This window comes from Micrococcus sp. CS26 (genome assembly GCF_055522295.1).
The window spans coordinates 1-53,366 of record NZ_JBVFVY010000010.1; the positions used below are offsets into that span (position 1 = coordinate 1).

Below are 53,366 nucleotides of genomic sequence, written 5' to 3' on the forward strand. Positions count from 1 at the left end.
GGTTTCGCCCTGACTCCGGAGTCCGAGGAGACGCTCACGGCGTGGATGCGGGAGCACCTGACGCTGCGCGCCTGGGTCGCCCAGGACGCCTCCGCCCTCGAGGGGGTCGCCCGAGAGGTGGCCGCCGATCTCGCCCCGGCCCTGCAGCCGGGCGCCCTGGCGGCCCCCGTGGCGCAGCGGGTCGCGGCCATGAGGGCCTCCGCCCGCCGTTCCGCCACGCTCTGAGCCGGCCGGGCGCCGGAGGCGACGCCCTCGTCCGTGGCGCTCGGTCTCGTCGCGCCGGGAGATCACCCCGAGTCCGCTGACAGGATGGGTGCATGAAGCACGAGATCGTCCTCACCCGCGGGGACCTCACCCTGCGCCCCCTTGCCCCCGACGACGGCCCCGCCCTGCGCGAGCTCGTCGACGCGGCTATGTGGGCGGGGAACAGCGCGCCCCTGCCGGTGGACGGCGCGGCCATGTCCGCGCACCTCGCCGAGCTGATCGAGCGGGAGGGCACCTTCGCCTTCGCCGTCGAGCAGGGCGGGGAGCTGGTGGGGCGCACGAGCCTCTATGACCTGGTGCCCGGGCTGCGGGTGGAGGTGGGGCACACGGTCTACGCCCGTCGGGTGTGGGGCACCTCCGTGAACCCCGGCTGCAAGCTGCTGCTGTTCGGGCACGCGTTCGAGGAATGGGCACTGGAGCGGGTGGCCCTGCGCTGCGACCACCGCAACGCCCGTTCACACGCCGCCATCGCCCGCCTGGGGGCGACGTTCGAGGGCACTCTGCGCCGCTTCCGCCCGGCGGCAGACGGGACGATCGCCGACGTCGACTACTTCAGCGTGGTGCGCGAGGAATGGCCCGCGGTGCGCGCCGGGCTCGAGGCGCGCCTGGCCGCCTAGAGGTGTACAACGGGGGGATGCCACCCGAACCCTCTGCCCCGTCCGCCGAGCGCGGACCCGCCCGCCCCCACCCGGCCGACGTCGCCGCCCGCCCGGACGCCCCCTCCCCGCGGGCGACCGCCCTGCTGTTCGCGCTCGCGGTGGCCGCCGGCTCCGTGATGCCGCTGCAGGGCCGCATCAACTCCCGCCTCGCCCACCTGACGGGCGACCCCGTCCTCGCCGCGCTGTGCTCCTTCGCGGCGGGCCTGGTCGTCATGGTGCTCGTGAGCGTGCTGACGCCGCGGGGCCGCCGGGGCCTGGCCCGCATCCGCCCGGCCCTCGCCGCGGGGTCCGTGCGCCCGTGGTACGCGGTGGCGGGCGTGATCGGCGGACTCCTGGTGCTCACCCAGTCCGCGACGATCGGCCCCCTCGGCGTGGCCGTGTTCACGGTCGCCGTGGTCACCGGGCAGGTGGTCGGCGGGATGGTCGTGGACCGGCTCGGGCTCAGCCCCGCCGGGGTGCAGCGCCTGACGCCGCGGCGCCTCACGGGGGCGGCGCTCGCCCTGGCCGCGGTCGCCCTCGTGGTGTGGCCCAAGCTCGGCGAGGCCGGCGGCGGGCCCGGCTGGGCGCTGCTGGCCCTGCTGCCCCTGCTGGCCGGCCTGGCCACCGCCGGACAGCAGGTGTTCAACGCCCGTCAGGCCACGGCCTACGGCACCGCCATCCCGGCGACCCTGGTCAACTTCACCGCCGGCGTCCTCTTCCTCGGGATCGTGTGGGGCGGGATCGTCCTGGCCTCCGGCCACGGCATGCCCGCGCTGCCGCACGACTGGCGGCTCTACCTCGGCGGCCCGCTGGGGTGCGTATTCATCGGGGTGGGCGCCATGGTCGTCCCGCGCCTGGGCGTCTTCGCCGCCACCCTCGGCCTGGTCTCGGGCAACCTCCTGGGCTCCCTCATGGTGGACCTGGTGGCCCCCACCGACGGATCCACGGTCACCACGACGACGGTGCTGGGCACCCTGGGCGCCCTCGCCGCCGTCGCGCTCGCGTCCTGGCCGGCGCGGCGCCGGTAGCGCCGCCCGCGGCGGCAGGCCGCCGTCACCGCGCGGGACTCAGGCGCGGGCCACGGTCTCCCGCCGCCCGTGCCGGCGTCCGTGCATCACGAAGTAGTACCCGGCGGCGACCACGAGCACGCCCGCCAGGGCCGCGTACATGGCGCCGTAGCCGGCTGAGGCCACAAGCCCGCCGAGGAGCACGGGACCCAGGCCCAGCCCCACGTCCGCGAACAGCATGAGGGTGGAGATGCCGGCGCCGAGCTGGTGGGAGGGCACCGCGTTCACGGCGATCGCCTGGGCCGCGGGCATGAGCGTGCCGTAGCCGAGGCCGCTCAGCGCCCCGGCCAGCACCACCTGCCAGTCGCGCGTGGCGAAGGCCAGCACCAGGAGCGCGGCTGTGAAGCAGAGGAGGGCGGGGTAGACGACGGCGTCGTCCCCCCGGCGGTCCTGCAGGGTGCCCAGGGTGAGGCGCATGACGAGCATCGCCGCGGCGTAGGCCAGGAAGAAGAGGCCGGCGCCGGCTGTGAGCCCGCGCTCCACCGAGTAGGCGTTCAGGTAGGTGAGGATCCCGGCGTAGCTCAGGCCCACCAGCAGCATGAAGCCACTGATCGGCAGCACCGCCGGGTGCAGCACGGAGCGCAGGCGGAAGCCCACCGCGGGGGCGGGGTGCTCCAGGGGGACCTCGCCGGCGGCGCGCTCGCCGTCGACGTCCGCCGCGGCGGGCGCCTCGCGCACCAGCAGGCCCAGCACGAGGCTGACCACCGTGATCCCCAGAGTCGCCCGGAACAGCCACACGTAGCCGATGGAGCCGGCGAGGAAGAGCCCCAGGGCGGGGCCGATCGCGGTGGCCAGGGTGGTGCCCAGCGCGAGGTGGCCGGTGGCCTCCGCGCGTCGCCCGTCGGGGATGGCCGCCTGGGCCAGGGCCATGACGGCGGTGCTGGCGAAGGCGTAGCTGGCGCCGTGGAGCATGCGCACCGCCACCAGGGCCGGCAGTGAGGAGGCGACGAGGTAGAGCGTGCAGGACAGTGCGACGGCGACCAGGGCCACCACCAGGACGCGGCGCTTGCCGAAGCGGTCCACCACGTGGCCGGTGACCACGCGGCTGAGGGTGGCGCCGATGACGAAGGCGCTCGAGGCCAGCCCCGCCCCGGCGTCCGAGGCGGCGAACTGCCGGACCGCGTACACGGCCATGGTGGTGACGAGGGCGTAGAACGCGAGGAACTGGAGGAAGGAGACCACCCAGGCGAGGACGAAGGTGGGGGAGGCGATGCGTTCCTGCTCGGCGATTTGCATGATGCAAAAGGTAGCATCGTTTGCATGATGCAATCATCTGAGGGGGCGTGGCCCGACCCGGTCCGCGGGATCATGTACGAGCACATGCTCCTGCTGCGGGTGGCCACGCAGGGGGTGGCCCCCTACGGTCGGTCGAGTGCGCTGGAGCGCAGCGCCACCGTGCTGCTCGCCCGCCTGGAGGCGGGCGGGGCCATGAGCGTCGCCGAGCTGGCCGAGGCCTTCGACCTCGACGTCTCCACCGTCCACCGGCAGGTGGCCGCCGCCATGAAGGCCGGCCTCGTCGAGCGGGTGGAGGACCCCGACGGCGGCCCCGCCCGGCTGCACCGCCCCACGGAGGAGGGACGCGCCCGCCTCACCGCGGAGCTGAGCTCCCGCGCGGACAACGTGGCGCAGATCGTCGCCTCCTGGCCCGCCGAGGACGTCGCTGAGTTCTGCAGGCTTCTGCGACGCTTCAACGAGGGGGCGGAGGAGCGCCGGGGCCACCCGTGGCCCCGGCCGCAGGCTGGCCCCGGGGCGGAGGACCCCCGGCCCTGAGCACCGCGCCCGCCCTCAGGTGTGACGGATGCGGGCGGCCAGCGCGGCCGACTCCGCCGGGTCCAGCACGGCCGCCGGATGCGGACCCGCCGCGGCGAGGCGCTCCGTGCAGCCGGCCTCTCCCAGCGGCGCCCCCGCGGCCAGCACGACGTTGCCCCAGTCCAGGCGCTCCAGCATCCCGTGGTCCGCGAGCGTCCACGGGCCGGGCACCCCGGCGTCGGCGGCCGCCTCCTCGAGGGCGCCCAGCTCCGCGCCCAGGAAGCGCAGGCCGGCGTCGTCGCCGATGTTCACCAGCAGCACCCCGCCCGCCGTCAGCAGCTCGAGCAGCTCCCCGTAGAACGCGGCGCCGCGCAGGTGCTCGGCGCCCTCCTCGCCGGTGCCGATGTCCAGCACGACGGCGTCGAACCGCTCTCCGTCCAGCGCGAGGTCGACGGCGGCCAGGCGCGCGTCCGCGACCACGGAGACGAGGTCCGTGCCCGCCGGCAGGGGCAGCTCGGCGAGCACGAAGGACACGAGCTCCCGGTCCAGGTCGACCACCGTCTGCTCCGAGCCGGGCCGGGTCGCCTGGAGGTAGCGCGGCAGGGTCAGCGCGCCCGCGCCGAGGTGCAGGACCCGCACCGGCGCGCCCGCCGGAGCGACGCCGTCGAGCACGTGGGCCATGCGGCGCAGGTACTCGTAGCGAATGCGCAAGGGGTCGGCCAGGTCCACGTGGGACTGGACGGCCCCGCCGATCTCCAGGACGAACCCGCCGAACTCGTCGGGGGCGATGCGGGCGTCCACGCCCGACGTGGACAGGTGGACGGTGCGGCCGGAGGGGGAGGGCTGGGCGGGCATGCCCCCAGCATCCCACCCCTCAGTACGCTGGACGGATGAGTCAGAACGTCCTCACCGTCTACGGCGCCGACTGGTGCCGCGACTGCCTGCGCACCAAGCGCCAGCTCGACGAGCTCGGCGTCGCCTACGACTACGTGGACCTCGTCGCCGACCCGGCCCAGGCCGATGCCGCCGAGCGGATCTCCGGCCGGAAGAACATCCCCGTGGTCGTGTTCCCCGACGGCGACCACCAGGTGGAGCCGACCAACGAGGAGACCGCGGCCAAGCTCACCGCGCTGGGCCTGATCTGAGGTCGGGCCGCCCCCGGCGCGAGCCCCGCCGGCGCTCTCGGTGGGCGCGCACCGGGGTCTACGCTCTCCCCATGGAGCACATCGACGAGACCGCCCTGCCCGCCCCCGAGGACCGCGTCGTGTCCGCGACCCGTCACGTCGACGCGCCGGCCGGCGTCGTCTTCGAGCTGATCGCGGACCCGGCCCGCCAGCCCGAGTGGGACGGCAACGACAACCTGGCCGAGGCCGCCCCCGGGCAGCGGGTGACCGCCGTCGGGGACGTGTTCGTCATGACCCTGCAGAAGGGCGTGGACCGCGCGAACCACGTGGTCGAGTTCGAGGAGGGCCGTCGCATCGCCTGGAAGCCCTCCGAGGTCGGCGGGGAGCCGTTCGGCCAGCTGTGGCGGTGGGAGGTCGACGGCGACGACGACGGCGGCTGCCGCGTCACCCACACCTATGACTGGACGCGGCTCGCCGACCCGAAGCGCATCCAGAAGGCGCTGCGGACCGGCGAAGAGCAGCTCCGCGCGTCGATCGACCGGCTCGCGGAGCTGGCCGAGCGCCAGGGCTGACCGGCCTGCCTCGGCTCATACGGAATCCGTTGCGGTTCTGACCCTTCTGACGGCCGAACCGGCGGCCAGAAGGGTCAGATCCGCAGAAGATCCGGCCCCGGCCCCGGCCCCGGCCCGGGCGCGGGACGGTGCCGACGTGGTCTGCCCCGTCGTGCGCCGCTTCACGGCAGCGCCAGCCGGAACACCTTCTTCCACGCGGAGCCCACCTGCCGCAGCAGCGGGCCGGTCGTGTACGGCAGGCCGTAGCGGGCGCAGATCTCGCGGACCCTGGGCGCCACCTCGGCGTACCGGCTGGACGGCAGGTCCGGGAACAGGTGGTGCTCCACCTGGTGGGAGAGGTTGCCGGTCATGAAGTGCATCAGCTTCGAACCGGAGATGTTCGCGGAGCCGATCATCTGCCGCACGTACCAGTCGCCGCGGGTCTCGCCGTCCACCATCTCCTCGGAGAACGTCTCCGCACCCTCCGGAAAGTGCCCGCAGAAGATGACCGCGTGCGCCCAGATGTTGCGCAGGCCGTTGGCCAGCAGCGTGCCCGCGAGCGTGGCCTTGCCCGAGCCCGTCAGCACCTCGGCGACGGCCGGCGTGGCCACGTAGTCCTTGGCGAACTGCCGGGCCGCCTTGACGCCCACGGAGCGCAGATCCGTCATCAGCTCCTCGCGGGACTTCTCGCCGCTCTGCACGCGGTCCAGCTCGAGGTCGTAGAGGGCGATGCCCCACTCGAAGATCGGCGCCAGCCCCGCATTGATCACGGGGTTGAGCAGGTGGCGGGGCCGCCACGGCTCGGACTCGTCCATGCGCAGGACGTTGTAGCCCACGTCGCGGTCCTTGCCCACCACGTTGGTCCAGCGGTGGTGCAGGTCGTTGTGGGTGTTCTGCCACGCCCGCGACGGCGTCACGAAGTCCCACTCCCACGTGGTGGAGTGGATGTCCGGGTCGCGCATCCAGTCCCACTGGCCGTGGAGCACGTTGTGCCCGATCTCCATGTTCTCCACGATCTTCGCGACCGTGAGCATGGCTGTGCCCGCCACGAACGCGGCGGGGTGGCGTGCGTTGAGCAGGAGGGCGCGGCCGCCGAGCTCGAGCCGGCGCTGCCAGCGGATGACGCGGCGGATGTAGGCCGCATCGGAGGCGCCGCGGCGGGCGAGCACGTCGTCGCGGATCGCGTCCAGCTCACGGCCCAGCTCGGCCACCTGCGCGTCCGTCAGGTGGGCGGCGCCGGGCGGGCGCACCGCCGGGCTCCCGACGACGCCCGGCAGCCCCGGCGTCGTGGCGGCGGCGGTGGAGCGGGACGTGGCGGCACGGGACTCGGCGGTGTGGGGAGCCCAGCTCGTGGTGTCGGGGCGGTCCTGCGGCAGGACCCGGGCGGCGCGGCCGCGCACGGTGGTGCCGGGGATGGCCAGGGCCAGATCGTCCGGGGCGGTGGCGCCGGTGCGGTCGGGGGCGGTGGGGGTCTGGGTCATGTGATGCTCCTGGGGGCGGGAGGCGGGGATGGTCAGGGAGGCCCGGGTCGCGGGCCGGGCGTCAGGTTCACAGGCCGAGGCTCAGCGGGCCGGCGGCGGCGCTCACGCAGGTCTGGATCAGTTCGCCGGGCTCGCCGTGCACCTGTCCGGTCCGCAGGTCCGTGACCTGGCCCGAGCGCAGCGGCGTGAGGCATGCGTGGCAGATGCCCATGCGGCAGCCGGCGGGCGCGGCGACGCCGGCGTCCTCGGCCACCACGAGCAGCGGCACGTCGCCGGGGGCGTCCACCTCGACGTCGGCGTGCTCGAACACCACGCGGCCGCCGGCCCCCGCCACGCCCGGGGCGAAGTCGGCCTGGAACCGCTCGATGGTGAGGTCCGCGGCCGCCTCGCGCCGCCACAGGGCCTCGGCGTCGTCGAGGAACCCGGCCGGCCCGCACGCGTAGGCGGCCCGCTCGCGCCAGTCGGGGCAGAGGCCCTCGAGCTGCGCGGGGGAGGAGAGGTCGAGGCGGCCCGCCTCCGCGGTGTGGTGGTGCACCACGCGCAGGCCCGGGAACTGGTCGGCCAGCTCGGCCAGCTCCTCGCGGAACAGGGCGTCCTCGGGGGTGCGGGAGGAGTGGATGAGCACCACGTCGGCATCCCGGCGCGTCGGCACGAGCGTGCGGATCATGGACATCACCGGGGTCAGGCCTGAGCCGGCGGTGAGCATGAGCAGCGGGCGCGGCTCGTCCGGCAGGGTGAAGTCGCCCTCGGGGATGTCGAGGAAGAGGACGTCGCCGGGCTTCGTGTGGCGCACGAGCGTGCCGGAGACGAGGCCGATGTCGGACACCGTGATCTCCGGGTCCGCGCCCGCGGGGGCGGAGAGCGAGTAGGAGCGCCACTGCCGCACCCCGTCCACGTCGACGCCGATGCGTGCCCACTGGCCGGCGTCGTGGGCCCGCCAACCCGGTCCGGGACGGAACGCGATGGTGACGGCGCCGGGCGTCGCGCGGGCGACGGAGGTGACCACCCCGCGCAGCTGGCGGGAGGAGTGCACGGGGTCGAACAGGCCGAGGACGTCCTGCGGTGTGAGCGGGTGCAGGAGCGTCGTGACCAGGCGGGTGAGCAGGAAGGGGCCGGGCATGCCCCCACGCTATGGCGCAGCGCGCCATGATTCTTCATGTCGGACGTACGATCGACCCGCAGGATTCATCGTGAGGAGACAAGATCATGGCCTCAACCCCCGCCCCGACGCGCGGCACCGACTGGCACCCGCCGTGGCTGTCCCTGCCTTCGGACCTCCCCGGCCGGCTGGCCCCCGCGATCCCGGCCATCATGCAGCGCATCATCGAGACGGTGCCGGAGCAGATCCCGGCGTACGTGAGCGCCCGGGACGGCCGCTACGGCGAGAACCTGACGCGCGGGGTGACCGCGGCGCTCGAGCAGCTGATGAGCCTGCCAGGCACCGCCCGTCCCGCGCTCAGCCCCGAGACGCGGGCGCTCATGGCCTACCTGGGCGCGGGGGAGTTCCGGGAGGGCCGCACGATGGACGCCCTGCTCGGCGCTTACCGGGCCTCCGCACGGATCGTGTTCCGGGACCTGTCCGCCGAATGCGCCCACCTCGGCATGGGCATGTCCGTGGTGATCGACCTCGGCGAGTCCATCTGGGCCTACATCGACGAGCTCTCCTCGGTCAGCGCCCAGGCGTACGCGGAGGCGCAGTCCGCCCAGGCGGGCGTGCTCGAGCTGCACCGCGCCGCCCTCGCCACCGCCCTGGTCCGGGGCGGGACCGAGGAGAAGGAGGTGCAACGGCTGGCCGCGCTCGCGGACTGGCGGCTGCCGCGCCGGCTGGCGGTGGTGGTGCTGCCCGCGGACGCCGGCGTCGCCGTCCGGGAGAGGCTGGGCCGGGCCGGGCTCGTGGTGGAGCGGGACTCGGAGGTGGTCGCCGTGATCGACGCGACGCCCTCCCAGGGCCGCCGCGAGCGCATGCTGCGCCTGCTGGCGGGGACGGCCGCCGTCGTCGGGCCGGCCGTGGACTGGCCGCTCGTGCCCCACTCCTACCGGGTGGCCCGCACGCTGGCCGTCCAGGAGGCGGCGGGCCGGACGGCGGAGCCCGCGCAGGGGGAGGACGACGACGGCGCCCCGTCCCCGATCCTCGCCGCGGACCACCTGGCGCGCGTGGTGCTGGGGGCCGAGCCGCGCGTCGTGACGCAGCTGGCCGAACGCGTGCTGGCGCCCCTGGACGAGGTGAGCGAGGCGAAGCGGGCGGTGCTGGAGGAGACCCTGCTCGCCTGGCTCACGCACTGGGGCCAGCGGGCGCCGATCGCCGCGGAGCTCGGCGTGCACCCCCAGACCGTGGGGTACCGGGTGGGCCGGCTGCGCGAGCTGTTCGGGGAGGCCCTCGAGGACCCCGACGCGCGGTTCGACCTGGAGATCGTGCTGCGGGCGCGGCGGGACGGGGTCGGGTGAGCGGGGCGGCAGGGGGTGCCGTCTGACGGGGGCCTTCACTAGCGTGGGTGGACCACGCATCCCGACGAGGGACCCCGACGAGAGAAGAGGGACAGTGCCATGACGAACGCCCCGAACCGCGACGAGCTCCCCCTGCCGGACTACGACCACATCCCCAACGGCACGCTGCCGACCCGGATCACCGGCCTCGACGAGTCGCAGGTGGAGCAGCTGCTCGCCTACGAGCGCGCCCACGGCGACCGCCTGCCCGTGGTGCAGGTCCTCGAGACGCGGCTCGAGGCGCTGCGCTCCGGCGCCCAGCCCTCCGGCGATCAGGTGCCGGACACCCCGGAGGTCGGCGGCTCCCGCACCGGCTCGCCCGTGACCCCGGAGACGAGCGGCCCGCCCGTGGAGCCCCTGAGCCGCGGCATCCCGGCCGACCCGCAGCGCCCCGGCAACCGCTGAGCCGGCCGGGCGTCGCCTGACAGGGCGGCCCCCCGCGGAACGCGGCCACGACGCCCCGTCTCCTTCCTGTGAGAGGCGACGCGTCGTGGCCGCCTCGCGTTCCGGGCGATCCCGCGGTCCGGCCACGGAGCGCCTGCGAGGGTCCCCGTAGCGTGTTTGTGAGCTGGGTTATATTTCGACACAGCTGCGGCGGGCCTTCGGGCGCTGACGTGCGAGGCTGCCGGATTCCCGGCTGTCCGGCTCCTACTCACGGATGGGTGAAACGGCATGACTGAATTCGAGGACAAGCTTGCGCAAGTGGCTCGGCGAGCCCGCGACTACGCAAGCTCCCTGGACACGGAAGAGGCGACGAAGAACGCGCTCGTCATGCCATTCATCTCGCAGGTGTTGGGCTACGACGTGTTCGATCCCCAGGAGGTCGTCCCGGAGTTCGTCGCAGATCTGGGCCTGAAGAAGGGGGAGAAGATCGACTACGCCATCATGCGGGAGGGGAAGGTCAACATCCTCGTGGAGGCCAAGAAGGTCGGCTCGGAGCTGTCCCTGGCGCACGCGAGCCAGCTGGTGCGCTACTTCCACACCAGTGAAGCGCGGATCGGCGTGCTCACCAACGGGCGGGTGTGGAACTTCTACACGGACCTCGACAAGGCCAACATCCTCGACGAGCGTCCGTTCCTCGTCCTCGATCTTCTGGACATCGACCCGGTCACCGTGCCGAAGCTCGAGCAGCTGGCGAAGGGATCCTTCGATCTCGACTCGGTCATCGCCGCAGCCGAGGAGCTGAAGTACGTATCGGCCATCAAGCGCGAGATTTCTGCCGAGATGGCTGCGCCGAGCGATGAGTTGGTGAAGGTCCTCGCCAAGCGCGTGTACTCCGGGTACATGAACGCCAAGGCGGTGGAGACCTTCACCCGGCTCACCGAGGAGGCTGCGCGCCAGTACATCAACGATCGCGTCAACGCGCGGCTGAAGACTGCCCTGGGCGACCAGGTCGCTCCGGTACTGGCGGCTCCCGCTGAGCCCGTGGCCACCGGCGATCAGACGGTCCTGTCCGACGAGGAGAACGGTCAGGAGGGCCAGCTCAAGCCGGGCGTGGTGACGACCGAAGAGGAGATCGAGGGTTTCCGCATCATCAAGGCGATTCTCGCCGGAATCGTGCCGATGAACCGCGTCTACATGCGCGACGCAGCCTCGTACTGCAGCGTCATCCTGGACGACAACAATCGGAAGCCGATCGCGCGCCTTCACTTCGACGGGAAGGTGAAATATCTGGTGCTGTTCGATGCGGACAAGAACAGGACGCGGGCCGACCTCGAGAACTTGGAGGACATCTACGAATCCGCCGAGGCACTGCGGAGCGTCGTCAGCTCCTACGTCGGGGCCTGAGCGGACTCTGACCCGCCTACTGACCGGATCCGGCCCGCGGGCGGGCAGGACTGTGCCCCGCCGCCGTCGATGCGCCACCCTGGTGCGCACGCCCCGGTGGGACAGACCCGCCGGGCGCCGACCCGAGAGGACGTCATGACCCATCACGAGCGCGACGACCGCCAGGCCCTGGCCGCCGGCGAGACCTACCTGATCCACGTGCTGGAGACCTCCGACCCGCCCGGCAACCCGGACCACTACCGGATCACGGACGCGGTCGAGGCCCACCACGCGTCCACCGGCTCCTACGACGTCGAGGCCGGCGGCCTGGACGCCGCCCGCGAGCTGCTCGCCCGCCACGCCAAGTGAGCGACCGGGGCTGAGACGTCCGGCCGGGCCGCGCCTCACGCGCCCGGCCGGAGCCTCATCCCCAGCACGGTGCGCGCCTCGAGCCCCAGAGCCGCGCGGGCCTCGGGCGCGCCGGTGCGGTCCTCGCCCACCACGGTCATCCCGATCCGCTCGGCCACCCGGCGCGAGGCCGTGTTCTCCGGGTGGATGATCGCCACGAGCTCGTGGTGCCCCAGCACGTCCCGGGCGTGGTCCCGGCAGGCGGCGGCCGCTTCGGTGGCGTAGCCGCGCCCCCACAGGTCGGCCCGCACGTGGTAGCCGACCTCCAGGCGAGGCTCCCCGTTGACCTCCTGCCACGTCAGGCCGCAGTCGCCCACGAAGCCGGACCCGCCGTCGTCGTGGGTCTCGATGATCCACAGCCCGTGCCCGTCCTGCGCGTACCGGCGCCGGTTGCCCGCGATCCACGCCGCCGCCTCCGCGCGCGTGCGCGGGGCGGGGTAGAAGCGCATCACCACGGGATCGGCGAGGAGGCCGGCCAGGTGGTCGAGGTCGGCGTCGGCCATCTCGCGGAAGCGCAGACGGGCGGTGGGGGCGGGCGGCATGCGCCCAGGCTAGCGGCGGGCGGATGCGCCCCGCCTCTTGTCTGCGCGGGGCCGGGCTGGTCGACTGTGCCCATGCCGCATTCCCTCTCCCTGCGCCCGTTGCGGGTGGATGACGCCGAGGCCATGGCCGCGGTCCTCGCCGACCCGGACCTGTACACGTACACCGGCGGGACGCCGCCGGGCGAGGAGGAGCTGCGGCAGCGGTACGCGATCCTCGCGCGCGGTCGCTCCGAGGACGGCGCGGAGGACTGGGCCAACTGGATCGTGGTGCTGGAGCCGGAGGGCCGGCCGGTCGGCTACGTCCAGGCCACCATCCCCGTGGACGGGGGACCCACGCAGATCGCCTGGCTGATCGGCACGCCGTGGCAGGGCCGCGGGCTGGCGAAGGAGGCCGCCGGCCTCCTCAAGGGCGAGCTGCGGGACCGGGGGGTGCGGCGCCTCGTGGCGGATGTCCACCCCGAGCACACGGCCTCCCAGCGGGTCGCCCAGGCGATCGGCCTGGCGCCGACGGACGAGGTCGTGGACGGGGAGGTCCGCTGGGCCGGGTCCGTGGACGACGGCGGCGGCCCGGTCACCGGCTGAGGCCGCGGCGCCGCTCCGGGTAGGAGCCGCCGAGCTCCACGCCCCGCTCGGCCAGGTAGGCCTCCGGGTCCACCGGCTCGCCGTCCACGCGCAGCTCCAGGTGCAGGTGCACGCCGGTGGCGGCGCCGGTCTGCCCGACGCCGGCCAGGTGGTCCCCGGCGGAGACGCGCTGGCCCGCGTCCACCACGGTGGAGTCCGGGGCGGCGTGCAGGTAGCGCCACACGTGGCCGTCCCCGGCGTCCACGGCGAGCAGGTTGCCGCCCGCGTCCCCGCCGGCCTCCACGAATAGGACTCGGCCGTCGGACACCGAGTGGAAGGGCGTGCCCTCCGGCACCCCGCCGAGGTCCACGCCGTCGTGGCGGGTCAGGGCCTCCTCGGACACCCCCGAGGGCACCACGCCCTCGCCGAACGGGTTGGGGCGGGGCCCGAAGCGGGAGGTCACGCGGCCCTGCACGGGCTCGGCGTACCCCTGCGTGTTCACCGTGGGCGGGGCGGGGGTGAAGCCGCCGTTCCAGCGCCGCCGCTCGGCGCCCGCGCCGGCGTCGTCCCGGCCGGCCGGACCGAACGCGAGGACCAGCGCCAGGACGGTCGCGATCAGGGCCAGCGCCCCCACTGCGGCCAGCACGCCCCCGGCCACACCGCTGCCCGGGGAGCCGGCGCCGGGGGTCGGGGTGGTCATCCCCTCAGTCTGTCATGCAGGGTCGGGACGGCCCCGGCCTTCGCCCACGGCATCCCGGCCCGCCACCAGCTCCCGCCCGCGCTCGTAGTCCTCGTCCGCGTTGTAGGTCAGCACGCCCACCACGCGGTCCTGCGCGTCCGTGTACCAGAGAGTGAACCCGCCGGTGCGCTCCACCATGCGGGCCTGCTCGTGGCCGTCGCCCCACGCGGCGTGCTTGAGCGTGTGCTCGCCGATGGTGCTCCAGAACCCGGGCACGGCCTCCCACCGCCGCAGGGACTCCGGGTCCGCCGTCGCCGCGTGGGCCAGCACGGAGGCCTGGCCGGCGCCGCCCGGCACGCCGACCTCGGTGCGGGCCGCGTTGTGCCCGGCGACCTCGCCCATGCCGAGGGCGTCGCCCCAGTGCTCCACGGGGATCGGCCGGCCGGCCACGGCGTGGTGGGCGCGGGCCACGTCCCCGGCCACCCACACGCCCGGCGCCGCCGCCAGGTGCTCGTCCGCCACGATCCGCCCCTCGTGCATGGTCAGCTCGGAGTCCTCGAGCCACCCGCCCCCCGGCTCGACCCCCACCGCGGCGAGGATCAGGTCCGGGGCGAGCGTGGCGCCGTCGTCGAGGTGGACGGTGCGCGGGGCGCGCACCTGCCCCACCCGCACGCCGGTGCGCAGCTCGACGCCGGCGCCGATCAGCCACTGCGCGATCCGATCGCCCGCCTCGCGGCCGAGCCGCTTCTGCTGCGGCACCTCGTCCGGGGTGACCAGCGTGGTCTCCACCCCGCGCAGCGCCAGCGAGGCCGCCGCCTCGCAGCCGATGAACCCGGACCCCACCACGACGGCGGAGCGTGCGTGCCCGGCCGACGTCACCAGGCGGCGGGCGTCGGCGAAGGAGCGCAGCAGGTGCACCTCGGCGTCGGCCTCGACGTCCGGCAGGGGGACCGGACGGGCGCCCAGGGCCAGGATGAGCCGCTCGAAGCGGATCGGCTCCTCGGCGGCCCACAGCGTCCGCGCACCCAGGTCCGCGTGGGTGACGGTCACGCCCCGGCGCAGCTCGACGGCGTCCGGCAGCTCGTCCAGCACCGTCGGCGCGGGTTCGGCGGTGCCGCGCAGCAGCTCCTTGGACAGCGGCGGGCGCTCGTAGGGGTGGTCCACGTCCGAGGTGAGCATGAGGACGGGGCCGGGTCCCCCGGCGTCGACGTAGGCGCGGGCGGCGCTGACGCCGGCGGGGCCGCTGCCCACGATCACGAGCGGGTACGGAGTGGAGCTGTGCTGGGCCATACGGCCAGCATGCGCACCCGTCACGGGCGGGCGCCAGGGCCGACGGGCACCCCCGGCTCCGGCATACTGCCCGCATGGACCCCTCCCTGGTGTGGCTGCCGGCCGTCGTCGCGCTGGCCGCGATCACCGTGGGCGGCACGCTCCAGCGGGTGAGCGGAATGGGCGTCGGCATGATCGCCGCACCCACGCTGTCCCTGCTCCTGGGCCCGGTGGCGGGGGTGACGCTGTCCAACGTGGCCGCCTCGGTGTCCGCGGTGCTGCTGTTCGCGATGCTGCACCGGCATGTGGACTGGCCGCGCTTCGTCCGCCTCGCGCCGTTGCTCGTGACCGGCTCGTTCGCGGGGGCGTGGGCCGTGCGGGTCCTGGACGCCCACGCACTCGAGATCCTCCTGGGGTCCTCCGTGCTGGTGGCCGTGGCCGCCGTCCTGGGCCTGCAGCAGCGCTTCACCGCCCAGGGGGACGGGGCCGTGTTCGCCTCCGGCGCCGTCGCCGGGTTCATGAACACCACCGCGGGCATCGCCGGGCCGGCGCTCGCGGTCTACGCGGTGGCGAGCCGGTGGGACCAGCGCTCGTGGGCGGCCACCCTCCAGCCCGTGTTTCTGCTGGCCAATCTCACCTCGCTGGTCACGAAGTCGTTGTTCGGAGCGGCCGTGCCCGCGGGGCTGCACGTGCCGTGGCCGGTGTGGGTCGCCGTGGTGGCGGGCGGTCCGCTGGGTGTGCTGCTCGGTTCGGCGGTGGCCCGCCGGGTGGACCCCGCGAAGGCGCGCGTCCTCGCGATCTGCCTGGCCGGCGTCGGGGGCACGGTGGCGCTGGTGCGCGGTGTGGCCGGCACCCTGGGCTGAGGCGGGGCCGGCGCGCAGGCGTCAGGGCAGGAGGGAGCGCACGGCCGCGGCCAGCGTGTCCCGCACGTCGTCCACCGTCAGGTCCTCCGGGGCCAGGTGCCGCTCGACCGACAGCGTGTGCACGAGCATCAGGAGCATGGCCGCAGTGTGCGTGACCTGCTCGTCCGGGACGTCGGCCAGCACGCGGTGCTCACGCAGCAGGCCGGCCAGGAAGTCCCGCCGCCGGACGGTCAGCGTCCGGTAGGCTCTCCCCACGGCGGGCTCGCGCAGGCCCACGGCCTGGAACTCGTGGAGGAGCAGGGGCCAGGAGCCCGTGGTCTCGAGCACGACGTCGGCCAGGGCCTCCGCCACGCGGGCCACCAGGTCCTCGCGCGGCAGGTCGGGGTCGTCCAGGGCGTCGGCGACGCCGTCCATGGCTCGGGTGGTCGCCCGCTCGAACTGGACGGTGCAGGCGGCGGCGAAGAGGTCCGGCTTCCCCGCGAAACCGGAATAGACGGCGCCCTTCGTGTAGCCGGCCTCCGCCGCGATGCGGGCGAGGGAGGAGCGCGCGTAACCCTCCCGTCCGAACACCCGAGCCGCGTGGTCGAGGATGGCCGCGCGGACATCCTCGCGGCGGGGTCGGGTCGCCATGTTGCCCTCTCGATGCCGATGGTATTGAATACCGATGGTATTGAATCCGCCTCGACTCGGCAAAGAGGGCCCATGTCTTCCACTCCCACCGACGCCGATCACCATGGCCCCGGGCCCGCCCCCGACCCGGCGCACCTCGACGACCTCCCGCCCGCCACCCTCGTGGCGCGCGGTCTGACCCTGCGCGGCAGTCGCGGGCCGGTGTTCGGCCCCCTCGACCTCGTGCTGCCCCCGCAGACCCACCTGGCCGTGCTCGGAACCCAGGGCTCGGGCCGCTCGGCCCTGCTGCTCGCCCTCACGGGGCGCCTGCAGGGCGTGCGGGGCGAGCTCGTGCTCACCGGCGGCCCCGTGGACGTCGCACTGGACGGGCCGGAGCGGCCCGCCGCCCGCGCGTACCGGCCCCCGATCGACGCCGCGCGCCACCCGCACGCCCTGCGCGCCCGCACCGCCGTCGCCCACACCACCGACGTGGTGGAGCTCGAGCCGGCGCTGACCGCGGCCGAGGTCGTGGACGAGCGCTGCCTCGCCGACGGCGTGCGCCGCCGCGCCGGCCGCGCGCGCTTCGCCCTCCTCGCGGACGCGGTGAGGCTGAGCGTGGCGCCGGAGGCCGTCGTCGGGGAGCTGCCTGCACCCGAGCGCGCGCTGCTGGCCGCCGTCGTCGCCTGCCTGCGCCCGGCCCGCCTCGTCACCTTCGACGACGTGGACGCCACCCTGACCATCGATGAGCTGGTCGCGCTCCACGCGGCCCTGGACGTCCTCAAGGACCACGGCCACCCGTTCGCGGTGAGCGCCGTGGCCTCCGCGCCCGTGCCGCGCGACGCCGTCGTCCTCACCCTGCCCCCCGTCCGGGAGAACTGATGCTGTTCCGCTACGAGCTGCGACGCTTCCGCCGTGGCCTGCCCCTGCTCGCCCTGCTGTTCATCTTCCTCGTCCCCGCCATCTACGGCGCCCTGTACCTGTCCGCGAACTGGGACCCCTACGGGGCCATGGACCGGCTGCCGGTGGCGATCGTCAACGAGGACGAGCCCGTCCAGCGCGGCGACACCACGCTGCGCACCGGCGCGGACATGACCGAACGCCTCAAGGACGACCGCGCCTTCGACTGGCGCGAGACCACGCGCGAGGAGGCCGAGGAGGGACTGCGGGAGGGCCGGTACTACCTCGTCCTGGAGATCCCCGCCGAGCTCAGCCGTGACCTCGTCAGCCCCGAGGGCGGCGGGACACCGCAGCAGGCGCAGATCACCCTGCGCCGAGACGACGCCAACGGCTTCGTGATCGGCTCCGTCACGAACGCGAGCCAGGCCAAGGTCGAGGCCGCCGTGAACCGGTCCGCGATCGAGGCGTACTTCGAGGCCGTCTTCGCCAGCCTCGGCGAGCTGCGGTCGGGCATGGTGGACGCCGCCGACGGTGCCGCGCAGCTGGCCGACGGCACGGCCTCCGCGGTGGACGGCGCGAGCCGGCTGGAGGACGGGATCGTCCAGGCCCACGACGGCTCGGGCAAGCTGGCCGAGGGCGCGGGCCAGCTCGCCACGGGTGCCGGTGACCTCGCGGACGGCGCCGCCCAGGCCGACGACGGCGCCCAGCGACTCGCCGAGGGCGCCGCGTCCGCGCAGGACGGGGCCGGGCGCCTGGCCGACGGGCTCGACCAGGCGCGCGGGGGCTCCCAGGCCCTCGCCGACGGTGCCGGGCAGCTCGCCGAGAACGCCCCCGCCCTGCGTCAGGGCGCCACGGACCTCTCCGACGGGCTGGCCCAGCTGCAGACCGGATCGGCCGAGCTCACCGACGGCGCCACGCAGGTGGCCGACGGCACCCAGCAGCTCTACGACACGGTGGTCCCCGGCCTGGACCAGGTGATCGAGCGCCAGGACGCGGTGGCCGCCGACGTCGCCGCGGTGGACGAGGACGTCCAGCGGGTCGCCGAGGTGGCCGGCACGGCCGAGGACGGCGCGGGCGCCCGCATCGCCGATGCGCAGGCCGCCCTGGCCGCGCTCGCCGAAGAGGACCCGACGCTCGCCGAGTCCGAGCAGTACGCCGCGCTCCAGGAGGCGCTCACCGGCGCGGACGAGCGGGTGACCGCCGTCGCCGGCCGCGCCGAGGAGGCCGCCGCGACCTCCGCGGCCGCCAACGAGCGCGTCCAGGGCTTCGTCGAGGACGACGTCGCCGCCTCCGCCAAGGCGGATCTGACGGACCTCAACGACGGCGCCCACGCCGTGGCCGCGGGCGCGGAGAAGCTGCAGGGCGGGATCGGTGCGGCGAAGGACGGGGCCGACTCCCTCGCCGACGGCGCCGGGAGGTTCGCGGACGGCCTCGAGCAGCTGGGCTCCGGCGCGACCGAGCTCGACGGCGGCCTGGCTCAGCTCCAGGACGGCGCCGGGGAGCTGCAGTCCGGCCTCGGCGAGCTGACGGACGGGGCGACCACCCTCGCCGAGGGCAACGCCGCGCTCCACGACGGGGCGCTGACCCTGCAGGACGGTGCGGGCCAGCTGGAGTCCGGCGCCACCGAGCTCGACGACGGCCTGGCCCAGCTCCAGGACGGCGCCGGGGAGCTGCACACCGGCCTCGGCACCCTCGACGACGGCGCCCACGAGCTCGCCTCCGGGCTCTCCGACGGCGTCGACCGCGTCCCCGCCCTGACCGAGGACGAGCGGGACGAGGCCGCCCTGGTGATGTCCCGGCCCGTGGAGGCCGTGATGCAGGTGGACAACTCCGCGGAGGTCTACGGCCGCGGCATGGCGCCGATGTTCTTCTCGATCGCGCTGTGGGTGTTCGGCATCGCCGCGTTCAACATCATGCGGCCCATCAGCGGGCGGCTGCTGGCCGGGCGCCGCAACCCGGTGGCGATCGCGCTGGCCGCGTGGCTGCCCGTGGGCATCGTGGCCGTGGGCGGCGGCCTGCTCATGCTCGCCGCGACGCTGCCGCTGGGCCTGGCCCCCGTGCACCCGGTGCGGGCCGTGGCCCTGACGGTGCTCGTGGCCGTGGTGTTCTCCCTCATCGCGCACCTGGTGCAGACGGCTCTCGGCACCCCCGGTTCGGCGCTGCTGCTGGTCCTGCTGGTCCTGCAGCTGGCCTCCACCGGCGGCACCTACCCGGCCGAGGTGCTGCCCGGCTTCTTCCAGGCGCTGCACCCGTTCATGCCGATGAGCTACTCCATCGAGGCGTTCCGCAACGCGATCTCCGGCGGTCCGGACCAGCGCTTCTGGGTGCCGGTGGTCGTGCTGATGGGCATCGGGGCGGCGGCGCTCGCCCTGGACGTGCTCGTGGTGCGGCGCCGGCGTCGGTTCCGCATGAAGGACCTGCACCCCGCGCTGCAGGCCTGAGCGGGGATGACTTCCGCACCCCGCGCCGCCGTCGTCCGTCCGGCCCGCCCCGAGGACGCGCCCGCGATCGCCGCGATCGCCGCGGCCACCTTCCCGGACGCCTCCCCGGCCTCGCTGCCGCGTGCCGCGGTGGAGGCGCACATCGCGTTGCACCTGAGTGAGGCCGCCGTGGCCGCGTGGATCGCGGACCCGGAGCGGATCGTGCTCGTGGGCGCCGCGGCCGACGCCCCGGAGACCCTGCTCGGCTACGCCATGTACGAGACCGCCGCGGCCCCCGAGGCACCCGTCACGGAGCGGCTCGGCGACGTGCCGGCCGGCCACCTCTCGAAGCTGTACGTGCTCGCCGAGGGGCGCGGCACCGGGCTGGCCGAGGCCCTCGTGCACGACGGCGTCGAGCGGCTGCGGCGGCTGGGGTTCCGGCACGTGTGGCTCGGCACGAACGCGCAGAACGCACGGGCCAACCGGTTCTACGAGCGCCTCGGCTTCGAGACGGTCGGGGCGCGGCAGTTCGTGGTCGGCGGGGAGCGGGTCGAGGACGACTGGGTGCGGCTGCTGACGGTGGCGTGAGCCGGTCGCCGCTCAGCAGGCCTCCGGGCCGTCCGGGTCCTCGTCGGGGTCGAACCACGCGGACGGGTGATAGTGCACCGCGGCGAGCCCCTCGTCGTCGGCCAGGTGGGTCTGGGCCCCGGGCACGGAATCCGTGTTCTGCCCGGCCACCGCCTCCCACGCCCCGGCCTCGGTGCGGCGCACCACGAGCAGCAGGACGCCGGTGCGCTCGCCGGCCTCGTCGCCGTCGGGCGCGGTCTGCCCCGTCATGGTCCACGGCGCGTGCACCACCGCCACGTCCCCGAGCTCGCGCACGCGCACCTGCCCGAGCACGAGCCGGGAGGCCGGGAACATCCAGCGGAAGCCGAGCGCGTGGTTCACCCGGATCTGCCGCCGCCGCGTCCACCACACGCCCACCACGTTCACGAAGTCCGCGTCCTCGGCGAACAGCTCGGCGAGCGCGTCGGCGTCGGCGGCGTTCCAGGCGGCCGCGAAGGCCTCGGCCACCGCGGCGGGGCCGGCCGGTCGGGCCGCGACGTCGGCGGTGGGGTCCGCGGGGGACATGGCTGCTCCTGGATCGGGAAGGACGGGTTCAGCGGGCGGGCCCGTAGGCCAGCATCAGCACGACGGCGGCGAACAGCACCGCCATCACGGCCAGGACCGTGAGCACGGCGCGCAGGGCCGCACGCGTGCGCGGGTCGACCGGGGGCGGTGCATCCGGACGTCGGGTCACGCTCGCCAGTGTGGCATGCGGCACGGCACGAGGGGCGCGTGCGTCGGCGCGCGTCGAAGGTGCCTCCCAGCCGGGGCTCAGTCGACGCTGACGCTGCGGATGTGGTTGCTGAACACGAAGCGGTCGAACACGGTCCGCGCCGAGCTCGGGTCGTCCGCGTGACCACTCTGGGCCGTCTACGGCGGATCGAGCCCCGCCGCCGGCCGGCCTCCCATGCCCGGCCGGTTCCCACCTCCGCCCGCCCGCCCGGCAGGGGTGGTCTCGGGCCGGGCGGCCTTGGGATGATGGGTGCCCCCGGAGAAAGGTGCCCGATGCCCCCGCCCGTGCCGCAGCCGACCCGCCGACAGTTGCTCCTGGCCGGTTCCGCCCTGCTCGGATCGGGACTGCTGGCCGCTTGCGGGCAGGACGGGGAGGACGCGGCGTCGTCGTCCGTGCCGACCTCGTCCGCGCCCACCTCCGCCGCCCCCGCTGGTCCGCCGCCCGCCGGCGAACCGGTGGCCTGGTCGGACGTGGCCCGGGTTCCGCACCTGTTCTTCCACTCCCTCGTGGTGGACCCGGCCCGCGCCTTCGACGGCGACGACAAGGCCGGCGGCTACCTGGACTTCATGGTCACGGTGGACGAGTTCGACGCCGTCATCCGGCAGGTCTACGAGCGCGGCTACGTGCTGGTCTCCCCGCACGAGCTGTACGAGGTGGGCGAGGACGACGTCGTCCGCCCGAAGACCCTCATGGTCCCCGAGGGCCGGACCCCGCTGATCCTCTCCCTGGACGACTGCTCGTACTACCTCTACATGGACGGCGACGGCTTCGCGGACCGCCTGATCGTGGCCGAGGACGGCCGCGTCCGCAACGAGTACACGGACGCCGAGGGCACCACGCACATCGGGGCGTTCGACGTCGTCCCGCGCCTGGACGACTTCCTCGCCGAGCACCCGGACTTCAGCCTCAACGGCGCCCGCGGCGTGCTGGCCATGACCGGCTACGACGGCGTGTTCGGCTACCGCACCTCGGCCCGCGAGTTCGGGGACAGCCCCACGTTCGACGCCGACGTCGCGGCCGCCACCGAGGTCGCCGACGCGCTCAAGGACAGCGGCTGGGAGTTCGCCTCCCACACGTGGGGCCACCGGACGGTGCCGAAGCTGACCATGGAGGAGCTCGAGTTCGACATGAGGCACTGGCACGAGGAGGTCGAGCCGATCCTCGGCCCCACGGACATGCTCATCTACCCGTTCGGCGCGGACGTCACCGGCCCCGGCACGTACACGGAGGACAACGAGCGGTACCGCTACTTCCGCGAGCTCGGCTACCGCTCCTTCTTCCTCGTGGACGGCACCTCCAAGGCGTGGGGCCAGCTCGAGCCCGGCTACTACCGCGGCTCGCGCATCAACGTGGACGGCATCAGCCTCGCCGCGGCCGTCTCGGGCGAGCGGCCCGTGCTGGAGGAGTTCTTCGACCCCCGGTCCGTCCTGGACCCGGCCCGCCCCGAGTCCATCCGCGGCCCGAAGAAGCCGAGCCCGGCGCCGTCGTCGCCCGCCGCGGCCCCGAGAACCCCGCGACCCTGAGGAGAGCACCATGTCCATCCCCGCCACCGAGGTCGAGGCCCGCTGGAACGCGGCCGCCGAGCCGTTCACCGCCGTCGTCCGGGAGGTGCGGGACTGGGACGCCGCCACCCCGTGTGAGGGCTGGGACGCGCTGGACCTGCTGGACCACGTGATCGCCGGCCAGCGCGACTTCGCCGCCCGCCAGGGCCGGGAGGTGCCCCTCTTCGACGGGTCCCGCCAGCAGCTGGCCACCCAGTGGGCCAAGCACGCCGCCGCCATGTCCGCCCTCGCCGGTGACGAGGAGTTCATCATGCGGCCCATGAAGACCGCGCTCGGGGAGATGCCCGTGGGTGAGGCGTTGATCCGCTTCCACGCGTTCGACGTGATCGTGCACCGTTGGGACCTGGCCCGCTCGCAGGGCGTGGACGCGCGGTTCACGGACGCGGAGATCGACTGCGTGGAGGAGTCGCTGGAACTGTTCGGCGACGCCGCCTACACGCCCGGCATCCTGGGCGAGCCCGTCCCCGTGGCCGACGACGCCGACCGGCAGACCCGCCTGCTCGGTCGCCTGGGCCGTCGGGGCTGAGACCAGGGCAGGACCCGTCCCCGCACCCCAGGAGGCACCGTGAGCGAGTCCACCGGTTTCAGCGCCGCGGAGCAGGCCGCGATCACCGAGCGCGCGCAGGAGCTGCGCGCCCAGCGCGGCGGCAGGAAGAAGGCCGACGCCCTGCAGGACCTGCTGGTGAAGATCGAGGAGATGCCCGAGCAGGACCGCGCCATGGCGGTGGGGGTGCACCGGATCGTCACGGAGGCGGCCCCGGAGCTCGAACCCCGCACCTGGTACGGCATGCCCGCCTACGCGCGCGGCACGGACGTGCTCGTGTTCCTGCAGGTCAGCAGCAAGTTCGGCGTGCGGTACACAACCCTCGGCTGACGTCCGGCGCAGAGTGGTCACGACACGCCGCGTCGCGCACGCGGAGACGGCGTGTCCTGACCACTCCGCGGGCTTTCCGGCCCCTCCGAGCCCGCCGGCCCCTCCGCGGCCCGGGCTGCCCGTCGCCAGCGCCGCACCGCCCACAGGGTCAGACCGCCCACGGCGAGCCAGCCCACCCCGAGCAGCACGCCGTTCACGACGCCCGGGCGCACCGCGAACGCCCCCATCGCCACGAGGGAGAGCTGCCCGGGGATCACGCCGACCGCGGTGGAGCCGGCGAAGATCCCCAGCGGCACGGCGAGCGCGCCCGCCCCGTAGTTCACGGGCCAGTACGGCAGCCCCGGGGCGACGCGCAGGGCCAGCAGGGCGAGGAACCCGGTGTCCTCGAGCCGCCGCTCCACGGTCTCGGCGTGGCGGCCGAGCCCGCGCAGGACCACCTCGCGTCCGACCGCGCGCGCGATGCCGTACGCCCCGAGCGAGCCCAGCAGGGCTCCGACGACGGACAGCACCGTCCCCTCGATCGCGCCGAAGAGCACACCGGCGGTGACCGCCATGATCGTCACGGGGATGGGGGTGAGCGCCACGGCCGCGTACAGCACGGTGAACGCCAGCCAGCTCCACCAGCCGAAGCCGTCCAGCTGGGCGCGCAGCTCGTCCACGCCGGGCAGGCGCACGGTGAGTGCCAGCCACACGAACGCCGCCACCACGAGGACGAGGGCGGCGGTGCGCAGGATCGACACCCCGCGGTGCCCTGTGCGGGCGGGCAGGGTGGAGGCGGCGCCGGAGTCGCGCGGCGGCACGGCGGTGGAGGGCATCGGCTCAGGCTACCGGCAGCCGCTCCCTCCGCATGTCCTCCCTGGCCTGCGGTCACGCCCTGCTCTGCTTTGCTGGATCACACGCGTGTGACTCATCCACACCTGTGGACAACTCTGTGGAGAACCCTGTGCACGCGGCCCGCCGGGTGTGGACGGAGGGGCTCAGACGGTGGACGCGCCGGGCGCGTCGTCACCCGGCCGCGCCTCGCCCGGCCCCGCCGCCGGCTCGTCCTCGAAGACGGGACCGCCGTCGTCCTCCCAGGCCGCGGCGGCGTCGTCGTCCCTGTCGGTCTCCTGCACCTGGTCGTGCAGGCGCTCCATGCGGGTGTCCAGGTCCGCAGCCACGCGGGCGGCGGCCACGAGCTCGGTCGCGATGTCCGGGGGCACGCCGCCGTCGAACTTGTAGTTGATCTTGTGCTCGAGCGTGGCCCAGAAGTCCATGGCGCTCGTGCGGAACTGCATCTCCACGGTCACCGGGATCGTGCCGGTGGACAGGTGGATCGGCACCTGCACGAGGCAGTGCAGGCTGCGGTAGCCCGAGGGCTTGGGCCGGGAGATGTAGTCCTCCACCTCGAGCACCCGGATGTCCGGCTGCTGCGTGAACTGGCGGAACACGCGGTACACGTCCCGGGCGAAGCTGACGATCACGCGCGCCCCGGCGATGTCCGTGACGTTGGTGCGCAGCGCGTCCAGGTCCAGGGACAGCCCGCGGGCGGAGGCCTTGCGCAGGATCGACTCCGGCGACTTCACCCGCGTGACGATGTGCTCGATGGGGTTGTAGTCGTGCAGGTGCGTGAACTCGTCCCGCAGCACCTCGAGCCGCGCCTCCACCTGGAGCAGGGCCGAGCGGTACTCGAGGTCGAAGCGCTCGACGTCTCGGCGCAGCCGCTCCAGCGCCCCTGACGCCGCGGGGGTGAGCTGCGTCAACTCGGACACGGGGGTGCCGCGCAGCGCCTCGACGTCCGCCGAGGGCGCGGGCGCGTCCGGGGAAGGGTCCTGCTCCATGGCCTCAGAGCCTACGGCGGGATCCTGCGAGACGGCAGGCCGTCCACAGGCCCGACGGCGGCCCGTCAGTCCTCGGCGGGGATCAGCACGCGCTCGAAGGCGGCGCGCTCCTCGTCGGAGACGGCCACGGGCCGCCCGGCCGCCGGGTCCACCTGCACGAACACGGCGTCGCACAGCACGCAGCGCCGCCCGTCCTGCCACAGCTCGTGGCGCAGCGTGAAGGACGTCCGGCCGATCCGCAGGATCCACACCCGCGCCGTCACCTCGGGCCCGGCGTAGACCACGGGCGCCTCGTACTGGACCTCCATGGACCGCACGACGCGCTGGACGTCCGGGGACGCCGTCGTCGTGGCCCACGCGGCCAGGGCGCGCACGCGCGCCTCCTCGGCGAGGGTGAGCAGGCGGGCGTTGTTGACGTGGCCGTAGCGGTCTTCGTCGGACCAGCGCAGCTGCAGCCCGACCTCGAACGGGGTCGGCGTGCCGGCGTCGGCGGGGGTCTCGGGGGTGGTCGGCTGCGTCACGGGGTGAACACCTTTCCTGGGTTGAGGATGCCGTGCGGGTCGAACACGGCCTTGATGCGCTGCTGGAGGTCGTGCTGGGCGTCGCCGAGCTCGTCTCGCAGGAACGCGCGCTTGAGCAGGCCCACGCCGTGTTCGCCGGTGAGCGTGCCGCCGAGTTCCAGGCCCGCGCGGAACAGCTCGCCGGCGGCCTCCCACACGTCCGCCGGGATCGACGCGGCGTCCTCGGCCGCGCCGCCCACCTGCGCCGCCGCGCCGAACAGCAGGATCGGGTGCAGGTTGCCGTCCCCGGCGTGGGCCGTGGTGGGGATGGCGACGCCGGTGCGTGCCTCGATCTCACGGATCCGCGCGAACATCTCGGCCATGCGGCTGCGCGGGACGGCCACGTCCTCCACGAGCGGGGTGCCGAGGCGCTCGAGCGCGGGGAACGCGGTGCGGCGCAGGGCCATGAGGGCCTCCCCCTCGGCGGGGTCCACGGTCACGGTGACGTCCCCGCCGTGGGTACGCATGAGGGCGGCCATGGCCTCCCCGTCCGCCTCGGCGCCGGCGCCGTCGGCCTGCACCAGCAGGAACGCGCCGGACTCGGGCAGGGCGGCCCCGCGCTCGGGCCCCGCGTGCGCGCGCACCGCGGCGAGCGTCGCCTCGTCCATCAGCTCCATCAGGGCGGGCACGTGACCGGCCCCGGTGATCGCCTCGGCCGCGGCGGCGCCCGCGACGACGTCCGGGAAGAACCCGCCGAGCGTCACGGGCACGCCGCGCACGGCCGGCCGCAGCGCCAGCGTCGCGCCCACGATCACGCCGAGCGTGCCCTCCGAGCCGATCATCAGCGCGACCAGGTCGTAGCCGGTCACCCCCTTGACGGTGCGGTGGCCCAGCCGCAGCAGGGTGCCGTCTGCGAGCACCACGTCCAGGCCCAGCACCGCCTCGCGCGTGACGCCGTACTTGGCGCACAGCAGCCCGCCGGCGTTCATCGCGATGTTGCCGCCCACCGTGGAGATGTCCTTCGACGCGGGATCCGGGGCCCACCACAGCCCGTGCTCGGCGAGCGCGGCGTTCAGCGCCCCGTTGAGGATCCCCGGCTCGACGACGGCCACGCGGTCCGCGGGGGAGACCTCCAGGATCCGGTCCATCGCGGTCATGTCCAGGACGATCTCGCCCGCCCCCGCGACGGCGCCGCCGGCCAACCCCGTGCCCGCTCCGCGGGTGACCAGCGGGGTGCGGGTCCCGTGCGCGATCCGGCACGCGGCCTGCACGTCCTCCACCGTCCGCGCGCGGACCACGGCCCGCGGCGCGGCGGGGGAGCGATGCCCCGAGCGGTCCGCCCGGGCGGCCTCGAGTGCGGCGGCGGAGACGTCCACGCGGCCGGGCAGCTCCGCCTGCAGGCGGGCGACGACGTCGGCGGGCGGGGCGTCCGCGGCAGGCGGGGCGGCGGGGGTCGGGTCGAGGGGTGCGGAGGAGTCCATGTCCACCAGTGTCGCCGATCACACGGGGTGGGGCGTGCGTCGGCCGGTCCGATGACGCGCCCGGCCCCGTCCCTAGACTGGCGGCCATGACCTCCCCGGACCCCGCGCCCCCGCGCCCCCGCGTCCACGTGCTCACCCTGCGCCCGGATGGAGCCCGTGAGGACACCGCCCGCCGCGTGGGCGCCGTCCTCGCCGAGGCCTTCGCCACGGACCCGTACACGCTCGGGCTCGTGCCCGAGGACCGGCGCGGGCCCCGCCTCGAGCGCAAGTTCACCGCCGCCGTGCGCCAGGGGCTGCGCGCGGGGGCCGACGGCGCCCCGCTGGGCGCCGTGGACGTCGCCGTGGACGCGGCCGCCGGCACGCTGCTCGGCGCCGCCGTGTGGACCTCCCCCGCCGCCCCCCGCGGGGTCGACGTGCCGGGCCTGCTGGCGGGGCTGCCCACCGCCGTCGCCGTCCACGGCCGCCACACCCTCGCCCTGAAGCGGATCCAGGCCGCCTGCGAGCGGGCCCGCCCGGCAGGCCGGCACTGGTACCTTGAGGAGGTCGGCACCGTCCCGTCCGCCCGCGGGCGCGGGGCGGCGAGTGCGCTGGTGCGCCACGGCCAGCGCCGCGCGTCGGGTCTGCCCGTGCACCTCGAGGCGTCCGTGCCCGCCACCGTCCCGTTCTATGAGCGGCTCGGCTTCCGTGCGACCGGCCACGTGCCCGTGCCCGGGGGCGAGCCCCTGACCTGCCTGCGCTGGGAGGCCTGAGATGAGACACCCGATCCCCGACTACCTGGCGAGCCTGGTCACCGAGCTCGGCGCCGTGAACCCGGGCGAGACGGCCCAGTACATCCCCGTGCTCGCGGAGGCGGACCCGGACCGCTTCGGCATCGCGCTGGCCACCCCCACCGGGCGGCTGCACTTCGCGGGCGACGCGGACGTGGAGTTCACCATCCAGTCCGCGTCCAAGCCGTTCACGTACGCGGCCGCGCTCGTGGACCGGGGCTTCGCCGCCGTGGACCGGCAGGTGGGGTTGAACCCCTCGGGCGAGGCCTTCAACGAGCTCTCCCTCGAGGCGGAGTCGCACCGCCCGGACAACGCCATGATCAACGCCGGCGCGCTCGCGGTGCACCAGCTGCTCGTGGGACCGGAGGCGAGCCGGAAGGAGCGGCTGGACCGGGCCGTGGAGATCATGTCCCTGCTCGCCGGGCGTCGGCTCTCGGTGGACTGGGAGACGTACGAGTCCGAGATGGCGGTCTCGGACCGCAACCTCTCCCTGGCGCACATGCTCCGCAGCTACGGGGTGCTGCAGGACTCCGCCGAGGAGATCGTGGCCGGGTATGTGGCGCAGTGCGCCGTGCTCGTCACCGCCAAGGACCTCGCTGTGATGGGCGCGTGTCTGGCGACCGGCGGCATCCACCCGATGACGGGAGAGCGGATGCTGCCGTCCATCGTGGCGCGGCGCGTGGTGTCCGTGATGACCTCCTCCGGCATGTACGACGCCGCCGGGCAGTGGCTCGCCGACGTCGGGATCCCGGCCAAGTCCGGGGTGGCCGGCGGTGTGCTCGGCGCGCTGCCGGGTCGCGTGGGGATCGGCGTGTTCTCGCCGCGCCTGGACGAGGTGGGCAACTCGGCGCGCGGCGTGCTGGCGTGCCGCCGCCTCTCCGAGGACTTCCGGCTGCATCTCATGGACGGGGACAGCCTGGGCGGCACCGCCGTGCGCTTCGTGGAACGCGAGGGTGACCGCGTGTTCGTGCATCTGCAGGGCGTGATCCGGTTCGGCGGTGCGGAGGCGGTGCTGGACGCGCTCACGGACCTGGACACCGGTGCGGAGAAGCCCGGCACCGGGTGGGACGCCGCCGTCTACCCGCGGTGGCAGGAGGCCGCGGCGGACAGCGCGGCGCTCTCGGCCGCGACCGGCGGCGGGGCGGTGCACGAGGCCGCCGCCGTGGCCGCCCGAGATGAGAACGACGGGCCCATCCGCACCGTGGTGCTCAACCTCACGCGGGTGGACCGGATCGACGACGTCGGCCGACGGCTGATCGCCGAGGGCGTGCGCCGGCTGCAGGCCGACGGCGTGCGGGTGGAGGTCGAGGATCCGGAGCGCATCCTGCCGCTGGAGGAGGCCGGCGCCCACTGAGGCGGCGGGGCGGGCAGGAGGGGGGGCGCGGCGGTGTTCTCCGTCTCGCCCCCTTTCGTTCAACTGCTGTTCATGTGAGAATGGGCGGTCTCATCCCTTGACCCCGCCGTTCGAGGACGACCCCCCATGCCCCTTTCCACCCTCCGCGTCAGCCTGCCCTCCGTCCGCCGCACCCGCCCCGCCCCGCAGGGGGTCCGTGAGCGGATCGCGCACGCCGTCGTGTCCCGGCTGCAGCCGCGTCCCGTGCCGCCGGTGGACCGTCGGAGCCGCCTGGCGTGGCAGGTCTCGGGGGCACTGCCGCTGATCGGGTGCCTGACCTCGTTCCCCATCGGGATGTCCAAGGACTCCATGGTGATCCCGGGCGTCGGCTATCAGGGCGGGTTCCCCGCGGGCTGGTCCCACGCCCTCAACCAGCCGGCGTACTTCACGTGGCTGTCCAACGCGCTGGTCGCGGGCACGTCGCTGACGCTGGCCGCGCGTCGTGAGGCGCCCACGTCGGACGCGTTCTGGGCCGTGCGCACCGCCGGCCTCGGCTCGGTGCTGGTCACGGGGATCGTCTACAACGCGGTGCTGCGTGGCCGCGAACAGGACACCTTCCTCTACCGGTTCAACGACGCGCTGCAGCACATCGTCAACCCCGTGCTCGCCCCGGCGGTGTGGGCGCTGTTCGACCCGCGCGGGCAGATCACGCCGCGGCGCGCCGGCCTGGCCTCGGTCATCCCGCTGATGTGGGCGGCGGTGACCATGGCGCGCGGGCCCCGCATCGACTGGTACCCGTACCCGTTCCTCGACGTGCCGCGGCTCGGCCGCCGCAGCGTGGGCGTCGTGCTCGCCGGGATCCTGGCCGGCTTCACCGGGCTCATGGGCGTGCTCGGCACCGTGGACCGCCGCCTCGGCCTGGCCTGAGGGGCCGTCCCCGGCGCTGGCGGCGCGTCAGTCGCCGCGGACGGCCTCGGCCACGGGCACGTCGCCGTCCACGAAGTCGATCTTCCGGCCCACCGTGCCCGGCTCGCTGAGCACGGCCACGATCGCCCGGGCGACGTTGCCGCGGCTGGCCCCACGCTGCGGGGCATCGGAGTCGGAGAGGTCCGGGTCCACGGTGATGCGGCCGGACGGCTCCTCGTCGGTCAGGGCGCCGGGACCGAGGATGGTCCAGGCCAGCCCGGAGTCCCGCAGCGCCTCGTCCGCCTCGGCCTTGGCCTGCGCGTAGGTGTAGAAGGGGTCGTCCTCGGGCACGTCGTGGTGCAGGGACGCGCCGAGGTAGGACACCATCACGTAGCGCCGCACGCCCGCGGCCTCGGCGGCGCGCATGCTGGCGACGGCGGCGTCGTGGTCCACGGCCCGGGTGCGCTGGGCGTCCCCGCCGCCCGCGCCCGCGGAGAACACGACGTTGTCCGCGTCGCGCAGCGCGTGGAGCAGCTCCTCCTGGTCCGCCTTCTCGATGTCCAGGACGAGCGGTTCGGCGCCGGCGGCGCGGACGTCCTCGGCGTGATCGGGGTTGCGGATGATCGAGACGACGTCGTGGCCGGCCTCCGCCAGCAGAGGTGCGGCGAGCAGGGCCACCTTGCCGTGGCCGCCGATGATCACGGTGCGGGTCATGGGAATCTCTCCTTCGGTTCGATCGGGTGCTGAACTCCCACAGTAGGGAGAGCCCGACGCCGGTGCGAGGGCGGAGCGGCGCTCCACCACCCCACTCCTCAGCTCTCCGCCTGGCCCTCCCGCCAGTAGCCCATGAAGGAGACGTGCTTCTTCGGCACGCCGCCGGGGCCCACGCTGAGCCGGCGCAGGGCGCGCACCATCGCGGACTCCCCGGCGAGGAACACGTAGGCCTCGGGCCGTTCGTCGGCCTCGAGGGCGGCGACGGTCCACTCGCGCTCGACGGAGGCCGCGGGCGGCGCGACCGGCCCGCCGGCGTCGTCGGGGTCCACGCCCAGCAGGGCGGCGAGGCGGGCGTGCGCCCAGGACCCCGACGGCGCCCCCGGCGCCCGGCGGCCCACGTGCAGGCGCACGCGGCCCCGGTCCGTCAGCTCCGTCACGGCCCGCCAGTCCCACGGCTCGGGGACGGCCAGGCGCTCGGCGATGAGGTCGGCGGCCTGCCCGTCGTGGGGCAGCTCGAGCACGAGGTCCGCCTCGCCGTCGAACCCGCCGAACGGGTCCGCGAGCTCCTCCGCCACGGACACCAGGGCGGGGACGGCGGTCTCGTCGCCCACGGCCAGCACACGGTGCGCCCCCGTCTGCCGCCAGCCGGACCACGCCGGCGCCTCCGCCGAGGGCACCAGCACGTTCACCGCGTCCCCCGCCTGGACGGCGCGCGCCCAGCGCAGGCCCGGCCCCTGATGCGGGTCGGCGGGGTCGTCCGGGTCGCCGTGCAGCACCACGTCCACGGTCAGCGAGGGCACCTGCCGCCCGTCGAGCCGCACGAGCCCGGCCGAGCGCACCGTGTACGTGCGCATCCAGCCGCGCTCCTCCTCGGGGATGGCCAGGAACCCGGCGCGGAACCCGGCGGACAGGTCCGGGTCCGCCGACGTCCCGCCCGGCGGGGGGATCAGCAGCTTCACATAGGCGTCCCGGCGCGGCCGCGCGCCCCGGTACAGGGCGTGCAGGTCGGCGACGCCGGGCGGCAGCAGTCCCAGCAGGTCCCCGCTGGCGGCCTCCAGGTCCGGCCCCGCCAGCACGATCCGCCGGAACCCGCGGCACGGCTGCTCCACGGACACCACGCGCGTGTGCGCCACGATCATGCCGTCGGCGCTCATCGGCGGTCCCCGTTCCCGCGCGGCAGCACCACGGGGTGGCCCAGCAGCGGATCGGCCACCACGTCCGCGTCCAGGCCGAACACCTCGGCCAGCACCTCAGGCACGATCACCTCGCCCGGCGTGCCCTGCGCCACCACCCGGCCCGCGGCCATCGCCACGATGTGGTCCGCGCTGCGCGCCGCCAGGTTCAGCTCGTGCAGCACCGCGACGACGGTCGCCCGGCCCCCGCCGCGCGGGTCCGGGAGCGCGCGCACCAGGTCCAGCACCTCCACCTGATGGCTGAGGTCGAGGTAGCTCGTGGGCTCGTCGAGGAGCACCACCGGGGTCTGCTGGGCGAGCACGAGGGCGAGCCACGCCCGCTGCCGCTGCCCGCCGGAGAGCGTGCCGGCCTCGCGGTCGGCGAGCTCCACGAGGTCGGTGCGCTCGAGCGCCGAGGCGATCGCGGCGTCGTCGCCGGCGGCCCGGCCGCCCAGGAGCCCGCGGTGCGGGTGACGGCCGCGCGCCACGAGCTGCGCCACCGTCATGCCCTCGGGCGCCACGGGATGCTGGGGCAGCAGCGCCACGGTGCGGGCGTAGTCGCGCGCGGACACGCGGGCGGCGTCCCGGCCGAGCACCTCGATGCTCCCGGCGCGCGGGGCGAGCTGGCGGGTCAGGCCGCGCAGCAGCGTGGACTTGCCGCAGCCGTTGGCGCCGATGATCGCGGTGACGCGCCCGGCGGGCACGTCCAGGTCGAGGTCCTCGACGATCGGCGGTGCCGAGGCCGGGCCGTAGCCGAGCGTCAGGCCGCGCAGGCGGATCGCGACGTCGTCGGCGGCCCCGGCGCGCGGTGCGGCGGGGGACGGGACGGTGAGCGGGGGAGCGGTCATGCGGGGCGCACGCCTCCTGGGGTCCGGCCCTGGCGCAGCAGCAGCCAGAGCATGAGCGGGGCGCCGGCGGCGCCGGTGAGCACACCGGTGGGCAGGGCGGCGCCGGTGAGCAGGGGGACGGCCTCGCCGGCCACGAGGTCCGCGAGCAGCACGAGCGCGGCGCCCGTGAGCGCCGCCGCGGGCAGGGAGGGCAGGCCGCGGGTGAGCCCGCGCGCCACCGGGGTGGCCAGCAGCGCGACGAACGCCAGCGGCCCCACGACGGCGGTCGCCACGGCGGCCAGCACTGCGCCGAGCCCCAGCGCCGCGGCCGAGGTGGGGCGCGGTCGGGCGCCGAGGGCGTGCGCGAGGTCCGGGCCGACGTCGGCGGGGGCCAGCCGCGCGTGCAGCACCCCCGCCAGCGGCAGGGCGGCCGCGAGCACGCCCGCGAGCAGCGCAATGCGGCCCCACGTGACGCCGTTGAGCGAGCCGGCGATCCAGACGGTGGCCGACTGCAGGTCGTGCTGGGCCAGCGAGAGCATCGCCCCGGCCACCACGGCCTGGCCCGCCGCCGCCACCGCGATGCCGGCCACCACGAACCGTTCGCCCCCCACGGAGCGGGCCGTGGCGAACACGGCGGCCACCGCCGCGAGGCCGCCGATCAGTGCCGTGGCGGCGCGCGTCAGGTCCGATGCGCCGCCGGTCTGCCCGGCGGTCGCCAGCATCCCCAGCACGACCGCCGCCGCGGCGCCCTGGGTGACGCCCAGGATGTCCGGCGAGGCCAGGGGGTTGCGCAGCGTGCGCCGGTAGAGCGCGCCGGCCGCGCCCAGGGCGGCGCCGGTGAGCACTGCGGCCACGGCGCGGGGCAGCTTCTCCTCCAGCACGATGAAGCTCGCTCCCGGGATCGTCTCCCCGCCCAGGATCCGCACGAGGTCCGGGACGGTCACCTGGTACGTGCCCCACACCACGCGCAGCAGGGCGAGGACCAGCACGGCCACGGCGAGGCCCGCGCAGGCCCGTCCGAGGCGGCGCCGGTCGGAGCGGCGCAGGCGGGCGACGACGTCGTCCGGGGCGGTGTGCTGGAGGTTCATGCGGCCACCCCCGGGCGGCGCAGCAGCGCCAGCAGCACGGGCACGCCGAGCAGGACGGTGGTCACCCCGAGGTGGATCTCCCCGGGCGCCACGACGAGCCGCCCGGCGAGGTCCGCGAGGATCACGAGGACGGCGCCCCACAGGGCGCAGCCGGCCATCAGGGCTCGCGTGCTCGGCGGCCGCAGACGGCGCAGCGCGTGGGGCACGAGCAGCCCCACGAACCCGACCGGCCCGGCCAGCGCCACCGCCGCGGCCGTGAGCAGCACGACCGCGCCCAGCAGCACCGCGCGCACCCGCTCCGGGCGCCCGCCCAGACCGTGCGCGAGGTCGTCGCCGAGGGCGAGGGCGTCGAGCCCGGGGGCCACGGCGACGGCGGCGAGCAGCCCGACGGCGATCACGGGCGCCAGGGCGAGCGCCTCGCCGAGGTCGGCGCGGGCCACCGTGCCCACGGCCCAGAAGCGCAGTCGGTCCTGGACCGTGGGGGAGAGCACGAGCAGCGCCGTGGTGCCGGCGGTGGCGCCGGCGGTGATCGCGGCGCCGGCCAGCACGAGCGCCATGGGGGAGGGGGCGCCGGGTGTCGTCCGGCCCCTCCGCGTGGCGGCCGCCGCCACCGCGTAGCCGAGCGCCGCCGCGACCAGCGTCCCGACGGCGGCCAGCGCCAGCACCCCGAACGTGGAGCCGGCGACGCCGAGCGCCATGCCCGCCGCCACGGCCAGCCCCGCGCCGGCGGAGAGCCCGAGCAGCCCCGGGTCGCCGAGCGGGTTGCGGGTGGCCCCCTGCAGGGCGGCGCCGGCCACGGCCAGCGCCGCCCCCACCAGCGCCCCCGTCACCACGCGGGGCACGCGGGAGGCCACGGCCGCCGCCTCGATGCCCTCCGGCACGGGGTGCCCGGTGAGGACCGCGCCCAGGGTGTCGAGCGCCGTCGTCGCCGGCACGGTGCGCGCGCCGAGGGCGACGCCGGCCACGAGCGCCGCCAGCAGCAGCGCCGCGGGCAGGGCGCCCATCAGCACGCCCGCGCGGACGCGGGCCGGGGAGGCCAGGGCCGTGGACGGCATGGGGAGGGATCAGCCCTGCGCGGTCTTCGCGGCCTCGGCGATCGGCGGGACGACCTTCTCGAGCGCGAACGGGATGGACAGCGGGGAGATCGCGGAGACGGAGAGGACCTCCTGCTCGTCCGTCTGCAGGACGAGGGCGCCGGCCTTCACGGCCGGGATCGAGCCCAGCAGGGGGTCGGACTCGATGGCCTCGCGGACCGAGTCCTGGGCGGCCCAGGAGACGAACACGTCCGACTCCAGCTCGTCCGCGCGCTCGGGCGACCACGTGAAGAAGAACGCCTGGTCCTCCGGGGAGTTCTCCGTCACCACCGGCGCCTGCTCCATGCCGAGCAGCTCGAGGAACTTCGGGCGGTTGTCCACGTCCGTGTAGATGCTGATCTGGTCCGCGGCGGCGGGGTCGATGGTGCCGTAGACGAAGGACGCGCCCTGGAGGCCCGCGTGCTTCTCGCCGGCGTCCTTGATCTGCTGCTCGAGGTCCGCGATGAGCTCCTCCGCCTCCTGCTCCTTGCCGAGCACGCGGCCGATGACCTCCGTGGACTGCTGCCACGAGGTGCCGTAGGCGGGGACGTCCTTCGGGTAGGCCACGGTGGGGGCGATCTTCGAGAGGCGGTCGTAGTCCTCCTGCGTGATGCCGGAGTAGACGGCGAGGATGACGTCCGGCTTCACGGCGGCGATCGCCTCGGCGTCGATGCCGGAGGCCTCGGACCACTGCACGGGCTTCTGGGCGCCCTCGGTCTCGGCGAGCTTCGCGTCGAACCAGTCGGTGGACTTCTCCGCGTTCCCCCCGAACTCCACGGCGGCCATGCCCACCGGCACCACCCCGAGGGCGAGGGTCACGTCCTGGTTCACCCAGGACACGGTGGCCACGCGGGTCGGGCGCTGCGGGATCTCGGTGGTGCCGTAGACGTGCTCGATGCTGCGGGGGAACGCGGCGTCCCCGCCCGCGGCGTCCGACGACGACGCACCGGCCGACGAGGACGAGGCCGAGCCTCCGGCCGGGCCGGTGGAGCACGCGGCGAGCAGGAGGGTGAGGCCGACTCCCCCGCCGGCGAGGAGGGAGCGGCGGGACAGGGGGGACGGTGCCATGGTGGTGGCCTTTCACGGTCGCGACGCGCGGGCGCCGGGCGGAGGGGGTCGGGTCTGCGGTCGGAGGATGCGTCGGCCCTGCCGGGCCGGCATTAGCAAACACCGACGTGAGGTAACTCCGGAAGATTAGGGCAACCTAACGCCTCTGTGCAATCCCGGTGAGGGGCGTCGTCGGGGGAGGTGGGCGGGATACGGTGGCCTGGTGAGCCAGAACCCCCTCCCCGCCCCGCGCGGCGACGCGCAGCGCGGCGCCGCCGACCACCACGACCGGGTCTCCGCGATGTTCGACGCCATCGCCGGCCGCTACGATCTGATGAACGCCGTCATGACATGGGGTCAGGAGCCGCGCCTGGTGCGCCACACGGTGGCGCGGGCCAACATCCCCGCGCAGGCCCGCGTGCTCGACCTGGCCACCGGCACCGGCGACCTCGCGTTCGAGGTGCTCAAGCGGCACCCCGACGCACAGGTGGTGGGCGCGGACATCGCCGCCGAGATGATGGAGGTCGGCCGTGCCCGCGCGGGCGGGGACCGCATCGAGTGGGTCGTCGCGGACGCGACAGACCTGCCGTTCGAGTCCGGCTCGTTCGACGCCGTGACCCACGGCTACCTGCTGCGCAACGTCGCGGACATCCCGGCGACTCTCGCCGAGCAGTTCCGCGTGCTGCGCCCCGGCGGCTGGGTCGCGGCCCTCGAGACGTCGCCGGCGCCGGACAACGTGCTCAAGCCCTTCTCCTCCTTCTACATCCACCGGGTGATGCCACAGCTGGCGAAGCTGATCGCCGACCGGCCGGAGGCCTACGCGTACCTGTCCTCCTCGACGAAGGCGTTCCACACGCCGGACGAGGTCGCGGACCTCTTCGCGGACGCCGGCTTCGTGAACATCGGGCACGAGACCCACATGTTCGGCACCCTGGCCACGCACTGGGCCATGAAGCCGGTCGACTGACGCCGGCCACGCGGCGCGGCGTCAGCACAGGGCGGCCCCGGTGGCGCCGCCGGATGCGTCAGGGCTGTGACGAGTCACGCTGATGTCCGCGTTCCGAGAAGACTCTGGGCCGACCCGGCTGGTCCGCGTAGCATGGGGCTCCGTCGAGGGGGGATCCGCGCACCCCCCGGCCTCCGGTCGCCGCCCGTCCGCCATCCCCCGGAACGGCGTCGCCCCTCCGTCGCGAGGCGCTCGTCCCCCGCAGCCCGCGACGTCCGCGTGGGCACCGTGAACCGTCTCTTGAACGTAGAGGAACCTTGTGAGCCCCATCCAGAGCACCACCGGCCCGTCATCCATGGCGGAGCTGAAGAAGGTCCTGCCCGAGCTCTCGCACCCGGACGGCGCGCCGGTGCGGGTGCTCGTCGTGGACGACGAGCCGATGATCGCCGACCTGCTCTCCATGGGCTTCACCCTCTGCGGCTGGGAGGTGATCGTGGCCCACGACGGCGCGACCGCCGTCGAGCTGGGCACCGCCGGCCGGCCGGACCTGGCGATCCTGGACGTCATGCTGCCGGACATGGACGGCCTGGACGTCCTGGAGCGCCTGCGCGCCCACTGGTCGGAGATGCCCGCCATGTTCCTCACCGCCAAGGACGCGACGGAGGACCGCGTGGCGGGCCTGGCCGCCGGCGGCGACGACTACGTGACCAAGCCCTTCTCCATGGAGGAGGTGCTGATCCGCGCCCACCGGCTCGTGCAGCGCTCCGGCGTGGTCTCGGGCGGCTCCGAGGTGCTCGTGGTCGGCGACCTGGTGATGAACACCCGCACCCACGAGGTGACCCGCGGCGGCGACGAGATCGAACTGACCGCCACGCAGTACAACCTGCTGAAGTTCCTCATGGCCAACGTCCGCACGGTGCTCTCCAAGGAGCGCATCCTGCAGGACGTCTGGGGCTACGACTTCGGCGGCCGCGCGAACATCGTCGAGCTGTACATCTCCTACCTGCGGAAGAAGATCGACGCGGATCGGGATCCGATGATCCACACCATCCGCGGCGCCGGGTATGTCATCCGGCCCGCCTGAGACCGGCGCGGTCCCGTCGGGGCACGGCAGCACCCGCCGCAGGCGGCCCACGTCGCTGGCCCGCCGCGTCGGCGCCGGCGTCCTTCTGATCCTGGTGGCCACCATCCTGGCCTACTCGTTCTTCGCGGCCGGCATCACGAAGGCCCTGCTGACCGAATCCGCCTCCCGGGACGCCTCCGAAGCATGGATCCGCGCCTCGGAGCAGCTGACGGTCCCCTCGCCGGGCGGAGGGGGCGACGTCGGCCCCGGGGAGGGGTACCTGCGCGCGCCGGGTGCCCTCGGCCAGCCCGAGGGGACGGTGGTCGCGCTCGTCCCGCTCTCCGGTCTGGGAGCGCATCAGCAGGACGCCCTCATCGGGCACCGGGTCGGTGACGCCGGGGAGTCCGTGCCGCTCACGGCGCAGGAGGCCCACGACCTCCTCCACGCCGTCCGGGACAGGCCGGGCGGGCCGATGCTGGACGCCGTCGTCGGCGACGTCTCCTATCGCGTCCAGGCCCAGACCCTGACCGCGCCGGGCCCCTGGGTGGCCGCGGACCAGGTACTCGTGGTGGGGGCGCCGACGGGCGCCATGTCCGACGTCGCACGGCAGGCGCTGATCGCGGTCGCCGTCGGACTGTTCGTCACCGTCCTCACCACCGCGATCCTGGTGACCCTGTGGCTGCGTCGGGGGCTGGCCCCGCTGCGCGAGGTCGCCGCCGTCGCCGAACGGGTCGCCCAGGTGGACATGGCCCGCGCCGGGCTCGATCCGGAGGACTCACGCATGCCGCCTCGGCTCCTGCGGGGGCCGGACGAGGTGGCCGTCGTCGCCCAGGCGCTCGACCGGTTCACCGGCTCGGTCGAGGCGGCCCTGGAGCAGCGCCGCGTGCAGGAGCAGCAGATGCGCCGGTTCATGGCGGACGCCTCCCACGAGCTGCGCACGCCGCTCGCCTCGGTGCGCGGCTACGCCGAGATGATCGCGATGACGGAGGAGCTCTCCGCGACCGGCCGGCGGTCACTCGACCGGGTGCTGCTCCAGGCCGACCGGATGGCCGCCCTCGTGGACGACATGCTCCTGCTCGAACGGCTCGAGTCCGTCTCGCGCGGCCGGGCCATGGGTCTGGAGCCCTCCGAGGAGGTGGCGCTGGCCGAACAGGTGGACCTGTCCGAGGTGGTCCTCGAGGGCGTGATGGACGCCCGCGCTGCGTGGCCGGACCACACGTGGGTGGTGGACCTGCCCGAGGGGGCGGAGCCGGGCACCCAGCGGTCCGTCACCGGCGACCGGTCGCAGCTGGCCCGCGTGGTCGGCAACCTGCTCTCCAACGCGGCCAAGCACACCCCCGTCGGGACCACCGTCACGGCCTCCGTGCGGGAGGACCGGCCCCGGCCCGGCCTCATGCTCGTCAGCGTCCACGACGACGGCGGCGGCATCCCGGCCGACCGACACGCCACCCTCTTCCACCGCTTCGTCCGCGGCCCCGGGAAGGGCCGGACGGGCCCCCCGGGCACGGAGCCGTCCACGGGTCTGGGCCTGGCCATCGTGCGCTCGATCGCGCGCAGCCACGGCGGGGACGTGACCGTGGCGTCCGAGGGCGGGTGGACGCGTTTCGACGTCGTTGTGCCCTGCACCCCGGGGCGCGCCGGGCCGGGGGCTGCGGGCTCCTGCTGCGGCTCCGCCCGGGCCGGCCGGCCCTGACCCCGGGACGGCAACCGTTGACGTACCCCCACCCCCCTATGCGTACGGTGCCTGTGTATGACCGAAAGGATCGTCCGGGACTTCCGGCCGATCCACCCCGACGCCGGTCGGCGAAGGCCGCCGGTGAGAGGAGCACGAACATGACTGACATCCGCCGCACCGCCACTGCCCTGACCCTCGCCGCCGCCGTCGTCACCGGCCTCGGCGCCCCCGCCGCCGTCGCGCAGACCACGGCCCCGGCCACCGAGGCCGCCACGACGGCACCGGCCTCCGAGTCGCCCGCCCCCCAGGAGGAGGAGAAGGACGACAACGGCAACTGGGGCCTGTGGGGCCTGGCCGGCCTGCTGGGCCTGGCGGGCCTGGCCGGCCGCCGCAAGCGTGAGGTGCACGCCGAGCCCGTGCGCCGCGACCACCACGTGGGCGGCGCGCACCGCGACCATGACGTGCACCGCGTGGACGACCGCGCCGGCGACGTGCGCGCCGAGGGCGCGGACACCCGCCGCCCGGGCACCGGCGACGCCCGCTGACCCGACCCCGGCCGCCCCGAGCGGCCCGTGACCGCGACCCCCGCCCCTCCGGCGGGGGTCGCGGCGCGTCCGGAGCGGGTCTCGAATGCGCCCGTCAGTCCGCGGTGTCCCCCGCCGAGGGCGCGGCGCGCAGCACCGCGTCCGTGAGGCGGTCCAGAGCCGCGGTCCCGGCCGTCCAGCGCTGCCAGTGCAGGTGCACGTCGGCTGCGCCGAGGGCCGGGATCGGCTCGAGGTCGGGGTGCCGGCCCTCGAGCACGCCCGGCGGGATCTGCACCGAGGGGAGCATGCCCCAGCCCAGCCCGAGCTCCACCGCCCGCAGATACGCGTGCACGGACGGCACGAGGTGGGTCGGCGGGTCGGCCACGGGCCGGCCGCGGGTGACGCGGCGCAGCACCGTGTGCTGCAGGCCGTCGCGGGGGCCGTAGTCCACGATCGGCAGCGTGCCGAAGTCGACCCGGCCCCGCGCGTCGCGGTGCAGCTCCAGCAGGAAGGACGCGCACACCGCGTGATAGCGCATTGTGCCCAGCGGGGTGGAGGTGCACCCGGCCACGGGCGTGGGGTCGTCCGTCACGGCCGCCACGACCGCGCCGTCCCGCAGCAGGACGGCGGTGTGCTCCTGGTCCTCGGACTGCATCTGCAGGACGACGTCGTCCCACGTCGCCGCCTCGCGCAGCACGGGCTCCCACCACGTGTCGAGGGAGTCCGCGTTGAGGGCCACGCGCAGCGGCACGCGGCCGCCGTCACCGCGTCCGAGCGCGGCGAGCGTCTCGTCCTCGAGCGCGAGGGTCTGCCGGGCGAGACGGAGCATGCGCTCTCCGGCCGCGGTCGGCCGGACGGGGACGGTGCGGGCCAGGAGCACCTGGCCCACCTGCCGCTCCAGGGCCTTGATCCGCTGCGAGAAGGCCGAGCCGGAGATCCGCAGGGAGTCCGCGGCGGCGTCGAAGGTGCCGTGGTCGACGGCCGCGACGAGGGCGCGCAGGTGGTCGGAGTTCATGCGGTCCAGGGTAGGGGTGGCCATGAAGGATGTCTTCAGATCCTGAAGAAGATCGCGATGGCACGGACGTGGGACGGCTCCTATCCTCGCTCGGTGACCATCTTCGCCACCGGATTCCTGACCTACCTCGCCCTCATCGTCGCCATCGGCGCGCAGACCCTGTTCCTGCTGCGCCAGATCGTCCGACGCGACCGCGTGTGGACCGTCCTGACCGTGTGCTTCGTGGCCGATGTGGCGCTGCTCGTGCTCGGCGCCGGCGGCGTGGGCGTGGTGGCCGAGCGCTGGCCGTGGCTCGTGCCCGCGCTGACCGTGGCCGGCGTGGTCTACCTCCTCGGGTTCGCCGCGGGCGCGCTGCGCTCCGCCTGGCGCGGGGACCGGACCCTCAGCACCGCGGCCGCGGACGTCGAGGGGACCGGGCACGGCCCCGACCGCATCGACCTCGCGGTCCTCACCGGTGAGCTGCCGCTGATCGACCCGGTGACCGGCCGCCTGGCCGAGCGCGAGCCGGCCGGGGCCGGCGTCGGGCATCACGACGACGGCGCGCCCGGCTTCGGCGCCCCCTCGGGCGGCGGGTCGGTGACGGTGCGGCAGCGCGTGCAGCCGCGCCGCGTGGCGCTGGACCGCCCGCAGACGCCGCTGCCGCGGATCATCCTGCTGGCGCTGTCCGTCTCCCTGGTGAACCCGCACGCCATCCTCGACACCGTGGTCATGATGGGCACCTTCGCGCAGACATTCGGGGCAGCGAAGTGGGCGTACGTGGGCGGCGCGGTGGCGGCCTCGCTCGTGTGGTTCACCGCGCTCGGCTGGGGCGGCACCAAGCTCGCCCCGTCCATGGACTCGGCGCGGACGTGGCGGATCGTGGACGCCGTGGTGGGCGTGCTCATGCTGGGAATCGCCGTGAAGGTGGGGCTCACGCTCCTCTGAGCCGCGCGGGGAGGATGATGGGGGCATGAGTCCTTCCCCCTCCGACTCCGCCCGCACCCCGGCCGTCACGGCCGGGGAGGTCATCCGCGTCTCCGCCGTCGTGCTGGCCCGCCCGGACCGCCGCGTGCTGACCGTCCGCAAGGCCGGCACCGCCATGTTCATGTTCCCCGGCGGCAAGCACCTGCCCGGCGAGGACCCCGTGGACACCGCCGTCCGCGAGGTGGCCGAGGAGACCGGGCTTCGCCTGCGCCCGGACGAGCTGACCCGCCTGGGCGCGTGGGACACCGCCGCCGCCAACGAGCCCGGCGCCGCCCTGCACTCGGAGGTGTTCGCGCTGTGGCGGCCCGTCGCCCGGCACGAGGTCCCCGAGCCGACGGACGAGATCGTCGAGCTGCACTGGATGGACCCCGCCGCCCCGGCCGCACCGGGCGGGCACGGCGTGGCCCCGCTGCTGCACCCCGTGCTGGCCGCCGTCGCGGCAGCGCCCCCGTTCTGACCTCCAGGCGGGCCGACCGGCCCGCGCTGACGTCCGCACCGGCCACTAGCCTGGCCGGGTGACGTCGCTGCTCCGCATCCTGCGCTTCGCGCCCCAGCTCAACCGCCTCTACCTCGGCATCGCCGTCAGCTCCGTGCTGGCCGCGGTGCTGGCCCTGGCCACCCCGTTCCTGATCGGTGCGGCCACGGACCGGATCGTCGCCGCCGTCGCGGGGGAGACCGACGTGGCCGAGGCCGTCACCGCGGTGACCTGGCTGGCGGTCGCGTTCCTCGCCGTCGAGGTGGCGACCACCCTGGTGGTGAGCGTGGGCGGCTACTGGGGCGACGTGATGGCCGCGCGCATGCGCACCATTCTCTCCACGCGGTACTTCGAGCAGCTGCTGCACCTGCCCCAGCGGTACTTCGACACCGCGATCACCGGGCGGGTCGTCAACCGGTTGAACCGCACCATCAACGAGATCACCCAGTTTCTGCAGTTCTTCGCGAACAACGCGTTCACCATGCTCGTCACCACCGCCGCGGTGCTCGTGATCACGGCGTTCTACTGGTGGCCGCTGGCGATCCTGCTGGCCGTCGTCTTCCCCGTGTACATGTGGCTCACCGCGCGGACGTCCGCGAAGTGGCAGGTGTGGGAGGGGGAGAAGAACACGGAGGTGGACGTCGCCTCGGGGCGGTTCGCCGAGGTGGTCTCCCAGATGTCCGTGGTGCGGGCCTACAACCGGCAGGACCACGAGCTCACCGGGTTCCGCGACCGGTTCCTGCGGACCGTGGAGATCACCCGGCAGCAGTCCCGGTTCTGGCACGGCATGGACGCCGGGCGCCGGCTCGCCCTGAACGTGGCCTTCGGCGCGATGTACCTGATCGTGTTCGTCCGCACCGCGCAGGGCCTGTTCTCCGTGGGCGACATGGTGATCCTCCTGCAGCTGATGAACATGGCCCGGCAGCCGATCTTCTCCATGAGCTTCCTCGTGGACTCCGCCCAGCGCGCCGTCGCCGGGTCGAAGGACTACTTCGAGGTGCTCGCCGAGGAGCGCGAGCGGGCCGGCGGGGCGGCGCTCGCGGTGGTGGGTGCGGAGGAGCCGCGCGTGCCGGCGGAGCCGCGGGCCGACGTCGTGCCGGGTGCGCCGGACGTCCCCGCGGACGTGCCGGCCGTGCGCTTCGACGAGGTCTCCTTCGCCTACGACGCCGACGCCTCCCGCCCCGTGCTGAACCGCGTGTCCTTCGACATCCCGCAGGGTGCCAGGGTGGCGCTCGTGGGCGAGTCGGGCGGCGGGAAGTCGACCATCGCGCACCTGCTGCTGGGCCTGTACCCGGTGACGAGCGGACGCATCGAGGTGTTCGGACAGGACGTCGCCGGGCTGGACCTGGCCGCGCTGCGCGGGCGGATCGCCACCGTGTTCCAGGAGCCGAGCCTGTTCTCCGGGACGGTGCGCGAGAACATCGCCTACGCAGACGCCGACGCCTCCGACGAACGCGTCCGGGCCGCCGCGCAGGCCGCGTACGCGCACCGGTTCGTGGCGGCGTTCGACGACGGCTACGACCAGGTGATCGGCGAGCGCGGGCTGCGGCTGTCCGGCGGGCAGAAGCAGCGGATCGCGGTGGCGCGGGCCGTGCTCAAGGACGCACCGATCCTCGTGCTGGACGAGGCCACCTCCGCGCTGGACACGAAGTCCGAACGGCTCGTGCAGGCGGCCCTCGAGGAGCTGATGGTGGGTCGGTCGAGCCTGATCGTGGCGCACCGGCTGAGCACGATCGCGTCCGTGGACCGGATCGTCACGCTGCGCGGCGGGCAGGTGCAGGAGATCGGGACCCCGGCCGAGCTGGCCGAGTCAGGCGGGATCTACGCGCAGCTGCTCGAGCTGCAGAGGGCCGGCACCCAGGAGGCCCGGAAGATGCTGAAGGAGTACGGGCTGAGCGGGTGATCCCGGAATCTTCTGCGGATCCGACCCTTCCGAGCGCTGCGCGGCGGCCCAGAAGGGTCAGATGTGCAACGGATTCCCAGCGCGCGGCAGGACGTCCACGACGACGTCGGCCCGACGCCTCCGCAGGGCCTGTGGACAACCGGGCCCGCCGACGTCGGGAGCGAGCAGGATCGGGGCCATGCGCGTGCCCGGACCCTTCCCCGCCCACCTCCAAGACGCCCCGTTCACGCGGGCGCAGGCGCTGGCCGCCGGGGTGTCCGGGTCGCGGCTGCGCAGCCGGGACGTCGAACGCGTCGCGCACGGCCACTACCGCTGGATCGGCCCCGTCACCGGGGCGACGCCGCCCGCGCGTCCCCTCGCCACCGAGCTGTCCCGGCTGCAGGACCTGGCGGCGATGCGTCCCGACGTCGTGGTGACCGGAGAGTCCGTGGCCCGGCTGCTGGGCTGGCCCCTCCCGGACGACGTGAAGGCCCGGGTGCGTCCTACCGTCCTGCGGTCCCGCACCCGCCGGGTGCTGCGGGAGCCCGGCGTGCGCACCCGGCTCGTGGACCTAGACCGCGTCCTCGTGCGGAGGGACCGGCTGCACGGGCTGCGATGGACCTCGCACGCCGACACCTGGTTCCACCTGGCCACCGTCCTGGACCGAGACGCGCTCGTGGCGGTCGGAGATCGGCTGGCACGGGAGGACGAACGGCGGGGGAAGGTCGCGCTGGCCACCCGCCGGGAGCTCGGCGCCGCGCTCGAGCGGCACACCGGCGAGGCCGGGATCGTGCGGGCGCGGGAGGCGCTCGCGCTCGTGCGCACCGGTTCCGACTCCCCGGCCGAGACCGAACTGCGCCTGGCGCTGATGGCCGCGGGGCTGCCCGAGCCGGACCTGCAGATCGAGCTCTGGGACCCGGACTACTCGCTGTGGCACCCCGCCAGCGCGGACCTCGGCTACCGGCGGTGGCGGATCGCGATCCACTACGAGGGCAAGACCCACGACGGCGCCGCGCAGGTCGGCAAGGACACCCGCCGGGACGCGGTGTTCCTGCGTCAGGGCTGGCTCAACATCCGGGTGGCGGGGACGGACCGGTGGCGGGGATTCGTCGAGACGGCGGGGCTGGTGCGGGCCGCGATCGCGGAGCGTGGCGGTCTCGACGCCGGTGGCGCGGAGGATCGTCTGCGGAACTGACCCTTCTGGGGCGGGAGCGGACGTCCAGAAGGGTCAGGGGCGCAGAAGATTCCGGAAGGCCGACGACGGCGCCGCGTCACGCGACGACGCACCGCGGCCCCGCTCTTACCATGACGGGATGACCGCACCGGATCCCGCCCCCACCGACGCCCGCCGCGCGGAAGACCGCTCCGCGCGCATCGCCGTCACCGTCTTCCCGCTGCTGGTGCTCGCCGCCGCGCTCGTGGGCTTCCTCGCCCCGACCGCCGCGAAGACGCTGCTGCCCCAGGTCAACCTGTTCCTCGGGATCATCATGTTCGGCATGGGCCTGACGCTGACCCTTCCGGACTTCGGCCTCGTCGCCCGCCGGCCGCTGCCCGTGCTGCTGGGCGTGGTGGCGCAGTACGCGATCATGCCGCTGCTGGGGCTCGGCGTCGCCGTCGTGCTCCAGCTGCCGCCCGAGCTCGCGGCGGGCGTGATCCTCGTGGGCTCGGCCCCGGGCGGCACGTCCTCGAACGTGGTCAGCTACCTCGCCCGCGCCGACACCGCCCTCTCCGTGGCCATGACCTCCGTGTCCACGCTCCTGGCCCCGCTGCTCACGCCGCTGCTCACCCTGTGGCTGGCCGGCCAGTACATGGCCGTCGACGGCGGCGCCATGGCCAAGTCCATCGTGAACATCGTGCTCCTGCCGGTCCTGGGCGGACTCGTCGTGCGCCTGCTGCTGCGCCGCGTCGTCGACCGCGTGCTGCCCGCCCTGCCGTGGGTCTCGGTGGTGTTCATCGCGCTGGTGGTGGCCGCCGTCGTCGGCAACAGCGCCTCCCGCGTGCTGTCGGCGGGCCTGCTGGTGTTCGCAGCGGTGGTGCTGCACAACGGGCTCGGCTACCTGCTCGGCTACGGCGCGGCGAAGCTGTTCCGGCTGCCCACGCCCGTGGCGCGCACGGTCTCGATCGAGGTCGGCATGCAGAACTCGGGCCTGGCCGCGGGCCTCGCCGCGCAGTACATCTCGCCGGCGGCGGCCCTGCCGGGCGCCGTGTTCTCGATCTGGCATAACCTCTCCGGGGCCGTGCTCGCGATGGCCTACCGCCGTTCCGACGGCCGCAGGGCCGCGGGCGCCCCCGGCTCGGCCCCGGCGAATCGTCTGCGGAACTGACCCCTCCGAGGCGGGATCGGACCCCCAGAAGGGTCAGTTCTGCAGACGATTCCGGACGGTCGACGACGACGCCGGCCGCCGGGCAGCGCGCGAGTGAGGGCCGTGGCGCGGCCCGCTCACACCGCGGCCCGCCCGCTCACACCGCGGCCAGGCCCGCTCACACCGCGGCCAGGCCCGCTCACACCGCGGCCAGGCCCGCTCACACCGCGGCCAGGCCCGCCACGGGGCTCAGCCGGGCCGCCCGACGCGCGGGCAGCAGCGACGCCGCCAGGCCGGCCAGCGCCGCCACGGCCACCACCAGCACGAGCTCGAGCCACGGCACGGCCGGGCGCACCGCGGTCCCGGCGCCCGCGGTCGCGGAGAGGTCGGCGAGGACCAGCTGCGCCCCCGCCCAGCCGTAGAACACCCCGAGGGCGCAGCCCAGCACGGCGGCCACGGCGGCGATCAGCACGGCCTCGATCGCGATCGTCCCGCGCAGTCCGCCTCGCGTCAGGCCGAGGGCCCGCAGCAGCGCGTTCTCGCGCGTCCGTTCGATCACGGACAGGCTCAACGTGTTCGCCACCCCGATCAGCGCGATCAGCACGGACACCGCCAGCAGCGCCACCACGATCCCGAGCATCGCGTCGATGATCCGGGCGTAGAGCGCGCGCTCGCCGGCCCCGCCGTCGATCACGGCCGCCCCGGTGCCCGCGGCCCGGGTCACGTCCTCGCTCAGGCCCTGCAGGCGGTCGACGGGGACACCGGGGTCGAGCGCGACGAGCAGCTGGCCCGGCACGGCGGCGCCCGCGGCCCCGTCCCACCCGGCCTCGCGCAGCGGCTCGGCCGCCACGTACACGCCGGAGCTCAGCGAGCCCGCGCGCACCGGGACGAACGTCCGCTCGGCCCCCGCCACCTGCCCGCGGACCTGATCCGTGTCGACCCAGTCGGGCACGAGCGCCGTGCCGGGGTCGCCGAGGCCGGTCACGCCCTCGGGCAGGCGCGCGACGACGGCGCGCAGGTCCGCGGCCGGCGTCGCCAGCACGGGGGACCCGTCCTCCGTGGCGCCCACCGAGGTGGCCAGGGCCACCGCCTGCACGTCCGCCGTCGCGGCGACGGCCTCGGCCGCACGGGCCGGGTCCGCGTCGGCGGGCAGCTGCACCACGAGGTCCACCGGGTAGGCGGTGTCCAGGGCGAGGGCCGTCTGCTCCTGGGCGGTGCGCCCGCCGGTGAGGAACAGCGCCACGAGGGTGGTGCCCACGAGCAGGGCCGCGGCGGTGGCGGCGGTCCGGGACCGGTGGCGCACCGCGTTCAGCCCGGCCAGGCGACCGGGGACGCCGGCCGGACGGGCCAGCACCGCCGCCCCCCGCACCGCGGCGGGCACGAACAGCCGCGCCAGCAGCAGCACGCCCACGAAGGACAGCGCGCCGCCGCCGATCGCCGAGACCGGCTCCCTGACCGACACGCCCCCCAGCATGAGCGCGGTGCCACCGACGGCCAGCGCCAGTCCGATCGCCGTGCGGACCCGGCCGCCGCGCGATGCGGCGGTCACCTCGTCCCTGGGCCGCAGGGCCTTGAGCGGGGCGACGCGCGTCGCGGCCACCGCGGGGGCCAGCGCGGCCACGACCGTCACCGCCACGCCCACGGCCACCGAGACGGCGAGCCCTGCCGGGTGCAGCCCGAACGTGAGGAACGGCAGGTCCAGCATCGCGCGGGCGGCCGCGGCCACGCCGGCCACGATCGCCACGGCGAGCCCGGCGCCCAGCACGGAGCCCACCACGCCCACGACGGCGGCCTCGGTCAGCACGGACGCCCGCACCTGGGCCGTCGTCGAGCCGATGGTGCGCAGCAGCGCGAGGTCACGGGTGCGCTGGGCCACGAGCACCTGGAAGGTGTTCGCAATGACCAGCGCGGTCACCAGCAGGGCCAGCGCCGCGAAGCCGCCGAGCACCCAGCCCAGCAGGTCGGTGCCGCCGCTCAGCTGCGTCACCACCGAGCGCACGGCCTCGTCCGGGGCCGCGACGTCGACGTCCACCCCGGCCGCGGCGGCCTCGGCGCGGGCGGCCTCGGCGACGGCGGGGACGTCAGCCCCGTCGGCCAGGCGCAGCAGCAGGTGGGGGGTGAACCCGGCCTCCCCGTCCTGGCCCTGCACCGCGGTCAGCGCCGCGGGCGAGGCCCACACCTGCGCCTGCCCGGAGAGCATCGGGTCCGGGGAGGGCTGGGTCAGGCCCGTGACCACCGCGTCGACCGGCGTGGTGGTCGAGTCGGGCCCGGACTCGCTCGCCAGCGCGACGACGTCGCCCACGGCCACCCCGTGCCGGTCCGCGGTCTGCGCGTCGAGGGTGACGCCGCGGGCGTCGTCGGCGGCGGGCAGGGCGCCGGCGGTCACGGTCAGGCCCGCCAGGGCCGGGTCGCGGGGCAGGGGCATCACCGCGGCGCCGAACTCGGCGTCCGCGGCGCGGGCCGCCGCCCACGCCATCCGCAGGGCGTACGCCTCCTCGACGCCGTCCAGGCGGGCCAGCGGGCCGGGCTCGGCGGAGGTGCCGGCGAGGTCGGAGACGTCCTCGGACCCGCCCGGCAGGACCACGAGGTCGGCGCCGGCGTAGGTGCTGCCGAGCGTGGCGCGCAGGGTGGCCTGCGCCGTCGAGGAGACGAGGAAGGAGGCCGCGAGGAACAGGGTGCCGATCAGGATGGCCAGCACCAGGGAGACGTAGCGGCGCGGCTGGGTGCGCAGCTGGGAGAGGGCGACGGTCCACATGGTCAGCGCACCCCGCCCTCGGCCGGGGCGGACAGGGCGGTCAGGGCCGCGGTGACGGACTCGACCGTGGGGTCCACGAGCTCGCCGGCCAGCCGGCCGTCCGCGAGCAGCACGACGCGGTCGGCGGCGGAGGCCGCCACGGGGTCGTGGGTGACCATGATGACGGTCTGGCCCATCTCCCGCGCGGACCGGCGCAGCAGGCCGAGCACCTCGGCGGAGGTGGCGGTGTCCAGGTTGCCGGTGGGCTCATCCCCGAACACGACGTCCGGTCGGGTGAGCAGGGCGCGGGCCACGGCGACGCGCTGCTGCTGGCCGCCCGAGAGCTCGTGCGGCCGGTGGCCCAGCCGGTCTGCGAGGCCCAGGGTGCGGGTGATCTCGTCCAGCCAGGCGCGGTCCGGGGTGCGGCCGGCCAGCTCGAGCGGCAGCACGATGTTCTGTTCGGCCGTGAGCGTGGGCACGAGGTTGAAGGCCTGGAACACGAAGCCCACGCGGTCGCGACGCAGCCGGGTCAGGGCGGTGTCGTCCAGCCCGGTGATCTCGGTGCCGCCGATCCTCACGGAGCCCGAGGTCGGCGCGTCCAGCCCGGCCAGGCAGTGCATGAGCGTCGACTTGCCCGAGCCCGAGGGCCCCATGATCGCGGTGAACGCGCCCGAGGCGAAGTCCACGTCCACCCCGCGCAGGGCGTGCACCTGCGCGTCACCGCGCCCGTAGGCGCGGGTGAGGCCGCGGGCGCAGACGGCGGGCGCCGTCGTCGTGGTGGCGGACGACGACGGCGTGCCCGGCCCCGGCGCGACGGGGCCGGGGGTCGTGGGGGAGAAGGGGTGTGCGGGGGAAGAGGTGTCCATGGCGGCCACTCTCCCGCGCGGACCCGGCGGGGCGGATCGGAGGAGGGGACCACCTCCGCGGGCGGCGGGTCATGCCCGGGGATGAGGCGGGCCGGCGAGGCGTGGACCCGAGGGCGTCAGGTCCCCGCCGCCGGGCGGTGCGGGGTGGAGTGGGATGATGGGGACATGAGAGCCGACGCCCGCGCCAACCGCCAGGACCTGCTGGCGGCCGCCGGCCGTCTCATCGCCACCCAGGGGGCGGCGATGTCCCTGCGCGGGGTGGCGCAGGAGGCCGGGGTCGGCGTGGGGACGCTGTACCGGCACTTCCCCACGCGTCGGGATCTGCTGGACGCCGTGCTCGAGGACGTCGTGGCCCGCACCGGGGGGATCCTGCAGGCCTTCCTCGACGGGGTGGGCGGGGACGGGCACGGCGGTGGGACCGAGGCGCGGTGGCGGAGGCTCGCGGAGGACCTGGGGGCCGTGAACCTGGCCTCGCTCGCGGCGGCCCGGGACGACTTCGACCCCGCCGACCGGCCGCCCGAGGCCCTCATCGCCGAGGCCGAGCGTGTGATCCTCGAGCTCGCGGACCAGGTGGTGGCCGAGGCGCGGCGGGCCGGGCTCGTGGGCCCGGACGTGACCGGGGCGGACTACCTGTTCGGCCTGCTCATGGTCACCCGGTCGCCGGAGTGCGCGCTGCTGGGCCACGGCCCGGACCAGCGGGGCTGGCTGCTGGACACGTACCTGCCCGGCCTGCGGCCCTGAGGGCGCGGCCGGGTCAGTCGCCCGGGGCGTCGTCCTCCAGGACGGGGCGGGCGGTGGCCCACGCGACGGCGCCGGCGAGCAGGCCGGCGCCCGCGGTGAGCGCCAGGCGGAGCAGCCCCTCGACCCCCGTGAACAGGCTCAGGCCCAGCATCACGACGGCGGCCGTCACCAGCGCCACGAAGAAGGCCACGCATTCACTGTCCCGCTGCGCCTGCTCGGCGGCTGGGTCGGAGGCGCGGGACGTCGTCGGGGTGGGGTGGTCCAGGATGCTGCCGGTCATGGTGCCTCTCCTCCAGTGCGCGTCGGGCCGGGGCGGCCATCGGCGCGTGCACCCCGGCGGCGGACCCGCTGCGGGGCCTGCGTCCAGCATCGCGGAGGGGGTGGGCGCACCGGCAGGGCCATGAGGATGAACCTCGGGGCGTCCGACTCATACCCAGGTATGACCTGTGATTGTGCTGGCAGGCGCCTGGGGAGTGGCTCAGGGAAGGGCCCCGCCGCCCCGGCCGACCGCCCCGGCCGACCGTCGAGGCCGGCCGTTGAGGCCCGCAGACACGCCGCTACGACGACGGCGTAGCGGCGTGTCTGCGGGCCTCGACGAGGGGTGGGGCAGGGGCTAGGGCGGGGGCTGCAGGGCGTGCCGGAACGGCGGGTCAGAACTGCACGAGGCCCGCGCGGTGGGCGATGAGCACGGCCTGCACGCGGTCGCGGGCGCCTAGCTTGGCCAGCACCCGGCCGACGTGCGTCTTCACCGTGGCCTCGGAGAGCACGAGCTCGGCGGCGATCTCCAGATTCGCGGCGCCCTGCGCCATGAGCACCAGCACCTCGTGCTCGCGCGGGGTCAGCGACGCCACGGCCGCCTGCTGCTCCTCGCACTCGGCGCTGCGGACCTGGTCCGAGCGCAGACGCGGGGCCATGTGCGTCAGGAGCCGGCGCGTCGTGGACGGGGCGATCACGGCGTCGCCCCGGTGCACCGTGCGGATCGCGGCGAGCAGCTCCTCGGGCGGGGCGTCCTTGAGCAGGAAGCCGCTGGCGCCCGCCTCGATCGCGTCGAAGGCGTACTCGTCCAGGTCGAAGGTGGTCAGCACCACGACGCGCGGGGCGTCCGGCCGGCGCAGCAGCGCGCGGGTGGCCTCGATGCCGTCCATCTCCGGCATGCGCACGTCCATCAGCACGACGTCGGCGCCCGCCACGGACACCGACGCCACCGCCTCGCGCCCGCTGCCCGCCTCCGCCACGACCGTCAGGTCCGGCTGCGAGTCCACGAGCATGGCCAGCCCGGAGCGGATCAGTGCCTGGTCGTCCACCAGGGCCACGCGGACGGGGACGGTCTCCTCAGAGCTCATGGGGTCATCCTCTCAAGTCGGGCGGGGTGAGCGGGCGAGACGGGGGCGGCCACCCCTCACACCGCCGAGTACGGCAGGTGGGCGGACACGCGGTACCCGGCCCCGACGCGCGGCCCCGTCTCGAGCGTCCCGCCGAACAGGGCCGTCCGCTCGGCGGCCCCCCGCAGACCCTGGCCGCTGCCCCGGGTGGCGGGGTCGGCGGCGGCGCCGCAGCCGTCGTCGTCGATCTGCAGGTCCAGGCCGTGCGCCGTCCAGGCGAGCGTGACGAAGGCGTCCGCGTCCGGCCCGCCGTGGCGCAGCGTGTTGGTGAGCGCCTCCTGCACGATCCGGTACGCCGCCAGCTCCCCACCCGCCGGCAGCGTGCGGCGGGGTGTGCCGGTCTCCAGCAGGGACACCTCGAGCCCGGACAGGCGCATCGTCTCCACGAGGGCGGGCAGGTCCGCGAGTCGCGGCTGGGGCCGGCGGCCCGGGGGCAGGCGGGTGCCGCGGCCGTCGGGGGAGGCGACGACGTCGGCGGCGGGTCGCCGGGCGTCGTCGTCGGTCACGCCGGGCACCCCGGCCACGGTCTCGCCGGTCTCGCGGAGCACGCCGAGCAGCTGGCGCATGTCCGCGAGCGCGGAACGGCCGGTCTGGCCGATGGTCTCGAGCGCGGTGACCGCGAGCGCGGGCTTGGCGGCGGCGGCGTACCGGGCGCCGTCGGCCTGGGAGATGATCACCTGCAGGGAGTGGGCGACGATGTCGTGCATCTCCCGGGCGATGTGGCTGCGCTCGTCGGCGGCGGCGAGCTCGCGCTCCTGCCGGGACTGCACCTCGAGGCGGTGGGCGCGGTCCTCGAGGGCGCGCACGGTGAGGCGGCGGTTGCGCACGACGTCGCCGAACGCCCACGCGGTGAGCACCATGAGCCCGCAGCCGATCGCCATGATGACCATGGCCAGCGGCTCCGCGGGGGAGCGGACGGTG

At 75.1% G+C, this 53,366-nt stretch carries 56 protein-coding genes and 1 pseudogene (1 of these 57 running past the window's edge); 31 read left to right on the forward strand and 26 right to left on the reverse strand.

The annotated features are described in order from the left end of the window. The 3 genes and pseudogenes from ACZ1IK_RS06080 to ACZ1IK_RS06090 form a co-directional block, all read left to right on the forward strand. Positions 1–225, forward strand: a pseudogene (locus ACZ1IK_RS06080) (hypothetical protein); the annotation flags it as partial. 92 nt (positions 226–317) lie between these two features. Next, positions 318–881 (forward strand): GNAT family N-acetyltransferase, encoded by a 564-nt coding sequence (locus ACZ1IK_RS06085; protein ID WP_036315598.1) that lies wholly within the window; start codon positions 318–320, stop codon positions 879–881. A 17-nt stretch (positions 882–898) separates the two neighbouring features. Then, positions 899–1,930 carry a DMT family transporter gene (locus tag ACZ1IK_RS06090; protein ID WP_465098391.1) on the forward strand — a complete coding sequence of 344 codons (1,032 nt, stop codon included), beginning with the start codon at positions 899–901 and terminating at the stop codon, positions 1,928–1,930. 39 nt (positions 1,931–1,969) lie between these two features. Here the strand turns inward: ACZ1IK_RS06090 and ACZ1IK_RS06095 are convergent, their stop codons facing one another. Further along, positions 1,970–3,205 (reverse strand): MFS transporter, encoded by a 1,236-nt coding sequence (locus tag ACZ1IK_RS06095; protein ID WP_270618105.1) that lies wholly within the window; start codon positions 3,203–3,205, stop codon positions 1,970–1,972. A gap of 24 nt (positions 3,206–3,229) precedes the next feature. On the opposite strand from ACZ1IK_RS06095, the gene ACZ1IK_RS06100 reads away from it, so the two are divergent. After that, a complete protein-coding gene (locus ACZ1IK_RS06100) occupies positions 3,230–3,739 on the forward strand; it encodes a MarR family winged helix-turn-helix transcriptional regulator (RefSeq protein WP_113914266.1) in 510 nt (169 codons plus the stop codon). 15 nt (positions 3,740–3,754) lie between these two features. Here ACZ1IK_RS06100 and ACZ1IK_RS06105 read toward each other — a convergent pair whose 3' ends face one another. Further along, on the reverse strand, positions 3,755–4,573 hold the full coding sequence (locus ACZ1IK_RS06105; RefSeq protein WP_454180104.1) for a spermidine synthase: 819 nt from the start codon (positions 4,571–4,573) through the stop codon (positions 3,755–3,757). Positions 4,574–4,608: 35 nt separating this feature from the next. Between ACZ1IK_RS06105 and ACZ1IK_RS06110 the strand changes: the two genes are divergently transcribed. Then, on the forward strand, positions 4,609–4,863 hold the full coding sequence (locus ACZ1IK_RS06110) for a glutaredoxin family protein (RefSeq protein ID WP_020624868.1): 255 nt from the start codon (positions 4,609–4,611) through the stop codon (positions 4,861–4,863). 71 nt (positions 4,864–4,934) lie between these two features. Beyond that, the gene (locus tag ACZ1IK_RS06115; RefSeq protein ID WP_051995337.1) at positions 4,935–5,414 is read left to right on the forward strand and encodes an SRPBCC family protein; all 480 of its coding nucleotides are present in this window, start codon (positions 4,935–4,937) and stop codon (positions 5,412–5,414) included. Between the two features lie 161 nt (positions 5,415–5,575). Here the strand turns inward: ACZ1IK_RS06115 and ACZ1IK_RS06120 are convergent, their stop codons facing one another. Continuing rightward, positions 5,576–6,874 (reverse strand): fatty acid desaturase family protein, encoded by a 1,299-nt coding sequence (locus tag ACZ1IK_RS06120; RefSeq protein WP_061873189.1) that lies wholly within the window; start codon positions 6,872–6,874, stop codon positions 5,576–5,578. Positions 6,875–6,941: 67 nt separating this feature from the next. Beyond that, the gene (locus ACZ1IK_RS06125; RefSeq protein WP_036314533.1) at positions 6,942–7,994 is read right to left on the reverse strand and encodes a ferredoxin reductase; all 1,053 of its coding nucleotides are present in this window, start codon (positions 7,992–7,994) and stop codon (positions 6,942–6,944) included. 86 nt (positions 7,995–8,080) lie between these two features. Here ACZ1IK_RS06125 and ACZ1IK_RS06130 point away from each other — a divergent pair, with 86 nt between their 5' ends. The 4 genes from ACZ1IK_RS06130 to ACZ1IK_RS06145 all read left to right on the forward strand — a co-directional run bounded on the left by ACZ1IK_RS06130 (position 8,081) and on the right by ACZ1IK_RS06145 (position 11,494). Beyond that, positions 8,081–9,319, forward strand: coding sequence for a PucR family transcriptional regulator (locus ACZ1IK_RS06130; RefSeq protein WP_036314531.1), 1,239 nt, complete (start codon positions 8,081–8,083; stop codon positions 9,317–9,319). A 99-nt stretch (positions 9,320–9,418) separates the two neighbouring features. Further along, positions 9,419–9,763, forward strand: coding sequence for a DUF8129 domain-containing protein (locus tag ACZ1IK_RS06135; RefSeq protein WP_465098392.1), 345 nt, complete (start codon positions 9,419–9,421; stop codon positions 9,761–9,763). Positions 9,764–10,030: 267 nt separating this feature from the next. Next, positions 10,031–11,146 (forward strand): type I restriction endonuclease, encoded by a 1,116-nt coding sequence (locus ACZ1IK_RS06140; protein WP_036314529.1) that lies wholly within the window; start codon positions 10,031–10,033, stop codon positions 11,144–11,146. 135 nt (positions 11,147–11,281) lie between these two features. Further along, positions 11,282–11,494, forward strand: a complete 213-nt coding sequence (locus ACZ1IK_RS06145) for a hypothetical protein (protein ID WP_010079881.1) — start codon at positions 11,282–11,284, stop codon at positions 11,492–11,494. Between the two features lie 35 nt (positions 11,495–11,529). On the opposite strand, the gene ACZ1IK_RS06150 is transcribed toward ACZ1IK_RS06145, so the two are convergent. Continuing rightward, on the reverse strand, positions 11,530–12,075 hold the full coding sequence (locus ACZ1IK_RS06150; RefSeq protein ID WP_113914261.1) for a GNAT family N-acetyltransferase: 546 nt from the start codon (positions 12,073–12,075) through the stop codon (positions 11,530–11,532). 72 nt (positions 12,076–12,147) lie between these two features. Between ACZ1IK_RS06150 and ACZ1IK_RS06155 the strand changes: the two genes are divergently transcribed. After that, entirely contained in the window at positions 12,148–12,657 is a 510-nt protein-coding gene (locus ACZ1IK_RS06155) for a GNAT family N-acetyltransferase (protein ID WP_044659331.1), read from the forward strand. Here the strand turns inward: ACZ1IK_RS06155 and ACZ1IK_RS06160 are convergent. Beyond that, positions 12,647–13,336: a M23 family metallopeptidase gene (locus ACZ1IK_RS06160; RefSeq protein WP_020624712.1), complete on the reverse strand. Its 690-nt coding sequence runs from the start codon at positions 13,334–13,336 to the stop codon at positions 12,647–12,649. The two genes, ACZ1IK_RS06155 and ACZ1IK_RS06160, sit on opposite strands and share 11 nt — an antisense overlap. A gap of 12 nt (positions 13,337–13,348) precedes the next feature. Then, positions 13,349–14,605 (reverse strand): NAD(P)/FAD-dependent oxidoreductase, encoded by a 1,257-nt coding sequence (locus ACZ1IK_RS06165; RefSeq protein WP_465098393.1) that lies wholly within the window; start codon positions 14,603–14,605, stop codon positions 13,349–13,351. Positions 14,606–14,679: 74 nt separating this feature from the next. On the opposite strand from ACZ1IK_RS06165, the gene ACZ1IK_RS06170 reads away from it, so the two are divergent. Beyond that, positions 14,680–15,447: a sulfite exporter TauE/SafE family protein gene (locus tag ACZ1IK_RS06170; protein ID WP_465098394.1), complete on the forward strand. Its 768-nt coding sequence runs from the start codon at positions 14,680–14,682 to the stop codon at positions 15,445–15,447. 21 nt (positions 15,448–15,468) lie between these two features. On the opposite strand, the gene ACZ1IK_RS06175 is transcribed toward ACZ1IK_RS06170, so the two are convergent. Then, complete coding sequence (locus ACZ1IK_RS06175) at positions 15,469–16,077, reverse strand: TetR/AcrR family transcriptional regulator (RefSeq protein ID WP_020624715.1); 609 nt, start codon at positions 16,075–16,077, stop codon at positions 15,469–15,471. A gap of 72 nt (positions 16,078–16,149) precedes the next feature. Between ACZ1IK_RS06175 and ACZ1IK_RS06180 the strand changes: the two genes are divergently transcribed. Genes ACZ1IK_RS06180 through ACZ1IK_RS06190 form a run of 3 tightly spaced genes read left to right on the forward strand, consistent with a single transcriptional unit; the run spans position 16,150 to position 19,961 of the window. Next, entirely contained in the window at positions 16,150–16,935 is a 786-nt protein-coding gene (locus ACZ1IK_RS06180) for an ATP-binding cassette domain-containing protein (protein ID WP_465098395.1), read from the forward strand. Further along, on the forward strand, positions 16,935–19,394 hold the full coding sequence (locus ACZ1IK_RS06185; RefSeq protein ID WP_336647044.1) for a YhgE/Pip domain-containing protein: 2,460 nt from the start codon (positions 16,935–16,937) through the stop codon (positions 19,392–19,394). Before ACZ1IK_RS06180 ends, ACZ1IK_RS06185 begins: the two co-directional genes overlap by 1 nt. 6 nt (positions 19,395–19,400) lie before the next feature. Beyond that, a complete protein-coding gene (locus ACZ1IK_RS06190; RefSeq protein WP_020624718.1) occupies positions 19,401–19,961 on the forward strand; it encodes a GNAT family N-acetyltransferase in 561 nt (186 codons plus the stop codon). A gap of 12 nt (positions 19,962–19,973) precedes the next feature. On the opposite strand, the gene ACZ1IK_RS06195 is transcribed toward ACZ1IK_RS06190, so the two are convergent. Together ACZ1IK_RS06195 and ACZ1IK_RS06200 are read right to left on the reverse strand one after the other, a co-directional pair. After that, entirely contained in the window at positions 19,974–20,504 is a 531-nt protein-coding gene (locus tag ACZ1IK_RS06195) for an SgcJ/EcaC family oxidoreductase (protein WP_336647045.1), read from the reverse strand. A gap of 28 nt (positions 20,505–20,532) precedes the next feature. Beyond that, positions 20,533–20,673 (reverse strand): hypothetical protein, encoded by a 141-nt coding sequence (locus ACZ1IK_RS06200; protein ID WP_168168005.1) that lies wholly within the window; start codon positions 20,671–20,673, stop codon positions 20,533–20,535. A 311-nt stretch (positions 20,674–20,984) separates the two neighbouring features. On the opposite strand from ACZ1IK_RS06200, the gene ACZ1IK_RS06205 reads away from it, so the two are divergent. Genes ACZ1IK_RS06205 through ACZ1IK_RS06215 form a run of 3 tightly spaced genes read left to right on the forward strand, consistent with a single transcriptional unit; the run spans position 20,985 to position 23,148 of the window. After that, entirely contained in the window at positions 20,985–22,235 is a 1,251-nt protein-coding gene (locus ACZ1IK_RS06205) for a polysaccharide deacetylase family protein (protein WP_170080058.1), read from the forward strand. A 10-nt stretch (positions 22,236–22,245) separates the two neighbouring features. Next, positions 22,246–22,800 carry a TIGR03086 family metal-binding protein gene (locus ACZ1IK_RS06210; protein WP_036339014.1) on the forward strand — a complete coding sequence of 185 codons (555 nt, stop codon included), beginning with the start codon at positions 22,246–22,248 and terminating at the stop codon, positions 22,798–22,800. A gap of 39 nt (positions 22,801–22,839) precedes the next feature. Then, complete coding sequence (locus ACZ1IK_RS06215) at positions 22,840–23,148, forward strand: DUF1801 domain-containing protein (protein ID WP_246830358.1); 309 nt, start codon at positions 22,840–22,842, stop codon at positions 23,146–23,148. A gap of 17 nt (positions 23,149–23,165) precedes the next feature. Here the strand turns inward: ACZ1IK_RS06215 and ACZ1IK_RS06220 are convergent, their stop codons facing one another. The 4 genes from ACZ1IK_RS06220 to ACZ1IK_RS06235 form a co-directional block, all read right to left on the reverse strand. Next, on the reverse strand, positions 23,166–23,963 hold the full coding sequence (locus ACZ1IK_RS06220) for a TVP38/TMEM64 family protein (RefSeq protein ID WP_020624722.1): 798 nt from the start codon (positions 23,961–23,963) through the stop codon (positions 23,166–23,168). Between the two features lie 162 nt (positions 23,964–24,125). After that, positions 24,126–24,968, reverse strand: coding sequence for a GTP pyrophosphokinase (locus ACZ1IK_RS06225; RefSeq protein ID WP_036314511.1), 843 nt, complete (start codon positions 24,966–24,968; stop codon positions 24,126–24,128). 65 nt (positions 24,969–25,033) lie between these two features. Next, positions 25,034–25,489 (reverse strand): acyl-CoA thioesterase, encoded by a 456-nt coding sequence (locus ACZ1IK_RS06230; RefSeq protein ID WP_060974353.1) that lies wholly within the window; start codon positions 25,487–25,489, stop codon positions 25,034–25,036. Then, a complete protein-coding gene (locus ACZ1IK_RS06235; RefSeq protein WP_376174280.1) occupies positions 25,486–26,949 on the reverse strand; it encodes an FAD-binding oxidoreductase in 1,464 nt (487 codons plus the stop codon). Before ACZ1IK_RS06235 ends, ACZ1IK_RS06230 begins: the two co-directional genes overlap by 4 nt. An 86-nt stretch (positions 26,950–27,035) precedes the next feature. On the opposite strand from ACZ1IK_RS06235, the gene ACZ1IK_RS06240 reads away from it, so the two are divergent. The 3 genes from ACZ1IK_RS06240 (at position 27,036) to ACZ1IK_RS06250 (ending at position 29,976) form a co-directional block, all read left to right on the forward strand. Continuing rightward, positions 27,036–27,698 carry a GNAT family N-acetyltransferase gene (locus tag ACZ1IK_RS06240; protein ID WP_285139644.1) on the forward strand — a complete coding sequence of 221 codons (663 nt, stop codon included), beginning with the start codon at positions 27,036–27,038 and terminating at the stop codon, positions 27,696–27,698. 1 nt (position 27,699) lies between these two features. After that, positions 27,700–29,070: a glutaminase A gene (gene glsA, locus ACZ1IK_RS06245; protein WP_465098396.1), complete on the forward strand. Its 1,371-nt coding sequence runs from the start codon at positions 27,700–27,702 to the stop codon at positions 29,068–29,070. A gap of 126 nt (positions 29,071–29,196) precedes the next feature. Then, complete coding sequence (locus ACZ1IK_RS06250; protein WP_144825434.1) at positions 29,197–29,976, forward strand: Pr6Pr family membrane protein; 780 nt, start codon at positions 29,197–29,199, stop codon at positions 29,974–29,976. A 27-nt stretch (positions 29,977–30,003) separates the two neighbouring features. Here ACZ1IK_RS06250 and ACZ1IK_RS06255 read toward each other — a convergent pair whose 3' ends face one another. The 6 genes from ACZ1IK_RS06255 to ACZ1IK_RS06280 form a co-directional block, all read right to left on the reverse strand. Beyond that, positions 30,004–30,669 (reverse strand): SDR family oxidoreductase, encoded by a 666-nt coding sequence (locus tag ACZ1IK_RS06255; RefSeq protein WP_041104097.1) that lies wholly within the window; start codon positions 30,667–30,669, stop codon positions 30,004–30,006. A gap of 98 nt (positions 30,670–30,767) precedes the next feature. Beyond that, the gene (locus ACZ1IK_RS06260) at positions 30,768–31,823 is read right to left on the reverse strand and encodes a siderophore-interacting protein (RefSeq protein WP_041104096.1); all 1,056 of its coding nucleotides are present in this window, start codon (positions 31,821–31,823) and stop codon (positions 30,768–30,770) included. Next, positions 31,820–32,689 (reverse strand): ABC transporter ATP-binding protein, encoded by an 870-nt coding sequence (locus ACZ1IK_RS06265; RefSeq protein WP_206452404.1) that lies wholly within the window; start codon positions 32,687–32,689, stop codon positions 31,820–31,822. The genes ACZ1IK_RS06260 and ACZ1IK_RS06265 overlap by 4 nt, the downstream gene beginning before the upstream one ends. Then, on the reverse strand, positions 32,686–33,756 hold the full coding sequence (locus ACZ1IK_RS06270) for an iron chelate uptake ABC transporter family permease subunit (RefSeq protein WP_465098397.1): 1,071 nt from the start codon (positions 33,754–33,756) through the stop codon (positions 32,686–32,688). Before ACZ1IK_RS06270 ends, ACZ1IK_RS06265 begins: the two co-directional genes overlap by 4 nt. Continuing rightward, positions 33,753–34,811 (reverse strand): FecCD family ABC transporter permease, encoded by a 1,059-nt coding sequence (locus ACZ1IK_RS06275; RefSeq protein WP_036314493.1) that lies wholly within the window; start codon positions 34,809–34,811, stop codon positions 33,753–33,755. Before ACZ1IK_RS06275 ends, ACZ1IK_RS06270 begins: the two co-directional genes overlap by 4 nt. 9 nt (positions 34,812–34,820) lie before the next feature. Beyond that, the gene (locus ACZ1IK_RS06280) at positions 34,821–35,897 is read right to left on the reverse strand and encodes an iron-siderophore ABC transporter substrate-binding protein (protein ID WP_248086804.1); all 1,077 of its coding nucleotides are present in this window, start codon (positions 35,895–35,897) and stop codon (positions 34,821–34,823) included. Positions 35,898–36,099: 202 nt separating this feature from the next. On the opposite strand from ACZ1IK_RS06280, the gene ACZ1IK_RS06285 reads away from it, so the two are divergent. The 4 genes from ACZ1IK_RS06285 (at position 36,100) to ACZ1IK_RS06300 (ending at position 40,105) form a co-directional block, all read left to right on the forward strand. Further along, complete coding sequence (locus tag ACZ1IK_RS06285) at positions 36,100–36,843, forward strand: ubiquinone/menaquinone biosynthesis methyltransferase (RefSeq protein WP_141843835.1); 744 nt, start codon at positions 36,100–36,102, stop codon at positions 36,841–36,843. 334 nt (positions 36,844–37,177) lie between these two features. Then, on the forward strand, positions 37,178–37,906 hold the full coding sequence (locus tag ACZ1IK_RS06290; RefSeq protein WP_029248286.1) for a response regulator transcription factor: 729 nt from the start codon (positions 37,178–37,180) through the stop codon (positions 37,904–37,906). A gap of 94 nt (positions 37,907–38,000) precedes the next feature. Next, positions 38,001–39,578: a sensor histidine kinase gene (locus ACZ1IK_RS06295; RefSeq protein ID WP_465098398.1), complete on the forward strand. Its 1,578-nt coding sequence runs from the start codon at positions 38,001–38,003 to the stop codon at positions 39,576–39,578. A 140-nt stretch (positions 39,579–39,718) separates the two neighbouring features. After that, complete coding sequence (locus ACZ1IK_RS06300) at positions 39,719–40,105, forward strand: WGxxGxxG family protein (RefSeq protein WP_036314487.1); 387 nt, start codon at positions 39,719–39,721, stop codon at positions 40,103–40,105. A 94-nt stretch (positions 40,106–40,199) separates the two neighbouring features. Here the strand turns inward: ACZ1IK_RS06300 and ACZ1IK_RS06305 are convergent, their stop codons facing one another. Further along, positions 40,200–41,123 (reverse strand): ArgP/LysG family DNA-binding transcriptional regulator, encoded by a 924-nt coding sequence (locus ACZ1IK_RS06305; RefSeq protein ID WP_135040394.1) that lies wholly within the window; start codon positions 41,121–41,123, stop codon positions 40,200–40,202. Between the two features lie 69 nt (positions 41,124–41,192). On the opposite strand from ACZ1IK_RS06305, the gene ACZ1IK_RS06310 reads away from it, so the two are divergent. The 5 genes from ACZ1IK_RS06310 (at position 41,193) to ACZ1IK_RS06330 (ending at position 46,743) form a co-directional block, all read left to right on the forward strand. Further along, positions 41,193–42,023 carry a LysE/ArgO family amino acid transporter gene (locus tag ACZ1IK_RS06310; RefSeq protein WP_227717951.1) on the forward strand — a complete coding sequence of 277 codons (831 nt, stop codon included), beginning with the start codon at positions 41,193–41,195 and terminating at the stop codon, positions 42,021–42,023. A 25-nt stretch (positions 42,024–42,048) separates the two neighbouring features. Next, a complete protein-coding gene (locus ACZ1IK_RS06315) occupies positions 42,049–42,519 on the forward strand; it encodes an NUDIX hydrolase (RefSeq protein ID WP_465098399.1) in 471 nt (156 codons plus the stop codon). A gap of 58 nt (positions 42,520–42,577) precedes the next feature. After that, positions 42,578–44,440, forward strand: a complete 1,863-nt coding sequence (locus ACZ1IK_RS06320; RefSeq protein ID WP_465098400.1) for an ABC transporter ATP-binding protein — start codon at positions 42,578–42,580, stop codon at positions 44,438–44,440. Positions 44,441–44,618: 178 nt separating this feature from the next. Beyond that, a complete protein-coding gene (locus tag ACZ1IK_RS06325; RefSeq protein ID WP_036314481.1) occupies positions 44,619–45,614 on the forward strand; it encodes a hypothetical protein in 996 nt (331 codons plus the stop codon). 118 nt (positions 45,615–45,732) lie between these two features. After that, positions 45,733–46,743, forward strand: a complete 1,011-nt coding sequence (locus tag ACZ1IK_RS06330; RefSeq protein ID WP_020625623.1) for a bile acid:sodium symporter family protein — start codon at positions 45,733–45,735, stop codon at positions 46,741–46,743. A gap of 199 nt (positions 46,744–46,942) precedes the next feature. Here ACZ1IK_RS06330 and ACZ1IK_RS06335 read toward each other — a convergent pair whose 3' ends face one another. Then, positions 46,943–49,477 (reverse strand): FtsX-like permease family protein, encoded by a 2,535-nt coding sequence (locus ACZ1IK_RS06335; protein WP_036314478.1) that lies wholly within the window; start codon positions 49,475–49,477, stop codon positions 46,943–46,945. A gap of 2 nt (positions 49,478–49,479) precedes the next feature. After that, positions 49,480–50,322 (reverse strand): ABC transporter ATP-binding protein, encoded by an 843-nt coding sequence (locus ACZ1IK_RS06340; RefSeq protein ID WP_069941555.1) that lies wholly within the window; start codon positions 50,320–50,322, stop codon positions 49,480–49,482. Between the two features lie 165 nt (positions 50,323–50,487). On the opposite strand from ACZ1IK_RS06340, the gene ACZ1IK_RS06345 reads away from it, so the two are divergent. Then, entirely contained in the window at positions 50,488–51,063 is a 576-nt protein-coding gene (locus ACZ1IK_RS06345; protein ID WP_465098401.1) for a TetR/AcrR family transcriptional regulator, read from the forward strand. A gap of 13 nt (positions 51,064–51,076) precedes the next feature. Here ACZ1IK_RS06345 and ACZ1IK_RS06350 read toward each other — a convergent pair whose 3' ends face one another. The 3 genes from ACZ1IK_RS06350 to ACZ1IK_RS06360 form a co-directional block, all read right to left on the reverse strand. After that, positions 51,077–51,343 (reverse strand): hypothetical protein, encoded by a 267-nt coding sequence (locus ACZ1IK_RS06350; protein ID WP_020625619.1) that lies wholly within the window; start codon positions 51,341–51,343, stop codon positions 51,077–51,079. A 370-nt stretch (positions 51,344–51,713) separates the two neighbouring features. After that, positions 51,714–52,406: a response regulator gene (locus tag ACZ1IK_RS06355; protein ID WP_036316208.1), complete on the reverse strand. Its 693-nt coding sequence runs from the start codon at positions 52,404–52,406 to the stop codon at positions 51,714–51,716. 56 nt (positions 52,407–52,462) lie between these two features. After that, positions 52,463–53,366, reverse strand: the 3' portion of a protein-coding gene (locus ACZ1IK_RS06360; protein ID WP_069941556.1) for a sensor histidine kinase. Its footprint extends 440 nt past the window's final position; the window shows 904 of its 1,344 coding nt (coding positions 441–1,344); its start codon lies beyond the right edge, outside the window — the gene reads right to left on this strand; the stop codon is at positions 52,463–52,465.

Excerpts from the sequence above, each read along its gene's own strand:
- ACZ1IK_RS06170 (WP_465098394.1), top strand. The coding sequence starts at position 14,680 with ATGGACCCCTCCCTGGTGTGGCTGCCGGCCGTCGTCGCGCTGGCCGCG.
- ACZ1IK_RS06090 (WP_465098391.1), top strand. The coding sequence starts at position 899 with ATGCCACCCGAACCCTCTGCCCCGTCCGCCGAGCGCGGACCCGCCCGC.
- ACZ1IK_RS06120 (WP_061873189.1), bottom strand. The coding sequence starts at position 6,874 with ATGACCCAGACCCCCACCGCCCCCGACCGCACCGGCGCCACCGCCCCG.
- ACZ1IK_RS06125 (WP_036314533.1), bottom strand. The coding sequence starts at position 7,994 with ATGCCCGGCCCCTTCCTGCTCACCCGCCTGGTCACGACGCTCCTGCAC.
- ACZ1IK_RS06290 (WP_029248286.1), top strand. The coding sequence starts at position 37,178 with ATGGCGGAGCTGAAGAAGGTCCTGCCCGAGCTCTCGCACCCGGACGGC.
- ACZ1IK_RS06270 (WP_465098397.1), bottom strand. The coding sequence starts at position 33,756 with ATGAACCTCCAGCACACCGCCCCGGACGACGTCGTCGCCCGCCTGCGC.
- ACZ1IK_RS06350 (WP_020625619.1), bottom strand. The coding sequence starts at position 51,343 with ATGACCGGCAGCATCCTGGACCACCCCACCCCGACGACGTCCCGCGCC.
- ACZ1IK_RS06355 (WP_036316208.1), bottom strand. The coding sequence starts at position 52,406 with ATGAGCTCTGAGGAGACCGTCCCCGTCCGCGTGGCCCTGGTGGACGAC.
- ACZ1IK_RS06235 (WP_376174280.1), bottom strand. The coding sequence starts at position 26,949 with ATGGACTCCTCCGCACCCCTCGACCCGACCCCCGCCGCCCCGCCTGCC.
- ACZ1IK_RS06085 (WP_036315598.1), top strand. The coding sequence starts at position 318 with ATGAAGCACGAGATCGTCCTCACCCGCGGGGACCTCACCCTGCGCCCC.
- ACZ1IK_RS06095 (WP_270618105.1), bottom strand. The coding sequence starts at position 3,205 with ATGCAAATCGCCGAGCAGGAACGCATCGCCTCCCCCACCTTCGTCCTC.
- ACZ1IK_RS06165 (WP_465098393.1), bottom strand. The coding sequence starts at position 14,605 with ATGGCCCAGCACAGCTCCACTCCGTACCCGCTCGTGATCGTGGGCAGC.
- ACZ1IK_RS06265 (WP_206452404.1), bottom strand. The coding sequence starts at position 32,689 with ATGACCGCTCCCCCGCTCACCGTCCCGTCCCCCGCCGCACCGCGCGCC.
- ACZ1IK_RS06275 (WP_036314493.1), bottom strand. The coding sequence starts at position 34,811 with ATGCCGTCCACGGCCCTGGCCTCCCCGGCCCGCGTCCGCGCGGGCGTG.
- ACZ1IK_RS06140 (WP_036314529.1), top strand. The coding sequence starts at position 10,031 with ATGACTGAATTCGAGGACAAGCTTGCGCAAGTGGCTCGGCGAGCCCGC.
- ACZ1IK_RS06300 (WP_036314487.1), top strand. The coding sequence starts at position 39,719 with ATGACTGACATCCGCCGCACCGCCACTGCCCTGACCCTCGCCGCCGCC.
- ACZ1IK_RS06195 (WP_336647045.1), bottom strand. The coding sequence starts at position 20,504 with ATGTCCCCCGCGGACCCCACCGCCGACGTCGCGGCCCGACCGGCCGGC.
- ACZ1IK_RS06345 (WP_465098401.1), top strand. The coding sequence starts at position 50,488 with ATGAGAGCCGACGCCCGCGCCAACCGCCAGGACCTGCTGGCGGCCGCC.
- ACZ1IK_RS06155 (WP_044659331.1), top strand. The coding sequence starts at position 12,148 with ATGCCGCATTCCCTCTCCCTGCGCCCGTTGCGGGTGGATGACGCCGAG.
- ACZ1IK_RS06225 (WP_036314511.1), bottom strand. The coding sequence starts at position 24,968 with ATGGAGCAGGACCCTTCCCCGGACGCGCCCGCGCCCTCGGCGGACGTC.
- ACZ1IK_RS06205 (WP_170080058.1), top strand. The coding sequence starts at position 20,985 with ATGCCCCCGCCCGTGCCGCAGCCGACCCGCCGACAGTTGCTCCTGGCC.
- ACZ1IK_RS06135 (WP_465098392.1), top strand. The coding sequence starts at position 9,419 with ATGACGAACGCCCCGAACCGCGACGAGCTCCCCCTGCCGGACTACGAC.
- ACZ1IK_RS06110 (WP_020624868.1), top strand. The coding sequence starts at position 4,609 with ATGAGTCAGAACGTCCTCACCGTCTACGGCGCCGACTGGTGCCGCGAC.
- ACZ1IK_RS06250 (WP_144825434.1), top strand. The coding sequence starts at position 29,197 with ATGCCCCTTTCCACCCTCCGCGTCAGCCTGCCCTCCGTCCGCCGCACC.
- ACZ1IK_RS06335 (WP_036314478.1), bottom strand. The coding sequence starts at position 49,477 with ATGTGGACCGTCGCCCTCTCCCAGCTGCGCACCCAGCCGCGCCGCTAC.
- ACZ1IK_RS06260 (WP_041104096.1), bottom strand. The coding sequence starts at position 31,823 with ATGAGCGCCGACGGCATGATCGTGGCGCACACGCGCGTGGTGTCCGTG.
- ACZ1IK_RS06315 (WP_465098399.1), top strand. The coding sequence starts at position 42,049 with ATGAGTCCTTCCCCCTCCGACTCCGCCCGCACCCCGGCCGTCACGGCC.
- ACZ1IK_RS06130 (WP_036314531.1), top strand. The coding sequence starts at position 8,081 with ATGGCCTCAACCCCCGCCCCGACGCGCGGCACCGACTGGCACCCGCCG.
- ACZ1IK_RS06330 (WP_020625623.1), top strand. The coding sequence starts at position 45,733 with ATGACCGCACCGGATCCCGCCCCCACCGACGCCCGCCGCGCGGAAGAC.
- ACZ1IK_RS06150 (WP_113914261.1), bottom strand. The coding sequence starts at position 12,075 with ATGCCGCCCGCCCCCACCGCCCGTCTGCGCTTCCGCGAGATGGCCGAC.
- ACZ1IK_RS06305 (WP_135040394.1), bottom strand. The coding sequence starts at position 41,123 with ATGGCCACCCCTACCCTGGACCGCATGAACTCCGACCACCTGCGCGCC.
- ACZ1IK_RS06280 (WP_248086804.1), bottom strand. The coding sequence starts at position 35,897 with ATGGCACCGTCCCCCCTGTCCCGCCGCTCCCTCCTCGCCGGCGGGGGA.
- ACZ1IK_RS06340 (WP_069941555.1), bottom strand. The coding sequence starts at position 50,322 with ATGGACACCTCTTCCCCCGCACACCCCTTCTCCCCCACGACCCCCGGC.
- ACZ1IK_RS06220 (WP_020624722.1), bottom strand. The coding sequence starts at position 23,963 with ATGCCCTCCACCGCCGTGCCGCCGCGCGACTCCGGCGCCGCCTCCACC.
- ACZ1IK_RS06100 (WP_113914266.1), top strand. The coding sequence starts at position 3,230 with ATGATGCAATCATCTGAGGGGGCGTGGCCCGACCCGGTCCGCGGGATC.
- ACZ1IK_RS06240 (WP_285139644.1), top strand. The coding sequence starts at position 27,036 with ATGACCTCCCCGGACCCCGCGCCCCCGCGCCCCCGCGTCCACGTGCTC.
- glsA (WP_465098396.1), top strand. The coding sequence starts at position 27,700 with ATGAGACACCCGATCCCCGACTACCTGGCGAGCCTGGTCACCGAGCTC.
- ACZ1IK_RS06180 (WP_465098395.1), top strand. The coding sequence starts at position 16,150 with ATGTCTTCCACTCCCACCGACGCCGATCACCATGGCCCCGGGCCCGCC.
- ACZ1IK_RS06115 (WP_051995337.1), top strand. The coding sequence starts at position 4,935 with ATGGAGCACATCGACGAGACCGCCCTGCCCGCCCCCGAGGACCGCGTC.
- ACZ1IK_RS06105 (WP_454180104.1), bottom strand. The coding sequence starts at position 4,573 with ATGCCCGCCCAGCCCTCCCCCTCCGGCCGCACCGTCCACCTGTCCACG.
- ACZ1IK_RS06325 (WP_036314481.1), top strand. The coding sequence starts at position 44,619 with ATGCGCGTGCCCGGACCCTTCCCCGCCCACCTCCAAGACGCCCCGTTC.
- ACZ1IK_RS06160 (WP_020624712.1), bottom strand. The coding sequence starts at position 13,336 with ATGACCACCCCGACCCCCGGCGCCGGCTCCCCGGGCAGCGGTGTGGCC.
- ACZ1IK_RS06175 (WP_020624715.1), bottom strand. The coding sequence starts at position 16,077 with ATGGCGACCCGACCCCGCCGCGAGGATGTCCGCGCGGCCATCCTCGAC.
- ACZ1IK_RS06185 (WP_336647044.1), top strand. The coding sequence starts at position 16,935 with ATGCTGTTCCGCTACGAGCTGCGACGCTTCCGCCGTGGCCTGCCCCTG.
- ACZ1IK_RS06145 (WP_010079881.1), top strand. The coding sequence starts at position 11,282 with ATGACCCATCACGAGCGCGACGACCGCCAGGCCCTGGCCGCCGGCGAG.
- ACZ1IK_RS06210 (WP_036339014.1), top strand. The coding sequence starts at position 22,246 with ATGTCCATCCCCGCCACCGAGGTCGAGGCCCGCTGGAACGCGGCCGCC.
- ACZ1IK_RS06255 (WP_041104097.1), bottom strand. The coding sequence starts at position 30,669 with ATGACCCGCACCGTGATCATCGGCGGCCACGGCAAGGTGGCCCTGCTC.
- ACZ1IK_RS06190 (WP_020624718.1), top strand. The coding sequence starts at position 19,401 with ATGACTTCCGCACCCCGCGCCGCCGTCGTCCGTCCGGCCCGCCCCGAG.